General features: G+C 63.5%; 50 protein-coding genes, 3 pseudogenes and 1 riboswitch (2 of these 54 only partly in view). Of the genes and pseudogenes, 31 read left to right on the top strand and 22 right to left on the bottom strand.

Going from position 1 to position 57,112, the window contains the following annotated elements; genetic code table 11:
- A protein-coding gene (locus ACQKPZ_RS10650) for an MFS transporter (protein WP_427537595.1) crosses the window boundary here: on the top strand, positions 1–1,161 show its 3' portion. 33 nt of this gene lie to the left of the window's left edge; the window shows 1,161 of its 1,194 coding nt (coding positions 34–1,194); its start codon lies beyond the left edge, outside the window; the stop codon is at positions 1,159–1,161.
- Here the strand turns inward: ACQKPZ_RS10650 and ACQKPZ_RS10645 are convergent.
- A complete protein-coding gene (locus tag ACQKPZ_RS10645) occupies positions 1,123–2,169 on the bottom strand; it encodes an alpha/beta hydrolase family protein (protein ID WP_427537592.1) in 1,047 nt (348 codons plus the stop codon). The two genes, ACQKPZ_RS10650 and ACQKPZ_RS10645, sit on opposite strands and share 39 nt — an antisense overlap.
- A 200-nt stretch (positions 2,170–2,369) precedes the next feature.
- Between ACQKPZ_RS10645 and yghU the strand changes: the two genes are divergently transcribed.
- A complete protein-coding gene (gene yghU / locus ACQKPZ_RS10640) occupies positions 2,370–3,209 on the top strand; it encodes a glutathione-dependent disulfide-bond oxidoreductase (protein ID WP_427537589.1) in 840 nt (279 codons plus the stop codon).
- A 66-nt stretch (positions 3,210–3,275) separates the two neighbouring features.
- On the opposite strand, the gene ACQKPZ_RS10635 is transcribed toward yghU, so the two are convergent.
- From ACQKPZ_RS10635 to ACQKPZ_RS10610, 6 genes are all read right to left on the bottom strand, one after another.
- Positions 3,276–4,556: an OprD family porin gene (locus ACQKPZ_RS10635; RefSeq protein ID WP_427537586.1), complete on the bottom strand. Its 1,281-nt coding sequence runs from the start codon at positions 4,554–4,556 to the stop codon at positions 3,276–3,278.
- A 45-nt stretch (positions 4,557–4,601) separates the two neighbouring features.
- Positions 4,602–5,918 carry an MFS transporter gene (locus ACQKPZ_RS10630; protein WP_403203794.1) on the bottom strand — a complete coding sequence of 439 codons (1,317 nt, stop codon included), beginning with the start codon at positions 5,916–5,918 and terminating at the stop codon, positions 4,602–4,604.
- A 67-nt stretch (positions 5,919–5,985) separates the two neighbouring features.
- Entirely contained in the window at positions 5,986–6,510 is a 525-nt protein-coding gene (locus ACQKPZ_RS10625) for a gamma carbonic anhydrase family protein (protein ID WP_427537583.1), read from the bottom strand.
- 12 nt (positions 6,511–6,522) lie between these two features.
- Positions 6,523–7,713: a CaiB/BaiF CoA transferase family protein gene (locus tag ACQKPZ_RS10620; RefSeq protein WP_427537580.1), complete on the bottom strand. Its 1,191-nt coding sequence runs from the start codon at positions 7,711–7,713 to the stop codon at positions 6,523–6,525.
- Between the two features lie 24 nt (positions 7,714–7,737).
- Positions 7,738–8,655, bottom strand: a complete 918-nt coding sequence (locus ACQKPZ_RS10615) for a hydroxymethylglutaryl-CoA lyase (RefSeq protein ID WP_427537577.1) — start codon at positions 8,653–8,655, stop codon at positions 7,738–7,740.
- A 98-nt stretch (positions 8,656–8,753) separates the two neighbouring features.
- The gene (locus tag ACQKPZ_RS10610; RefSeq protein ID WP_427537574.1) at positions 8,754–9,665 is read right to left on the bottom strand and encodes a LysR family transcriptional regulator; all 912 of its coding nucleotides are present in this window, start codon (positions 9,663–9,665) and stop codon (positions 8,754–8,756) included.
- Positions 9,666–9,933: 268 nt separating this feature from the next.
- Between ACQKPZ_RS10610 and ACQKPZ_RS10605 the strand changes: the two genes are divergently transcribed.
- The 6 genes from ACQKPZ_RS10605 to ACQKPZ_RS10580 all read left to right on the top strand — a co-directional run bounded on the left by ACQKPZ_RS10605 (position 9,934) and on the right by ACQKPZ_RS10580 (position 16,797).
- On the top strand, positions 9,934–11,262 hold the full coding sequence (locus ACQKPZ_RS10605; protein ID WP_427537571.1) for a hypothetical protein: 1,329 nt from the start codon (positions 9,934–9,936) through the stop codon (positions 11,260–11,262).
- A 32-nt stretch (positions 11,263–11,294) separates the two neighbouring features.
- Positions 11,295–13,526 (top strand): Ig-like domain-containing protein, encoded by a 2,232-nt coding sequence (locus ACQKPZ_RS10600; protein ID WP_427537568.1) that lies wholly within the window; start codon positions 11,295–11,297, stop codon positions 13,524–13,526.
- A gap of 15 nt (positions 13,527–13,541) precedes the next feature.
- Positions 13,542–14,015, top strand: coding sequence for a curlin (locus tag ACQKPZ_RS10595; protein WP_427537565.1), 474 nt, complete (start codon positions 13,542–13,544; stop codon positions 14,013–14,015).
- 16 nt (positions 14,016–14,031) lie between these two features.
- Entirely contained in the window at positions 14,032–15,477 is a 1,446-nt protein-coding gene (locus tag ACQKPZ_RS10590; protein WP_427537562.1) for a curlin, read from the top strand.
- A gap of 228 nt (positions 15,478–15,705) precedes the next feature.
- Positions 15,706–16,353, top strand: a complete 648-nt coding sequence (gene alkB / locus ACQKPZ_RS10585; protein ID WP_427537559.1) for a DNA oxidative demethylase AlkB — start codon at positions 15,706–15,708, stop codon at positions 16,351–16,353.
- A gap of 156 nt (positions 16,354–16,509) precedes the next feature.
- The gene (locus ACQKPZ_RS10580) at positions 16,510–16,797 is read left to right on the top strand and encodes a hypothetical protein (RefSeq protein WP_391133156.1); all 288 of its coding nucleotides are present in this window, start codon (positions 16,510–16,512) and stop codon (positions 16,795–16,797) included.
- A gap of 70 nt (positions 16,798–16,867) precedes the next feature.
- Here the strand turns inward: ACQKPZ_RS10580 and ACQKPZ_RS10575 are convergent, their stop codons facing one another.
- From ACQKPZ_RS10575 to ACQKPZ_RS10555, 5 genes are all read right to left on the bottom strand, one after another.
- A complete protein-coding gene (locus tag ACQKPZ_RS10575; RefSeq protein ID WP_427537556.1) occupies positions 16,868–17,128 on the bottom strand; it encodes a DUF1652 domain-containing protein in 261 nt (86 codons plus the stop codon).
- 186 nt (positions 17,129–17,314) lie between these two features.
- Complete coding sequence (locus ACQKPZ_RS10570) at positions 17,315–18,241, bottom strand: DNA-3-methyladenine glycosylase family protein (RefSeq protein WP_427537553.1); 927 nt, start codon at positions 18,239–18,241, stop codon at positions 17,315–17,317.
- 73 nt (positions 18,242–18,314) lie between these two features.
- Positions 18,315–19,202 carry a pirin family protein gene (locus ACQKPZ_RS10565; protein WP_427537550.1) on the bottom strand — a complete coding sequence of 296 codons (888 nt, stop codon included), beginning with the start codon at positions 19,200–19,202 and terminating at the stop codon, positions 18,315–18,317.
- 96 nt (positions 19,203–19,298) lie between these two features.
- Complete coding sequence (locus tag ACQKPZ_RS10560; RefSeq protein WP_427537547.1) at positions 19,299–20,171, bottom strand: alpha/beta fold hydrolase; 873 nt, start codon at positions 20,169–20,171, stop codon at positions 19,299–19,301.
- 21 nt (positions 20,172–20,192) lie between these two features.
- On the bottom strand, positions 20,193–20,822 hold the full coding sequence (locus tag ACQKPZ_RS10555) for a LysE family translocator (protein ID WP_427537544.1): 630 nt from the start codon (positions 20,820–20,822) through the stop codon (positions 20,193–20,195).
- A gap of 124 nt (positions 20,823–20,946) precedes the next feature.
- Here ACQKPZ_RS10555 and ACQKPZ_RS10550 point away from each other — a divergent pair, with 124 nt between their 5' ends.
- The gene (locus ACQKPZ_RS10550; protein ID WP_427537541.1) at positions 20,947–21,426 is read left to right on the top strand and encodes an N-acetyltransferase family protein; all 480 of its coding nucleotides are present in this window, start codon (positions 20,947–20,949) and stop codon (positions 21,424–21,426) included.
- A gap of 163 nt (positions 21,427–21,589) precedes the next feature.
- Here the strand turns inward: ACQKPZ_RS10550 and ACQKPZ_RS10545 are convergent, their stop codons facing one another.
- The 4 genes from ACQKPZ_RS10545 to ACQKPZ_RS10530 all read right to left on the bottom strand — a co-directional run bounded on the left by ACQKPZ_RS10545 (position 21,590) and on the right by ACQKPZ_RS10530 (position 27,280).
- Complete coding sequence (locus ACQKPZ_RS10545; RefSeq protein ID WP_427537538.1) at positions 21,590–22,516, bottom strand: aliphatic sulfonate ABC transporter substrate-binding protein; 927 nt, start codon at positions 22,514–22,516, stop codon at positions 21,590–21,592.
- Positions 22,517–22,519: 3 nt separating this feature from the next.
- Entirely contained in the window at positions 22,520–23,563 is a 1,044-nt protein-coding gene (gene mgrA / locus ACQKPZ_RS10540; RefSeq protein WP_427537535.1) for an L-glyceraldehyde 3-phosphate reductase, read from the bottom strand.
- On the bottom strand, positions 23,560–24,894 hold the full coding sequence (locus ACQKPZ_RS10535; RefSeq protein ID WP_427537532.1) for an LLM class flavin-dependent oxidoreductase: 1,335 nt from the start codon (positions 24,892–24,894) through the stop codon (positions 23,560–23,562). The genes mgrA and ACQKPZ_RS10535 overlap by 4 nt, the downstream gene beginning before the upstream one ends.
- Positions 24,895–25,063: 169 nt before the next feature.
- The gene (locus ACQKPZ_RS10530) at positions 25,064–27,280 is read right to left on the bottom strand and encodes a TonB-dependent receptor (protein ID WP_427537529.1); all 2,217 of its coding nucleotides are present in this window, start codon (positions 27,278–27,280) and stop codon (positions 25,064–25,066) included.
- Between the two features lie 260 nt (positions 27,281–27,540).
- Between ACQKPZ_RS10530 and ACQKPZ_RS10525 the strand changes: the two genes are divergently transcribed.
- The 19 genes and pseudogenes from ACQKPZ_RS10525 (at position 27,541) to ACQKPZ_RS10435 (ending at position 47,410) form a co-directional block, all read left to right on the top strand.
- Positions 27,541–28,587 carry a LacI family DNA-binding transcriptional regulator gene (locus ACQKPZ_RS10525; RefSeq protein ID WP_427537526.1) on the top strand — a complete coding sequence of 349 codons (1,047 nt, stop codon included), beginning with the start codon at positions 27,541–27,543 and terminating at the stop codon, positions 28,585–28,587.
- A gap of 84 nt (positions 28,588–28,671) precedes the next feature.
- Positions 28,672–29,562: a LysR family transcriptional regulator gene (locus ACQKPZ_RS10520; protein WP_391136768.1), complete on the top strand. Its 891-nt coding sequence runs from the start codon at positions 28,672–28,674 to the stop codon at positions 29,560–29,562.
- Positions 29,563–29,784: 222 nt separating this feature from the next.
- Positions 29,785–30,921, top strand: coding sequence for an acyl-CoA dehydrogenase family protein (locus ACQKPZ_RS10515; protein ID WP_427537523.1), 1,137 nt, complete (start codon positions 29,785–29,787; stop codon positions 30,919–30,921).
- Complete coding sequence (locus ACQKPZ_RS10510) at positions 30,918–31,862, top strand: D-isomer specific 2-hydroxyacid dehydrogenase family protein (RefSeq protein WP_427537520.1); 945 nt, start codon at positions 30,918–30,920, stop codon at positions 31,860–31,862. Before ACQKPZ_RS10515 ends, ACQKPZ_RS10510 begins: the two co-directional genes overlap by 4 nt.
- Before the next feature lie 22 nt (positions 31,863–31,884).
- The gene (locus ACQKPZ_RS10505; protein ID WP_427537517.1) at positions 31,885–32,679 is read left to right on the top strand and encodes a class II aldolase/adducin family protein; all 795 of its coding nucleotides are present in this window, start codon (positions 31,885–31,887) and stop codon (positions 32,677–32,679) included.
- Positions 32,680–32,832: 153 nt separating this feature from the next.
- Entirely contained in the window at positions 32,833–34,461 is a 1,629-nt protein-coding gene (locus ACQKPZ_RS10500) for an ABC transporter substrate-binding protein (protein WP_427537514.1), read from the top strand.
- The gene (locus tag ACQKPZ_RS10495) at positions 34,458–35,408 is read left to right on the top strand and encodes an ABC transporter permease (protein WP_427537511.1); all 951 of its coding nucleotides are present in this window, start codon (positions 34,458–34,460) and stop codon (positions 35,406–35,408) included. The genes ACQKPZ_RS10500 and ACQKPZ_RS10495 overlap by 4 nt, the downstream gene beginning before the upstream one ends.
- Positions 35,409–35,410: 2 nt before the next feature.
- On the top strand, positions 35,411–36,301 hold the full coding sequence (locus ACQKPZ_RS10490) for an ABC transporter permease (protein ID WP_427537508.1): 891 nt from the start codon (positions 35,411–35,413) through the stop codon (positions 36,299–36,301).
- Positions 36,298–37,152: pseudogene (locus tag ACQKPZ_RS10485) on the top strand (ATP-binding cassette domain-containing protein); the annotation flags it as partial. The gene ACQKPZ_RS10490 and the pseudogene ACQKPZ_RS10485, both read left to right, overlap by 4 nt.
- The gene (locus ACQKPZ_RS10480) at positions 37,132–37,920 is read left to right on the top strand and encodes an ABC transporter ATP-binding protein (protein WP_427537687.1); all 789 of its coding nucleotides are present in this window, start codon (positions 37,132–37,134) and stop codon (positions 37,918–37,920) included. The pseudogene ACQKPZ_RS10485 and the gene ACQKPZ_RS10480, both read left to right, overlap by 21 nt.
- 86 nt (positions 37,921–38,006) lie before the next feature.
- On the top strand, positions 38,007–38,966 hold the full coding sequence (locus ACQKPZ_RS10475) for an RHS repeat-associated core domain-containing protein (RefSeq protein WP_427537505.1): 960 nt from the start codon (positions 38,007–38,009) through the stop codon (positions 38,964–38,966).
- 270 nt (positions 38,967–39,236) lie between these two features.
- A complete protein-coding gene (locus ACQKPZ_RS10470; RefSeq protein WP_427537502.1) occupies positions 39,237–40,337 on the top strand; it encodes an LLM class flavin-dependent oxidoreductase in 1,101 nt (366 codons plus the stop codon).
- A 269-nt stretch (positions 40,338–40,606) separates the two neighbouring features.
- Positions 40,607–40,829, top strand: a riboswitch (cobalamin riboswitch).
- A gap of 98 nt (positions 40,830–40,927) precedes the next feature.
- A complete protein-coding gene (locus tag ACQKPZ_RS10465; protein WP_391136798.1) occupies positions 40,928–41,116 on the top strand; it encodes a CbtB domain-containing protein in 189 nt (62 codons plus the stop codon).
- Between the two features lie 9 nt (positions 41,117–41,125).
- A complete protein-coding gene (locus ACQKPZ_RS10460; protein WP_391136801.1) occupies positions 41,126–41,812 on the top strand; it encodes a CbtA family protein in 687 nt (228 codons plus the stop codon).
- Positions 41,812–42,201, top strand: coding sequence for a cobalamin biosynthesis protein (locus tag ACQKPZ_RS10455; protein WP_427537499.1), 390 nt, complete (start codon positions 41,812–41,814; stop codon positions 42,199–42,201). Before ACQKPZ_RS10460 ends, ACQKPZ_RS10455 begins: the two co-directional genes overlap by 1 nt.
- A 33-nt stretch (positions 42,202–42,234) precedes the next feature.
- Complete coding sequence (gene cobM / locus ACQKPZ_RS10450) at positions 42,235–42,987, top strand: precorrin-4 C(11)-methyltransferase (RefSeq protein WP_427537496.1); 753 nt, start codon at positions 42,235–42,237, stop codon at positions 42,985–42,987.
- Positions 42,988–43,053: 66 nt separating this feature from the next.
- On the top strand, positions 43,054–43,296 hold the full coding sequence (locus tag ACQKPZ_RS10445; RefSeq protein WP_427537493.1) for a DUF1272 domain-containing protein: 243 nt from the start codon (positions 43,054–43,056) through the stop codon (positions 43,294–43,296).
- Between the two features lie 219 nt (positions 43,297–43,515).
- On the top strand, positions 43,516–44,130 hold the full coding sequence (locus tag ACQKPZ_RS10440; RefSeq protein WP_391136813.1) for a response regulator: 615 nt from the start codon (positions 43,516–43,518) through the stop codon (positions 44,128–44,130).
- Positions 44,131–44,143: 13 nt separating this feature from the next.
- On the top strand, positions 44,144–47,410 hold the full coding sequence (locus tag ACQKPZ_RS10435; protein ID WP_427537490.1) for a transporter substrate-binding domain-containing protein: 3,267 nt from the start codon (positions 44,144–44,146) through the stop codon (positions 47,408–47,410).
- On the opposite strand, the pseudogene ACQKPZ_RS10430 reads toward ACQKPZ_RS10435, so the two are convergent.
- The 3 genes and pseudogenes from ACQKPZ_RS10430 to ACQKPZ_RS10420 all read right to left on the bottom strand — a co-directional run.
- Positions 47,385–47,810, bottom strand: a pseudogene (locus ACQKPZ_RS10430) (methyl-accepting chemotaxis protein); the annotation flags it as partial. The gene ACQKPZ_RS10435 and the pseudogene ACQKPZ_RS10430 sit on opposite strands and share 26 nt — an antisense overlap.
- 111 nt (positions 47,811–47,921) lie before the next feature.
- Positions 47,922–48,599 (bottom strand): annotated as a pseudogene (locus ACQKPZ_RS10425) (PAS domain-containing protein); the annotation flags it as partial.
- Between the two features lie 236 nt (positions 48,600–48,835).
- Positions 48,836–49,855 carry a LacI family DNA-binding transcriptional regulator gene (locus ACQKPZ_RS10420; RefSeq protein WP_427537487.1) on the bottom strand — a complete coding sequence of 340 codons (1,020 nt, stop codon included), beginning with the start codon at positions 49,853–49,855 and terminating at the stop codon, positions 48,836–48,838.
- 207 nt (positions 49,856–50,062) lie between these two features.
- On the opposite strand from ACQKPZ_RS10420, the gene ACQKPZ_RS10415 reads away from it, so the two are divergent.
- The 3 genes from ACQKPZ_RS10415 (at position 50,063) to ACQKPZ_RS10405 (ending at position 52,453) form a co-directional block, all read left to right on the top strand.
- On the top strand, positions 50,063–50,602 hold the full coding sequence (locus ACQKPZ_RS10415) for a gluconokinase (protein ID WP_391136822.1): 540 nt from the start codon (positions 50,063–50,065) through the stop codon (positions 50,600–50,602).
- 111 nt (positions 50,603–50,713) lie between these two features.
- Positions 50,714–52,066, top strand: coding sequence for a GntP family permease (locus ACQKPZ_RS10410; protein WP_028698893.1), 1,353 nt, complete (start codon positions 50,714–50,716; stop codon positions 52,064–52,066).
- 84 nt (positions 52,067–52,150) lie between these two features.
- A complete protein-coding gene (locus ACQKPZ_RS10405; RefSeq protein ID WP_427537484.1) occupies positions 52,151–52,453 on the top strand; it encodes a hypothetical protein in 303 nt (100 codons plus the stop codon).
- A 149-nt stretch (positions 52,454–52,602) separates the two neighbouring features.
- Here the strand turns inward: ACQKPZ_RS10405 and ACQKPZ_RS10400 are convergent, their stop codons facing one another.
- The 3 genes from ACQKPZ_RS10400 to ACQKPZ_RS10390 all read right to left on the bottom strand — a co-directional run.
- Positions 52,603–54,030, bottom strand: a complete 1,428-nt coding sequence (locus tag ACQKPZ_RS10400; RefSeq protein ID WP_391136828.1) for a sigma-54-dependent transcriptional regulator — start codon at positions 54,028–54,030, stop codon at positions 52,603–52,605.
- Positions 53,999–55,492, bottom strand: a complete 1,494-nt coding sequence (locus ACQKPZ_RS10395; protein ID WP_427537481.1) for a sensor histidine kinase — start codon at positions 55,490–55,492, stop codon at positions 53,999–54,001. Before ACQKPZ_RS10395 ends, ACQKPZ_RS10400 begins: the two co-directional genes overlap by 32 nt.
- A gap of 288 nt (positions 55,493–55,780) precedes the next feature.
- Positions 55,781–57,112, bottom strand: the 3' portion of a protein-coding gene (locus ACQKPZ_RS10390) for a sensor histidine kinase (protein WP_427537478.1). 129 nt of this gene lie beyond the right edge of the window; the window shows 1,332 of its 1,461 coding nt (coding positions 130–1,461); its start codon lies beyond the right edge, outside the window — the gene reads right to left on this strand; the stop codon is at positions 55,781–55,783.

The following is a 57,112-nucleotide window of genomic DNA, read 5'->3' as shown; positions in this document are numbered from 1 at the left end:
ACCCTGCACATCACCCTGCAGATCCTGTCGATCGTTTTCTATACCTTCATTGCCTTCCTCTGCATCGGCCTGCCGATTGCGGTGCTGCCTGGCTATGTGCACGACCAGTTGGGCTTTGGCGCGGTGATCGCCGGCGTGACCATTGGCCTGCAATACCTGGCCACCCTGCTTAGCCGCCCGTTCGCCGGGCGCGTTGCAGATACCCTCGGCGGCAAGCAGGCCATCCGCTTCGGCCTGCTGGGGATTGCCGGTTGCGGTGTACTGACCCTGCTGTCCGCCTGGTCCCTGACGCTGCCGCTGCTCAGCCTGGCGCTATTGCTTACTGGCCGGTTGCTGCTGGGCATCGCCCAGGGGCTGATCGGCGTGGCCACCTTGAGTTGGGGCATCAGCCAGGTCGGCCCCGAACACACCGCCAGGGTGATCTCGTGGAACGGTATCGCCTCCTATGGTGCCATCGCGATTGGCGCCCCGTTGGGCGTGCTGGCCGTGGACGGGCTGGACTTCAGCGTGCTCGGGCCGGCATTGCTGGTACTGGCGGTTGTTGCTCTGCTGGTGTTGCGCAAACGGCCTGACGTGGTGGTGGTACGCGGCGAGCGCCTGCCGTTCTGGTCCGCTTTTGGTCGTGTCGCCCCATGCGGCCTGGGCCTGACCTTGGCCTCGATCGGCTATGGCACCCTGACCACCTTCGTCACCCTGTACTACCTGGAGCGCGGCTGGGCCGGCGCCGCCTGGTGCCTGAGTGCATTTGGTGTGTGCTTCATCATTTCGCGGCTGCTGTTCGTCAACGCGGTCAACCGCTTTGGTGGCTACAACGTGGCAGTCGCCTGCATGGGCACCGAGGTGCTCGGCCTGAGCCTGCTGTGGCTGGCGCCTTCGCCGGCCTGGGCGCTGGTGGGCGCCGGGCTTACGGGTTTCGGGCTTTCGCTGGTCTATCCAGCGCTGGGCGTCGAAGCCATCAAGCAGGTACCCAGCAGCAGCCGTGGCGCGGGGTTGGGCGCCTATGCAGTGTTCTTCGACATGGCCCTCGCCATCGCCGGGCCGGTGATGGGGGCAGTGGCCGTGCACCTGGGCTATGCGTCGATCTTCTGCGTGGCAGCCCTACTCGCCCTGGCCGGGGTAGGCCTAACGCTGTTGCTGTCGCGTCGCGCCCGCCTCGGCTGATCGCTCGCCCAGTTGCGCCGGCCCCAGTGCCTGGCTGAAAAACGCCGCCGTTTCCCGTTCCAGCGAATGATGGATATGGCGGCGGTCCACACCCTCGGCATCTTTGCACAACGCCGGCATGCGCGCGTATTGCTCGGTGTCGCAGTGGGCCATGAACACAAAATGGCCAGCGCCGGCCAACAGGCGGTAATCCGGTGTGACCGGCAGCTTGTGGGCCAGCGCCTCGGCGTTGCGGTCCACGGCCACCAGCTGATCGCTGTCACCGCTGTAGATCAGCGCAGGCACCTGCACACCGGCCAAGGCATGGCGGCCAAACAGCAGGCTCAGCGGAGCCATCAGCATCACGGCCCCTACGCGCGGGTCTGCCTGTGGCGCCAGCTCGCTGCGGTCGGCGATCAGAATACCGTGGGTTTTGCAGGCATCGGCGTCGTTCGGGCGCTCCAGGCAATACTGACGCAGGCGGTCCAGGTCGGGGCGCGCACCAGACAGGATCAACGCCGTTTCACCGCCGGCCGAATAGCCGATCACGCCCACCTTGCCATCATTCAGGTAAGGCCCGAGCAATCCGTCGTCACGGGCGGCGCTGATTGCAGCGCTGACCTGTAGCGGCCGACCATAAAGGTTACTCAGGGTGCCCAGGCGACTGTGGTCGCGGGCGTTGTCCCCGGGGTGCACGACCGCCACCACCACGAAGCCCTGGCGCGCCAACGAGGTGGCCAGGTAATGCAGGGCCAGCGGGCTGCCGGTATTGCCATGGGACAGCACCAGCAACGGGAACTCGCCCATGGCAACGGGTGCCTCTTCCGCCACCTCGATGGGGTAGCCGTCTATGCGGCTGCTGCGGGTTTTGCCGGTAGCGGGGTAAAACGCCAGCGCTTGCATTGGCCGGCTATCGACCGGGTCGGTCAATGTCATGTGGTGCATGCCGGCGACCCAAGACGCAGCCTCGGCATGGGCCAGCAGGCCGCCGAGTAGGGCCAGGGCCAACACGCAGCGTGGAATGGTCATCGGCCGGCGGTTCCTTGCAGGGCGAAGTGATGGCCCAGCATAGAACCGGCGTGGCACACACCGGATGAAAACTGGATGAAACCCTCGTCATGCAGGGTGCGCGTGCGCGCTATGCATTTGCGCATGGCGTCGAACCCGTGGCATAGATGCAGGTCCACGTTAATACGTGACCGTATTGCGCCATTGAAGGAGATTCATGCATGAGCAAGCCCGCCTACGTGCCACCCAAGGTCTGGCGCAACGACGCAGCATCCGGCGGCCAGTTCGCCAGCATCAACCGCCCGGTTGCCGGCCCCACGCACGACAAGGAGCTGCCGCTGGGCAAGCACCCGCTGCAGTTGTATTCCCTGGCCACGCCCAATGGCGTCAAGGTCACGATTGCCCTTGAAGAGCTGCTCGCCCTGGGCCATGCCGGTGCCGAATACGATGCCTGGCTGATCCGCATTGGCGAGGGCGACCAGTTTTCCAGTGGCTTCGTGCAGGTAAACCCCAACTCGAAGATCCCTGCCCTGCTCGACCGCAGTGTCGAACCGCCGGTGCGAGTGTTCGAATCGGGCTCGATCCTGCTGTACCTGGCGGACAAGTTCGCAGCACTGCTGCCCGCATCACCGGCTGCGCGTACCGAGAGCCTGAACTGGTTGTTCTGGCAAATGGGTGCGGCACCTTACCTGGGCGGTGGCTTTGGGCATTTCTATGTCTATGCGCCGGAAAAGTTCGAATACGCCATCAACCGCTTCACCATGGAAGCCAAGCGCCAGCTGGATGTACTTGAACGCCGTCTGGCTGAAAGCCGCTATTTGGGCGGTGACGAGTACAGCATTGCCGACATCGCCGTGTGGCCGTGGTATGGCCAGTTGGTGCGCGGCAACCTGTATGGCGCGGCAGAGTTCCTGGCGGTGGATGAGTACCCCCATGTGCAGCGCTGGGCCGAGGAGATTGCCCTGCGCCCTGCGGTGCAGCGCGGTACCCGGGTGAACCGCACCTGGGGGGATGAAGACAGCCAGGTGCCGGAGCGGCACGCTGCGGCGGACCTTGATTAACAGGTTACGGCAATATGCTGGGCAGCTTTCTTGCTGGGAGGCTGCCACACGCCAACCGGGTAACGCTCAAAACTCGACCGTATACCCCACAATCACCCGGTTTTCATCTGCCGCATCGGCAAAGTTCGAACGCATGCTCGCATTACGCCAACGCAGCGATACATTGCGCAGCGGCCCCGACTGCACCACGTAGGTGATATCCGTGGTCCGCTCCCATTCCCGGCCTTCGCCATCACCAGCTGCCAACGCCTGGCCTTTGGTGCTGGCAATGCGCTGCGGGTCCACCTGATCGCCCTTCACATAGCGCACATTGAAGGTAAGCCCCGGGATACCCAAGGCAGCAAAGTTGTAGTCATACCGCAGCATCCAGGCCCGCTCGTTCGCCAGGGCAAACGTGCTGACCTGCTGTTCGCTGAACAGATAAGTATCGGTGCCCCCCACGTAGGCGTACGCCGTATCACCACGCACTTTCTGATAACCACCGCTGAAGGTATGGCCCTGAACGCTATACCCGAAGTTGGTGCTGAGCGTCTGGTTGTCGACTTCGCCCAGCATTGCACGGCCCTGCTCCCGAGCGCTGAACCAGCGCCACTCGGTGAAGACGTCCCCCGGGCCAAGACCGGTCTTGAACTTGAACCCGGCAAAATCACGGCGGAACAGGTCCTCCAGCGTACTGGTGTGCAGGCTGAGGGTGAGGTTGTTCAGGGCTTGATAGTCAGCACCGGCGTAGTACAACCGGTCGCTGGTGACCGTTGCCGAATAGGCCCCTTGCTGCGCCATGGCCGTCAGGTGCTCGTAGTCGGTGGAGTCTCGCAACTTGGTGGCATCGACGTGCAGCAGGGTAAAGGTAAACCGGTCCAGGTCCTTGCTGACCAGCTGCGCACCGTTGAACCACTGAGGGAACAGCCGGCTGTTGTTGGACGCCAGCAGCGGTAGCTGCGGGCTCAGGCCACCGACTTTCAATTCGCTCTGCGCCAGCCTGGCCTTGAACGTAGCGACAGCCTTGGCGTAGTCATCCACGGCGCTTTTGTCACTGCCACGTGGCAGCAGGCCGGTGCCGCTGCGGTCGGGCGAGGAATCCAGCTTCACCCCCAGCATGCCCGCCAGGTCCAGGCCAAAGCCGAGCACGCCGCCGGTGTAGCCAGACTGCAAGCGCAGCATCAAGCCCTGGGCCCATTCACCACGCCGGGATTGGCTGGCGCTGTCACCGTGGAAGTCGCGGTCGAAATAGAAATTGCGCAGTTCCAGGCTGCCACTGCCGTCATCGACAAAGGCGGCCTGGGCGGTTTGCCAGGCGCAGCAAAGCGCCGCGAGCATCAGCGATGCTCGCCGGGATGTATTGATCATGGGGGTGCCTTGTTCTTGTTGTTGTTCGCGAAGGCTCGGCGCCAATCAGTTTTTGGGGTTGCGCACGTAGCGCATCACCACCAGGCAGGCAATCAGGATCAGCGGGGCAATGGACAGCATGCCCATGGAGGTGCTGCCGGTAAGGTCATTGATCTTGCCCACCATCACCGGCGCAACGATGCCGCTCAGTTGCCCGACCGAGTTGATCGCCGCAGTACCGGTGGCAATCGCCAGGCCCGAGAAGGTCGATTGCGGGATGGTCCAGAAGATCGGGATGGCAATGAAGGTGCCTGCGGTGGCCAGCACCAACGCGGCCATCATTGCTACCGACGAGTCGGAAAACAGGCACGCCAGCAAGTAGCCGACAGCCGCTGCAAGCAGGCAATACACCAGGTAGCGCTTGCGCTCGCCGGTACGGTCGGAGCGGCGGGTGAGCAACACCATGCCGATGCAGGCCACTGCGTAAGGCAACGCAGACAGCACACCGACCCAGAGCATGTCCTGCACACCCGATGACTTGATCAGGTGCGGCATCCAGAAGTTGAGGCCATACGACGCGGTTTTGACCACGTAGTAGATGAACGCCATGATTGCCACTTCGCGGGTCAGCAGTACCCGCCAGATCGAACCGAGAATAGGCTTTTCGGTGCGTTTGTCCTGGGCCAGGTTTTCCTTCAGCAGGTCTTTCTCTTCACGGCTCAACCATTTTGCCGCGTCGATGTCACGGTCCAGCTTCCATAGCACCAACAGCCCCAGCACCACGCAAGGCAGGCCGGACATCAGGAACAACCAATGCCAGCCGGCAAGGCCCAGCACGCCGTCCATGGTGCCCAGCAAGAAGCCGGCTGCCGGGCCACCCACCGCGCCCGCCAGCGGCACCGCCAGGAACCACAACCCATTCATCTTCGCCAGGTGCTTGCGGGGGAACCAGCAAGCCAGGTAGAACAGGATCGCCGGGCCGAAGCCGGCCTCCATCACGCCGATCAGAAAACGCAGGAAGTACAGGGTGTACTGGGTATAGGCAAACACCAGCGCCGCCGTGGCCAGGCCCCACGACACCATGATCCGGCAGATCCAGGCCGGTGCGCCGTAGCGCTTCAGGCCCAGGCTGCTGGGCACCTCGAACAGCACGTAGCCCACGAAGAACATGCTTGCGGCCAGGCCGTAGGCGGCATCGCTCAGGCCCAGTTCCTGCTGCATCTGGGCTTTGGCGAAACTGATGTTGATGCGGTCGAAGTACGAGAACAGGAAGCAGATGATGGCCAGCGGCATGATGCGCCAGGCCACGCGGCGGTACAGCAGCAGTTCATCGATGTGACTGTCGGTGCGCTCACGCGCCAGTTCGCCTGTCATGGCAACCATGGTGGATCTCCATTCTTGTAATTATTGGAGAGCAGCAGCGCCTCGGTGGGCGCCGCTTGCAGATTTTTCAGCGGATGCGGATCAGTTTTTCCTTGAAGGCCTGGCCTTTGTCGACGTACTCGGCGGCGTTGCGCTGCATGGCGGCGATGGCTTGCGGCGTCAATTCCCGCACCACCTTGGCCGGTGCCCCCAGGATCAGCGAATTGTCTGGGAACACCTTGCCCTCGGTAACGATGGCACCGGCACCGACCAGGCAGTTTTTGCCAATGACCGCGCCATTGAGGATCACCGCCTGGATGCCGATCAACGCACCATCACTGATGGTGCAGCCATGCAGCATTGCCTGGTGGCCGATGGTGACACCCCGCCCCACGGTCAGCGCAAAGCCGGGGTCGGCGTGCAGCACCGCACCTTCCTGCACGTTGCTGTGCTGGCCGATCCGAATGGGTTCGTTGTCACCCCGCAGCACGGCCTGCGGCCACACACTGACGCCTTGTTCCAGGGTAACGTCGCCAATCACGCTGGCATCCTCGGCAACGAAGGTTTCCGGGTGCAGGCTGGGCACGAGGGTGTCGTATTGGTAAATCGCCATTTCAACTTCTCCTCAAGCCGCGTCGTCGGTTTTCAGTACGCCGGCTGCGCAGAGTTGGGCGATGTGCTCATCGCTGTAACCCAGCTCGCGCATCACCTGGCGGGTGTGCTCGCCAACCCGCGCAATCGCCCGGCGTGGCTGCAGGCGCTGGCCGTCCAGCGACAGGGGCAGCAACGGCATCGGTGTGTGGCTGCCGTCTTCCAGTTGCAGGTCGGCCATGCCGCCGCTCTGCTGCAGGTGCGGGTCGTCGAACAGTTCTTCCGGGCGGCGGATCGGCGCAAAGGGTATGCCGTTGGCTTCCAGTTGCAACGCCAGCTGCTCGGCATCCAGGGGTGCGAACACCTCGGCCAGGTGCGCCAGCAGACGCGGGCGTTGCAACACGCGGTCGTTGTTGCTGGCCAGCGTCGGGTCATCGAGCAAGGCGGTCTGCCCCAGTACCTGGCACAGCGCGTGCCACTGCCCCTCACCGGTTGCGGCAACGAACATCTGCTCGCCACCGGCGAAGCTGAACACGTCATAGATGGCCCAGGCACTGATGCGGTTGGGCATCGGTGCTGCGGCCTGGCCGGTGACCACGTATTGCTGCATGTGCTGGGCGGCCAGTAGCACACAGTTCTCGTACAGGGCGCTTTGCACCTCGCGGCCAGTGCCGGTGGTATGGCGCTCGTTGAGCGCAGCCAGCACGCCAATGGCACCGAACATGCCACCCATGATGTCGTTTACCGAACTGCCTGCGCGCAGGGGGCGGCCCACCGGCCCTGTCATGTAGGCCAGGCCAGCCATCATCTGCACCACTTCGTCCAGCGCCAGGCGGTTGTCATAGGGCCCACTGAGGAAGCCCTTGTGCGAGGCGTAGATCAACCGTGGGTTGCGTTGACGCAGCGCGGCGTAATCCAGGCCCAGCTTGTGCATGCGCCCGGGTTTGAAGTTCTCGATGAACACGTCGGCGGTGTCGATCAGTTGCAGCACGGCCTCACGGCCTTCCGGCGTTTCGACATCGACGGCGATGCATTGCTTGTTGCGGTTGAAGGTGCGAAAGAAACCCGCGCCCGCCCCCAGCAGGCGGCGCGTGCCGTCGCCACGCACGGGTTCGATCTTGATCACTTCGGCGCCAAGGTCACCAAGGATCATGCCGCAGGTCGGGCCCATGACCATGTGCGAAATCTCGACGACACGGATGCCGTCCAAGGGAAGTCTGGACATCTTTTCATTCCTCGTTCGGGCGGGTCAGGCGGTGGCGAAATTCAGCGGTAATCCGGCGCGGGCGATGCAGCCGTACAGGGGCTCGCCCGGCAACGCCTCGCTCAGCACATGGCGCGACTCGATCAGGGCAGGCAAGTCGATACCGGTGTGGTAGCCCATGCTTTGCAGCATGAACACCAAGTCTTCGGTGACGGTGTTGCCAGAGGCGCCAGGGGCGAACGGGCAGCCACCCAGGCCCGCCAGCGAGGCATCCAGTTCGCGGATGCCCTGCTGCACCGCGACCAGGCTGTTGGCCAGGGCCAGGCCACGGGTGTCATGAAAGTGCGCGGCCCTCAGGCGTTCGCCGGCAATCGCCCGCACGGCCTGCAGCACCGTCGCCACCTGGCCCGGGTTGGCGTAGCCAGTGGTGTCGCCCAGCGAGACAAGGTCGCAACCGGCTTCTATCACCTGGCGCGTCAGTGCACACAGGTCGGCCAGCGGCACCTCGCCCTGGCGCGTGCAGCCAAAGGCCACTGACATACCGGCAATCACCTGCACCGCTTGCAGGCCCATTTCGCTACGCAGTTGGCACATGCGCCCCAGCTCTTCGACCATCTCCATCGGCGTGCGCCGCACGTTGGCCAGGCTGTGCGCCATGCTGACCGACACCGGGGCGACAATACGATGAGCGCCGGACTCCAGTGCATCCCGTGCCCCGCGCAGGTTCGGCGCCAATACAGTGACGTGCAGGTCCGGGTATGTCAGCGCATGGGCCACCACTTCGCGGGCATCGGCCATTTGCGGCAGCAAGCGTGCCGGCACGAACGAAGCAACCTCCATATGGCGCACGCCGGCGGCATAAGCGGCGTCGATCCAGCGGCGCTTGGCCGCTGTCGGCATAATCGTCTGCAAGCTCTGCAAACCATCGCGCATACCGACTTCGTTGATTGTTATTGTTGTCATCACGGTCTCTCTGTCTGAAGCGTTGCGCCAGACTACGAGCTGCATGACGGTGGGAAAAGACGTGTTTCACGGGCTGATCCATCGTCAACCACGATGGATCAGCCCGGCATCTGCCAGGCAGGCGCACGCAACAGCAGGTGGTCCAGCAGGCGGCGCGCCGACAGTGACAACGTGTGCCGGTCGCGCATGCAGATGACGAACTCACCCAGCGCCCAATCGTCAGTCAGCGGGATCACTCGCAGGTCGAACAACGCCGCATAACGGGCCACGGCTTCCTGCGGGAACACCGCCAGGCCCAGGCCGAACTGCACCAGGCGGTACGCCGCGTCAAACGACGACACATACGAGCGAAAACGCAACTCCCTACCCGCCTGTTCGGCACTTTTGCGCATGAAGCTGTTCAAGGTGGCAAACGCCGACAGGCCCAGGTGTTCGTAATCCAGCGTGTCTTCAAAGGCAACCTGGCTGCGCCCGGCCAAGGGATGTTCGGCGCCAACCACCACGGCCAGGTGGTCCTGGCGATAGGGCACGAACTCCAGGTCGCCCACCGCCATGGACTTGCGGCAAATCCCCAGGTCCGCATTGCCCTCCGCCACACCGCGCACCACGTCCGGGCTGAAGCGCTCTTCGATATCGGCCTGGATCAGCGGGTTTTGCAGCATGAACGCCGACAGTTCTTCAGGCAGGAACTCCATGATCGACGACACATTGGCCAACACCCGCACATGGCCGCGCGCACCTTCAGCGTACTCGCTCAGCTCACTGTCCAGGCGTTCCATGGCGCGGGTCATTTCCCGCGCATGTCGCAGCAGGGCCTGACCTGCCGGAGTAGGCTCCACGCCGCGTTTGCTGCGCTTGAGCAAAGCGGTGCCAAAACGCGCCTCAATGTCCGAAATACGTTTGCTGACGGCGGACGGCGCCATGAATGCGCGCTCGCCAGCGCGAGCGATGGTGCCTTCTTCGCAAACGACGATAAACAGGCTCAGGGACAGGTGGTCGAGGGGCTGCATGGCTTTGCTCGGCATCGGGAGGTGGAAGGCCGGTGCACTGTAGCAAAATCGGCAAGCCCCCCGTCTGTTGGGTCGCAAAGGCCTGCCCCAATCCCCAACTCTGGGGGAACGGTGCCCACCCACAACAACGTGTAAAGCGCCGTGGCTGAAAGCTGGATCCCATGTGCCACAAGGCCTGCAACGCAATTTTCAAGTTATGGCACAGCTCTTGCCGATCTCCTGCCAGACGCCCCAAGTCCATGGGCCCGTTTGCAGGAGGAATAGACTCATGCACCGACCGATACCCCACCCGCTGGCTGTGGCGATTTTCGCCGGCATGCTCCAGCTCCCGGCGCAGGCTGCCCTGAACGCTGTCGATCCAGGCGCCTACGTCCCCGCCAACGGCGGCTTCCCAGCCTGGTACCAGGACAGTCACGGTCGTACCCTCGACCTGTGCCTGACCAAGGCGGTCAGCTCCAGGGTTGCCGGCGCACCCGGCGCACCGTCGTACATGTGCACGCTGCTGCCCACACCCGGTGTGTTCGACGATACCCAACCCATCGTCTTCCCCACCAACTTCCCTGACGAAGCGTTCTGGTTCACCGCCGACGCCGCCATCGTCGACGCCGCACGTGGCATCGACCTCAGCTACGGTACCGCGATCGAGGCGGCTTTCGCCGCCGAAGAACCGGTCGAGGGTGACCAGGTCAGCTTCGCTCGGGTTCGCATCCGGGTCGATGTACCCACCGCCGGCACCTACGTGGTCACCCACCCCTACGGCGTCGAAGTCTTCGATGTGCCTGCCGCCGGGCGCCGGGCGATCAACATGACCCGCGACATCGGCATTGCCGGCGCAGGTGACTTCACCGGCGCGCTCAAGGGCGATGTCGGGCCGTTCCTGCGCAGTGTCAACGGCCCGTACACCGAAGGCAACGAACGCTTCATCGGTGACCCGAACCTGGAAGAACGGGTAACCGGCAGCCCGTTCAACACCAACTTCGTACGTATCGAAGGCCCCGGGGGCATCGACCTGCGTACGGAACTGTTCGCGATTTCCGGCAAGCTCTCGACCGTCGCCCTGCCTACCCCGCTGATGCCTCAACGCAGTACGTATTCGCGGCACACCGAGAACGGCAACCTGCGCGCGCAGCAGGATATCTTCGTGATGGCCCCACCTCCACCGGCCAGCGTCACCCTGACCAGCCAGGCGCCCAGCCTGAACCTCACCGAGGCCAACGGCACCGGCGCCTGGTATGCCCAGTCGGCCCTCAACCCGGCAGCCGGCACCATCCTGACGCTGAGCGCCGACAACAGCGTGGCGATCCCGACCAGCAGCCTGACCACGCGCAACGTGCCGCTGACCGATCTGGTCACCATCACCCAGGCGCAATACCGCCTCTCCACGGGCGAGCTGACCCTGGTGGCAAGCACCAGCGACGAAACCACCCCGCCAGTGCTAACCGCACATACCGGCAACGGCACGCTGATCGGCAACCTGGGCGGTACCGGCGCCGTGAAAACGTTGAGCATGACCCTCTCGCCGATCCCGCCGGCCAAGGTGCAGGTCACCAGTGCCAATGGTGGTAGCGACACCGAAGACGTGGTGCTGGTGCCATGAACAGACAAAGGCTCAGCCTTCAAGGAGGCCGCATGAACACTTGGTCGCGCCGTGCGCTGTTCGCCGCCGGTTTTTCCCTCACCGTTACCAGCGCTGCCTTTGCCGCGCTGTCTGAAGTCGACCCGGGGCCGTATACCTTTGCCACGGGCGGCTACCCCATGTGGTACAAGGACAGCCTCAACCAGTCCCTGGAGCTGTGCCAGTCACGTGCCACCAGCACCCGGGTACCGGGTACCCCGGCTGCCCCGTCGTACATGTGCACCCTGCTGCCGGAGCCCGGCATCTACGATGACGCGCTGCCGCTGGTGTTCCCCGACAACTGGCCGCCAGAAATGTTCTGGTTCCTGGCCGAAGCCACCATCCCTGCCGTAGGCAACAGTGGCTATGAACTGGATGCCTACGTTGCAGGGCTGGAAGCGGCCTTCGCGGCCGAAAACCCGGTAGACGGCGACCAGCAGAGCTTCGCCCGTATTCGCATCCGCGTTTCGGTGCCGCGCGCCGGTACCTACACCATCACCCACCCCTACGGTGTAGAGACGGTCAACGTCACCACGCCAGGGCGGCGGGCGATCAACATCACCCGCGACATCGGCATCGGCGCACCGGGCAACTTCACCGGGGCGCTCAACGGTGCACTCGGGCCATGGCTGCGCGGGGTGGGCGGGCCTTACACCGAGGTCAACCCGGACACCGGCAACACCGAAACCTTCATTGGTGACCCGAACCGCCCGGAAGCCGTGGTCGGCAGCCCGTTCAACACCAACTTCATCCGTATCGACGGCCCGCCCGGGCGTATCGAGACCGCGTTGTTCACGGTATCGGGGAAGGTGCTGGACCAGCGTGCGCAAACACCGGTCACCCTGGAGCGCGCCACCTATTCACGCAATGGCAGCGGCACCCGCGTGGAAGTGTTCGCCAAGGCGCCGAAAGAGGCCAGCTTGTGCATGCGCAATGGTCTGGCCCTGATCGGCACACCGCCTTCGCCTTGCCAGTTCAACCTCACGGCAGACAACAACGGCCTGTTCTTCAGCCAGCAGCTCAGCCAGGCTGTTCCACCAGCCGTGGTGGTGGTCACGGCCAGCAACAGTGCCGGCGGCACCCAACCGACTGCATTGTCCAGCAAGCTGACCGACGTGGTGAAAGTCAGCACCGCACGCTATGATTGGGCCAACAAGCGCCTGCTGATCGAGGCCAGGTCCAGTGACGAGGTCGTCGTGCCGGACATGCTTGCCCAGGGTTACGGCCGCATGTCCAAATCCGGCACCCTGCAAAGCATCACGGTCAACGACGTGTCGCAACCGCCAGCCACCGTTACGGTCAAGTCTGCCCACGGCGGCAGCGACGTGGAACCGGTGCTGGTGGTTGGCAATGCCCCGGCCGAAGCGGCCAACCAGCCACCACTGGCACAGGCCGACGTCGGCAGCACCAGTGTCGGTGTGCCGATTACCCTCAACCTGCTGCAAAACGACAGCGACCCCGACGGCAACGTGCCGCTGAGCATCAGTGACCTCACCCAACCCGGCACTGGCCTGGGTGGCGTGGTGCTCAACGGGACCACCTCGGTGACCTACACCCCGCCGGCCGGGGCCACGCAACCGCTGGTGGCCACCTTCAGCTACCGGGCGGTGGACGCCAAGGGCCTGAAGTCGACACCGGCCACGGTCACCGTCAATGTCGCGCCTAACCAGGCGCCAACCGCCAACCCGGAAACCGTCGCCACCCTGGGCGTGCCTTTGACCATCAACGTACTGGCCAACGACACCGACCCGGAAGGCAACCTGCCGCTGGCCGTTGCCGCCGTCACTCAACCCGCTGCTGGCCGCGGCACAGTCAGCACCGATGGCACCACCGTGACCTACACGCCACCGGCCACGGTGACCGCCGCCTTCACCACCACCTTCACCTACCAGGCGCGTGACTCGCTGGGGGCGCTGTCCACCCCAGGTACGGTAACCGTCAACGTGTCGCCACGGCCTGCCGCCGAAACCTTCGCAATCACGGCAGCCACCGTCACGGCGCGCTCCAACAACCGATACAACTGGGACTTCAGCGGCACCTCATCGGTAACCACGGGCAACGTTGTCACCGTCCGGGTCACCACCACCACCGGGGTGCAAACACTGGGTACCGCCACGGTGCCGGTGAATGGCCGCTGGCGCCTGTCGGTGAGCAACAGCACCACGGTTATCCCGACTGCCGCGCCGACGGCCACCATCACCACCAGCCCGGGTACCACCCGCACCGTCAACGTGGTTGTGCAGTAAAGGCGGGGTAACGCCATGAAATGCCTGTATCCACTGCTGCTCAGCCTGGCCCTGGCGGGCCAGGCCAGTTGGGCCGACGACCTGATGGACAATGCCGACCTTGCGCCCGGCAACGACCTCGGTGACCCGGTGATCATCCGCCTGTTACCGGTCGGCGCCGGCCAGGCTGCGGTGGTCGAGCAGCAGGGGTCGGGCAACCGCGCCGCCCTCGACCAGAATGGCCAGGCCCTGCTGGGCCGCATCATCCAGGCCGGTGGCGCGCAGGAAGCGTACATCCTGCAAGAAGGTAGTGACCTGATGGCCAGCATCAGCCAACAGGGAAATGGCAACAGCGCGTCGATCCGCCAGAGCGGCAGCAGCAACCGTGCAGCCATCGAGCAGATCGGCAACGACAACAGCGCCAGCATCGTGCAGTCCGGTTCGGGCCTCAACAGCTCCGTGTCCCAGACCGGCAATGGCCAGCATGTTCAGATCACCCAATACCGATAGACCTGGAGGCACCACCATGTACAAGCTCGCTCCCCTCAGTGCCGCTATCGTCCTGGCCCTTGCAGGCCAGGCCATGGCTGCTGACAGCACCTCGTCCCAGACCCAGGACGGTAAAGAGAACATTGCCGAGGTCACCCAGACCCAGGCGTCCTTCGCTTCTGCTACCCAGAACCAGACCGGCAAAGGCCACAACCACCTGGCCGTGCAAACCGAGAGCACCAGCGATATCAAGCAAAGCGCCACAGGGCAGTTCAACGCCGGCTACGCCGAGCAGTTGTTCGAGAATGGCAGCCAGATCACCCAGCACGCCAGTGGTAGCCTCAACGACGCCTTCGCCAGCCAGTCGGTGGGCCAGGGCAACGAAGCCTTGCAAACCCAGCAAGGCAGCGGCAACGCCTCAACGGTGTGGCAGGACACCCAGGAAGGCAGCAAGGCTACCACCTGGCAATCCGGCCAGCGCAACGAGGCCTTCATCGAGCAGACCTTCGGCGGCAGCAACAACCGCAGCACCATCAACCAGGCCGGCCAGGACAACTACGCCGCCGCCGAGCACCTGAACCACCTCGATGGTGATATCCAGGTCTACCAGGATGGCCAGGGCAACTGGGCCTATGGCGACCAGCGAGACGGCACCGGCGGCACCATCGGCATCGGCCAGTATGGCAGCGGCAACTCGGTGGAAGTGTGGCAGGACACCCAGATCGGCAGCCAGGCCTCGGTGACCCAGACAGGTCAGCTCAACGAGGGCTACATCGACCAGAGCTTCGGTGCCGACAACAAGGTCAGCCTGTCGCAACAGGGCCGGGCCAACGCCAGCTGGTCCGATCAGTTCGAGACCAACAACGCCACCACCACCATTACCCAGAACGGCAACAACAACCTGCATTACACCTACCAGAATGGTGAAAACCTCAACCTCACCATCAACACCAAGGGCAATGGCAACACCATCACCGCCAGCAACTGGAAAGGCGCCAAGCTGGGTGGCCAGTTCGGCACCAACCAGAACGCCACCATCAACCAGACCGGTAACGGCAACGGCGTCAACCTGACCCAGAACGGTGACAACCAGCTGGCCACGCTGACCCAGAAGGGCAACGGCAACCAGATGCAGACCAAGCAGGCCGACAGCAACAACGAGCTGTATTTCGAGCAGAACGGTACCGACAACATCCTGATCGCCGACCAGCGTGGTACCGACAACTATGCCTACGGCAACAGCCAAGGCACCGGCAACTCCATCACGCTGGACCAGTCCGGCTACAGCAACCAGAGCTACACCAACCAGCTGTACGGTAGCGGCAACGAAGCCACCATCAAACAGACTGACAGTATCAACGTCGCCTACGTGACCCAGGGAGGCCAGGGTAACAAGGCGTTCGTCGACCAGAGCGGTATCGCCCAAACCGCCACCATCACACAGATGGGCAGCGCAAACATGGCCACTGTGACCCAGAAGTAGACCTTTCCCCCTTGAACCGCGGTGCTCCTCTCCCTGGTGCCGCGGTTCCTTTTTTTCCTGCACCATTTCCGTTTGTTTTTCCGGCCCATTCGCGGGTGAACCCGCTCCCACAGGCATGCCGCAGGGCTGACATCTGTGCGGTCCCTGTGGGAGCGGGTTCACCCGCGAATAGGCCAGACCTGCCAAGCCGCATTACAATGCTCAGCACCCAACCCGACTTCCACCCCCATGATCCAGTCCGACCTCGACCTGTTCGGCCCCCAGCCGCAACGCCTGGCCAGCCATACCGTGCTGCTGCCCGGGTTCGCCCTGGGTGAAATCGAACCCCTGCTCGACGCCCTGCGCCCGGTGCTGCGTGCCGCGCCGTTCCGGCACATGCACACCCCGGGTGGCCTGCGCATGGCGGTTGCCCTGACCAACTGCGGCGCACTGGGTTGGGTCAGCGATGAACGCGGCTACCGCTACAGCCCCAACGACCCGCTCAGCGCAAAGCCCTGGCCTGCCCTGCCCCCGGTCTTGCTCGCCCTGGCCGCCCGCGCCGCCGCCATGGCAGGGTTCGAGCATTTCGTACCGGACGCCTGCCTGGTCAACCACTACCTGCCCGGCACCCGCCTGAGCCTGCACCAGGACCGTGACGAGCAGGATTTCGGCCAGCCAATCGTGTCGGTGTCGCTGGGGTTGCCGGCCGTGTTCCTGCTTGGGGGCTTGCAACGAAGCGACAAGACCCAGCGCATACCATTGAGCCATGGCGACGTGCTGGTCTGGGGCGGTGAAGACCGCCTGCGCTTTCATGGTGTATTGCCGATCAAGCCCGGCGTGCATGAGCGCATGGGCGAGCGGCGCATCAACCTCACCTTGCGCAAGGCAGGTGGCTGAGCCGGTTGACCGTTTGAAAAACAAGATGAACGTGCATGAAACACGTTGAACATCTTGGTCAGGCAAGCTTCAAATGATAAGCCGCTTCCATCACCCGGAGCCTGCCATGCCCTGCACCTCTCGCCCTATGCCTCCCTTCGCAGGAGCCGCGCGCCCATGAAAATGCCCGGCCGCGCCCCTAATGCTTCGCTGCAGCTCGATTACGTGCGTGACACCCTGTTCGGCCCTGTCGCACAAAGCGTGGAGTGCCAATGCCAACTCGCCGACCTCAGCCTGCAAGGCCGCCCGGCGCTGCGCCTGCATATCTGCCCGCCGCTCCCGGACAAGGTTGACCGGGCGCACAGCGTGGCGTTCGTCTGGGATGGGCGCAACTACCATGGTGTGGTGCGGGACCACGTCAAATGCGGGGATGGGGGCTTGAACCTGGTGCTGGAACTTCAATAGCAGGATGGGGTGGTTCAGGCAAAGTACGCACGCCCGGCCAGGCTCTGCTGGCCGGGGTACGTTGGCGCATTCAGGCAATGGCCTTGAGTGCCCCCGGGTGGCTGTCACGTAGTGCGTGCAGCTGACCTACCAGGTGGACCAGGTCACGGCAGCTGTTAAGGCTTTGCAGCGGGACCCCGCTCAGGGTCACGCCCTCGTCGAGACGCTGACCCTGACCCAGGCGGATGGTCAGGTTGGTGCCATCCAGGCAGCTGACTTCACAGCGATCAGGCAAGCAGGCCTGCTCGATCATCTGCCGCATCTCTAGCATCGAAACTCCTATCAACGACATGGTACGACCCTCTCTGTGCGATGGCCTGTTGTGTGTGATTACGCCTTTGTCGGGCGGGGCGCCAATTGATATTGCGCATGCCGGGGCAGGCGTCCATGCGCCGGGGCAATGATCGTGCGGGGAATCCCTTAGCACCTTAGTGGAAGATTGCCAGCAGCGGCCGTGGGTTCGAACGTAATCGCACACTTAACGACGAGTGGTCTTGCTCGTGCTCAGCGATGCCCACAAGTGCTGCGCTGCGTAGGCGCGCCACGGTCGCCAGGCCAAGGCGCGTTCACCCAGTTGCGCGCCCTCGCCCTCCAGCAAGCGCAACGCCTTGACCAACGCCACGTCACCCAATGGCAGGGCATCGGCCGCGCCGGCCTGGCGCAATGCCAGGTACTGGGCGCTCCAGGGCCCGATGCCCTTGAGTTGGCACAGGTTGCGCAGCAGGTCGTCCAGTAACTGACCGGTGCGCAGCAGCCCAGGGTTGGCAAGCAGTGCATTGGCCAAGGTGCCCAAGGTAGCGGCGCGAGCCCTTGGCATGCCCATGCGCTCGAACTGCGCTACCGCCAACGCCGGCAACGTCGGAAACAGATGGCTCAGGCCCGGCGAGCAAATGCGTAGCGGCGCGCCGTAACGCTGCACCAGGCGACCGGCCAGGGTCATGGCGCCGGCCACGCTGATTTGCTGGCCCAGCACGGTACGCATGGCTTGCTCACAGGCGTCCCAGCCTTGTGGCACACGCAGGCCTGGGCGTTCATGGAGCAAACGGGCCATCAAGGGGTCGCGGGATAACTCGGCCTCGATGCGCGCGGGCTCGGCGTCGAGGTCAAAAAAGCGCCGCAACCTGGCAATCAGGCCGGGCAGCGCAGTTGACGGAACGCCTTCAAGGCGCACGCGCAGCAGGTTGCGCGATGGCGTGGCGTGCAGGACAGCGTGATGGCCGGCGATTGCCAGGGTGCGACGATACGTATCGCCCTCGTATGCTTCGATACCAGGGATGCATCTGGCGGCGAGGAAGGCCAAGGTAGAGGGCCAGTGATAAGGCAGGCGGTAGCGCAGCCACAGGGTGTGCTGCCCGGGGGTGGGCAATGACCTGCGCACGGCGTGTAGTCGGGAGAGCTTGGGCATGGGTGCATCATGCCAGCAAATGTTTCGCCTGTGCTGGCCCTACCGCCAGCACAGGACAACCCATCAAGCAGGATCAGTGCGCCGCACCTTCCCGCTCATCTTGCATCTGCCCAAACCGCCCGGCATGGAAGTCGTCGAACGACTCGGCGATCTCTGCCTGGCTGTTCATCACGAACGGGCCATACCCGACAATCGGCTCGTCGATAGGCTCGCCACTGAGCAGCAGCACACTGGCACCTTCCAGTGCTTCAATGGCTATGTCCTCGCCACCCCGGTCAAGCAGCACCAGGCTGGATGGCCCGGCGTCGCGCTCGCCGTTGATCCGCACGTTACCGCGCAACACCACCAGCGCTGCGTTGCGCCCGGCGGCCACTGGCAGTTGCAGGGCCGCACCGGCATTCAGCCGCAGGTCCCACACATCCATGGCGGTAAAGGTGCGCGCCGGGCCGGCGTGCCCACGGTAGCTACCGGCAATCACCCGCAAGCTGCCGCCCTCGCCCTCTAGCGCAATCACCGGAATGTCCTGTGCCAGCAATGTCTGGTAACCGGCTGCTGCACGTTTGTCACGCGCCGGCAGGTTGACCCACAGCTGCACCATTTCCAGCGCACCGCCACTGCGGGCAAAGCCCGGGGAGTGGAACTCTTCATGGATGATGCCATTGGCCGCGGTCATCCACTGCACATCGCCTGGGCCGATCAAGCCGCCAGCGCCTGTGGAGTCACGGTGCTCCAGTTCGCCTTGGTACACGATGGTCACGGTCTCGAAGCCGCGATGCGGGTGCTGACCAACGCCACGCCGCGCAGTGGTCGGGCTGAAGTCATGGGGGCCGGCGTAGTCCAGCAACAGGAACGGGCTGATCTGGCTGGCCAGGTTGTCGTAGGTGAACAGGCTGCGCACCGGGAAGCCGTCACCTACCCAATGGGCATGTGGGCTGCGGTGGATACCCAGAATCTTTTTCATGAGAAGGCTCCTCTCTTGGCTGAGATAACCTTATCAATGTTGCCAATCAGGCGGTAGCTAGCCGATATGGCATGCATCGTTCCACAGATGGAACAGTCAGCCCTGCAAGAAACCGATCACCTGTTCCGCAGCCATGGCCGGGTCCTCCTGCATGAAACAATGCCCACCCGCGACCTGTTGCGCGCTTACATGCGGGTTGAGCGCCGTCAGCCGGTGCACCGAATGTGGCACGAAAGGATAGGTCTGTTCGCCATACAAGACCCGCGTTGGGGTACTGATGGCAGTAAGGCTCGCCCACATGCGTTTGGGGAAGGAACTGAAGATTTCCACTTCCCGGCTGGGCCGGCACTTGAGCACCACGGCATCACCACAATCGCCGATGGCATGGTCGACATAGGCTTGCAACGCCGCATCGGTCCAGCCCTTGAAAATGCCCCGCCCTTTCAGTGAAGCCAGCGCCGCCTCGCGGTCGGGCCAGTGGCTGCGGCGGCTGGCGGCCTTGCGTGCCAACGCATGGCGCTGGTGCAGGCCAACCAGTGCTGCCGCCCCCATCACGCCGATCATGCGTCGGCTGAACAGTACCGGGTCAAGCAGCACCGCACGTGCAAACAGTTGCGGCTCACTGGCCAGCATCAGGCCGGTGAGCACGCCGCCGAAGCTGTGCCCTGCCGCAAACCGGGGCACGTCGCCGTACTCGCCACGCCCGGCCTGGAAGGCTTGCACTGCCAGCTCGGCAGTGCGGTTCCAGCCCCGAAACACACCGCCATGATCACTGTCGCCATGCCCCTGAACATCGCAAAGCCACAGGTCGAACTGCTCGCCCAGGCGCATCAGCAACGGCTGGTAGGCCAGGCAGCAGAAGCCGTTGCCGTGCAAAAAATGCAGCAACGGCTTGCCACTGGCCGGGGTTTGCCAGCCACGCAGGGTGAAACCTTCGGCGCATTCGTGGGACCAGGGATTCAACTGCATCGGCTTGCGGTACTCGCGGGGCTAGGAAAACGACGATTCTACAAACAGCAACGGGTAGAGTGAAATCACCAGCAACAAGGCCATCAGGACATTGAACAGCATCAGCCAGCGCGGGTTCTGCAGCAGGTTGCGCAGGGCGCTGCCAAACATCACCCAGACACCGACGCTGGGCAGGTTGACCAAGGCGAACAAAGCGGCGATGACGATCACGTTGGTCACGTAGCCTTGCGCCGGCGTGTAGGTAGTGATCGCCCCCACCGCCATCACCCAGGCCTTGGGGTTGACCCACTGAAATGCCGCTGCACCCCAGAAGCCCAGCGGTTTGCGGGCGCTGGACGAAGCCGAGCCAACCGGCCCGGACGTGGCGATATTCCATGCCAGGTACAACAGGTAGGCAGCGCCGGTGTAACGCAGCACCGTGTACAGCGCCGGCCACGCCTTGAACACCTCACCCAGGCCCAGCCCGACAGCCAGCACCATCACCATGAAACCGACGCTGATACCCAGGGCATGAGGGATAGAGCGGCGCACGCCGAAGTTCACCCCCGAGGCCAGCAACATGGTGTTGTTGGGCCCAGGGGTGATGGAAGACACAAAAGCAAACAGCACGAAGGCTGTCAGCAGGTCGGCAGAGGCAAGCATGGCGGGCATTCCACTTTCGTTATAGGTGCTGTCACACTAACGGAGTCGCCCTCTCCTGCGACCGGTACAGTTATATTAAATTATGTGATTACACATTACTGTACTGCCAACCCGGACCAAGGAAGCCGTCACCATGAGCCTCACCATTCGCCCTGCCGTTCGCACCGACGCCGAGCAGATCCTGGCCTTCATTACCGAGTTGGCCGACTACGAGCGCGCCCGTCACGAGGTGGTCGCTACGCTTGCAGACATCGAGCACAGCCTGTTTGACGAAGGCAGCACGGTACGCAGCCTGATGTGCGAACGTGATGGCCGGGCCGTCGGTTTTGCCGTGTACTTCTATAGCTACTCGACATGGCTGGGGCGCAACGGCATTTACCTGGAAGACCTGTACGTTACGCCTGAGCAGCGCGGCGACGGCGCCGGCCGGCAATTGCTGCGGCACATTGCCCGCGAGGCGGTGGCGAACAACTGCGGGCGCCTGGAGTGGAGCGTGCTGGACTGGAACGAGCCGGCGATCGGCTTCTATCAGAAGCTGGGGGCCGAGGCGCAGGACGAGTGGGTGCGCTACCGGCTGGATGGCGAGAAGCTGGCAGCATTTGCCCACGGGTGATGGTTCGCTTCACACAATCATTTGTAGGAGCGGCCTTGTGTCGCGATGGGCTGCGAAGCAGCCCCGGCGATTTGTGTTTCTACGCTGACATCCGGGGCTGCTTCGCAGCCCATCGCGACACAAGGCCGCTCCTACAGGGGCCGCTGCCAGCCCGAAAGGTAAGTCACCGCCGCCACACCGCCCCGGCGATGTCGATCCGCCTGGGTAGTATCTTGTTGTCGAAGAACAACTCAGCGGTATGCTGCTGCGCCGCCACGATCTCATCTGTTACCGGCAATACCGGTGACGCTGGCCGGTGGCTGAAGCTGCGCCGCACTACCTCCACCGGCAAGCCCATGAACTGCGCCAGCAAACGAATGCTCCCGGCCTCGTCGCTGCGGGTAAGCGCCTCGGCCCGGCTGATTTCATCCAGCAATTGCCCGACAAAGGCGCCATGGGCTTCGACATAGCTGCGTGAGCCCAACATGAACGGCCCGATCAGGCCCAACCCCTGGCCGTCAGCCAGCAGCCGTGCCTTGCCCTCCATGTCGATGGCCGAGTAGAACGGGTCCCAAATCGCCCAGGCATCCACACTACCCCGCTCGAACGCCGCCCGGGCATCGGCCGGTGCCAGGTACACCGGCTGCACATCGCGCATGCTCAGCCCGGCCTTGGCCAAGGCACGCAACAGCAGGTTATGGGCGCTGGAGCCCTTCTGCAAAGCGATGCGTTTGCCCTTGAGCTCACCCACTGCGCGGACCGGGCTGTCTTTGGGCACCAGAATAACCTCGGCCTGGGGCTTGGGCGGTTCGGCGCCGATGTACAACAGGTCGGCGCCGGCAGCCTGGGCGAAGATCGGCGGTATATCACCGGTCGAGCCGATATCAAGGCTGCCAATGTTCAACGCTTCGAGCATCTGCGGCCCGGCCGGGAACTCGATCCATTCCACGCGGGTGTCGGCAAAGCGTTGCTCCAGCAACCGATGCTGCTTGGCCAGCACCAGGCTGATCGAGCCTTTCTGATAACCAATGCGCAAGGTTGCCGGGTCTGCGGCCTGGGCGGCTGCGGCAAAGGTCAGCAACAGCAACATGGCAAGGCGTAGCACGTGCATCGGTCACTCCTTCCAGTCGGTCGAGGGTTTTTCCCACAAGTTGATCCCGCCTTCCACGGCGTACTCGTCGATGGCGGCCAACTCTTCGGCACTGAACGCCAGGTTGTCGAGCGCAGCAACGTTCTCGGTGATCTGTTCGGGCCGGCTGGCACCGATCAAGGCAGACGTTACGCGAGGGTCACGCAGCGTCCAGGCCAGCGCCAGTTGGGCCAGGCTCTGGCCGCGCTGACGGGCGATCTCGTTCAGGGCGCGGGCACGGGCGATGTTGGCTGCTGACAAATGCTGGGGCAGCAGTGAACCGCCGCCAGCGCGGTTGACCCGAGCATCGGCAGGGATGCCATTCAGGTATTTGTCGCTCAGCAGCCCCTGGGCCAGCGCAGTGAACACGATCACCCCGGCGCCCACTGTTTCGGTGGTATCGAGCAGGTCGCGCTCGATCCAACGGTTGAACAGGTTGTACGACGGCTGGTGAATCAGCAGCGGCACCTTCAATGCCTCAAGCAACGCCGCAATTTCGGCGGTTTTCCCCGCAGAATAAGAAGAAATACCAATGTACAGCGCCTTGCCCTGGCGCACGATGTCGGCCAGCGCAATGGCCGTTTCTTCAAGTGGCGTGTCGGCATCGAAGCGATGCGAATAAAAGATGTCGACGTAGTCCAGGCCCAGCCGCGCCAGGCTCTGGTCCAGGCTGGAAATCAGGTATTTGCGCGAACTGCCACCCTGCCCGTACGGCCCCGGCCACATGTCCCAGCCGGCCTTGCTGGAAATGATCAGCTCGTCGCGGTAACTGCGCAGGTCTTCACGCAGCAGCCGGCCGAAGTTGGTCTCGGCGCTGCCATAAGGCGGGCCGTAGTTGTTGGCCAGGTCGAAATGGTTGATGCCGGCATCGAACGCCGTGTGCAGCAAGGCGCGTTGAGTGGTGATAGGCGTAGCATCGCCAAAATTGTGCCACAGGCCCAGGGACAAGGCCGGCAGCACCAGGCCGCTGCGGCCCACGCGGCGATAAGGCATGCGCGCATAGCGCGCGGGGTTCGCGGAGTAGCTCATGGTTGACCTCGTTTGGCAAAGTAAGGGTTGGCTGGGCGCTGCAAGCCCAGGTGTTCGCGCAGGGTGTGGCCTTGATACTGACGGCGGAACAGGCCACGCCGCTGCAACTCGGGCACCACATGCAGGGCGACGTCTTCCAGGCCCAGGGGCAGGTGCGGCACCAGCACATTGAAGCCATCGGCAGCGCCGCCTTCGAACCAGGCTTGCAGTTCATCGGCGATCTGCACCGGGGTGCCGACCAGGCTGTAGTGCCCTCGCCCCCCGGCAATGCGCCGGCCCAACTGGGCCAGGGTCAGTTGCTCGTTGCCGGCCAGTTCGGTCAGTAACTGCTGGCGGCTGCGTTGGCCGTCTTCGGTGGGCGGCAGCTCCGGCAGCGGGCCGTCCAGCGGGTAACCGGACAGGTCGAAATTGCCCAGCATGCGCCCAAGCAGGCCAACCCCGACACGGGGGTCGACCAGCCTCTGGAACGCGTCGTACTTGTCCTCGGCCTGCGCCTGGCTTTGCCCCACGACCACGAACACGCCGGGCATGATTTTCAGTGATTGCTCATCTCGCCCATGACGGGCCAGGCGCCCCTTGAGGTCGGCATAGAAGGCCTGTGCACGGGCCAGACTGGGCTGGGCGGTAAACACCACTTCGGCGCTTTGGGCAGCCAGCTCACGCCCCGTCTCGGACGAGCCGGCCTGCACCAGCACCGGCCGCCCCTGTGGCGAACGGGCGACGTTGAGCGGGCCTTTGACGCGAAAGTGCTCGCCGACATGGTCAAGGGCACGCACGGCTTGCGGGTCGTGGAACCGGCCACTGGCCTTGTCACGCACAAAGGCGTCATCGGCCCAGCTGTCCCACAGGCCCTGCACCACCTGCTGGAATTCTCGGGCGCGGGCATACCGCTCGGCATGTGCAATGTGCGCCTGGCGGCCGAAGTTGCCGGCTTCGGCGGCTGCGTCGGAGGTGACCAGGTTCCAACCGGCCCGGCCTGCAGACAGGTGATCGAGCGAGGCAAACTTGCGCGCCACATGGTACGGCTCGTTGTAGCTGGTAGTGGCGGTGGCGATCAGGCCGATGCGTTCGGTGAGCGCACTGAGCGCCGACAGCAGGGTCAAGGGTTCGAAATACACCGAGCGGGCGCTGTGGCTGGCCAGCGGGTCGCTGGGTGCGGCTACGCTGTCAGCCACGAACAAGGCATCGAAGCAGGCGGCTTCGGCGATTTGTGCGGTGCGCTTGTAGGTGGCGAAATCCAACGGGTCGGCCGGTACGTCCGGGTGGCGCCAGGCGGCCACGTGGTGACCGGTGGCCATGAGGAAAGCACCCAGGCTCATTTGGCGGGGCATGTTGTTCTCCTTGTCCGAAAAGACCGCGATCCCTGTGGGAGCGGGTTCACCCGCGAAGCATGCAACGCGGTATATGGCACCGGCTGCGCCGGTATTCGCGGCTAAAGCCGCTCCCACAGTGACCGCGCAACCTTTTAGGTTTTGAGCAAGACATGAAGGCTGTATCCAGTCAGAAGTCCTTGCGCAGTTGCACGCCGAAGTAGCGCCCGTCATCGCGCGGTACCGAGCGGTAGATGTAGTCGCCGCCACTGGCCAGCATCTGCGCATACGACTTGTCGCCCAGGTTCTTGCCCAGCAGCGCCACGCGCCAGCCATCGTTGTAATCGGCCAAGGCAATGCTGGCGTTCCAGATGCCATAGGCGCCCTGCACGGTGTCCGGGTTCTGGTCAAGGCTGAACTGCACGGCGTCCTGCCAGCTGTAGTCGCTGCTCAGTTCCACATCCAGGCCGTTGTCCAGCGGGATCACGTAATCGGCGCGCAGGTAGGTCTTCCAGTCCGGCGTGAACGGCAGGCGGCCACCGTCGATGTTGCAGTTGGCTGCCGCACCCGCAGGGCAGTTGAAGTGGTCGACGCGAGCCTTGGTGTAAGCTACGGCGGTCGACAGCTTCAGGCGCGAGGTGGCCTGGAAGCTGGCATCCAGCTCCACACCCTGGGTCTTGACCTTACCGGCGTTGACCAGCCGGGTCACCACCTGGTTGGCCACGGTGTCGAAGAAGTTGGCCTGGTAGTTGTCGTAATCGGTGTGGAACACCGCCAGGTTGGCGGTCAGGCGGTTGTCCAGCGCGGTGCTTTTCAGGCCGATTTCGTAGGCATCGGAGGTCTCGGGCTTGAGCGCCTCGGTGTCACGCGGCTGCATGTTGAAGAACACGTTGTAAGCCGGGCCCTTGTAGCCGCGCGAGTAGGTGACGTAGCCGGTCAGGTTGTCGTTGAAGTCGTATTGCAGGCCGGTCCGGCCGCTCCAGCCGTCCTCGTCCACCGAGCCGGAACTTGCGGTCGAGGGCTGGATGCCGGTCACAGCAGTGGCCGAGGTGGAGACACGACGGTGGTCATACTCAAGGTCGTCGTGGGTCCAGCGCAGGCCGAATATGGCCCGCAAGTCGTCGGTGAAACTGAAGGTGTTCTCGCCGAACAGCGCAACACTGTCGTTGGTGGTGGAATAGTCGGCGCGGCCACTGTTGGCGACACCACCGTTGACCGACAGGCGCTGGTAGGTCTCGTTTGAAGTGCCGTGCATGTAGAAGGCGCCAAGCACATACTCGTTGAACTGGCCTTTGGGCGAGGTCAGGCGAAACTCCTGGCTGTACTGGTCATAGTCCACCGTGCCCTTGTCGTGGGATGCGGTCACCGGCAGCAAGGCACGGCGGTCACCGTCCTGGTACTGGGTGTTGTCCCAGCCTCGCCAGGCGCTGATCGAAGTCAGGGTGTAGTCGCCCAACTGCCAGTCCAGCTGCGCCGACAGCCCCTGGTTCTCGTCCTCGACGTGGGTCTTGAAGTCGCTGTTGATGTCGCGGTTGTGTGCGCTGGGCGTCACCGGGCGCAACTGGCTGGCAAATGCAGCGCTGGCACTGGTGATCACGCCGCTGGGCAAGGTGTCCTCACCCTTCATGTAGTCGGCGATCAGGGTCAGGCGCAGGTCTTCGTTAGGCTCGAACTCCAGCTTGCCGCGGGCGCCTTTGCGTTCGTAGCCATTGACATCGTGGCCATTGGCGACGTTCTCGACATTGCCATCGTAGTCGCCCCACAAGGTGCTCAACGACCCCTTCAACTGCTCGTTCAGGCGCCCGCCTATGCCAAAGCGCAGGCGGTTCTCATCGCCACCACCGAAATGCGAGTAGTCCACATAGCCCTGGGTCTGCTCGGGGATGGCCTTGCTGACCACGTTGAGCACACCGGCCGAGGCGTTCTTGCCAAACAGCGTACCCTGTGGCCCGCGCAGTACTTCGATGCGCTCCAGGTCCAGCAGGTCCAGGGTCGACTGGCCCGGCCGGCCGAACACCACGCCGTCAACCACCGTAGCCACCGTTGGCTCGACGCCCGGCGAGGTGGAAATGGTACCCACGCCACGGATGAACAGCGAAGTGTCCTTGTTGGAAGCGCCGGCGCGATAATTGAGCGTAGGCACTTGCTGGACGATGCTGGCAACGTTGTTGCGGTTGTCGCGCTCCAGCTGCTCGCCATCGATCACCGACACCGCCACTGGCACTTCCTGCAAGGTGGCTTCGCGACGCGTGGCTGTAACGGTCACAGCGCCCAATGCGGTGGCCTGTGGAGCGCCCGCTTCAGCCGGTTCGGCTGCCTGGGCGCCTTGGCCGAAAGCGGCCAGAAGGATGGCTGCGGCCAATGGCCGACGTTGCGTAGCGGGGAACGGTGTACGGCTTTTATGCATGATGCTCACTGCCTCGGGAAACCAGACCAGGCCCCCTCTGGCGGGGCCGACACGGAATTGCTGTGGTTGTCTGGTCTCGCTCGTGCGAGTGGCAGGCGCTTGCCAACAGCAGCGCTTGTTAGCGCTAACATGAACAAGTATCAGAGGGGTCCGCTTAGCACGTCAAATACTTAAAAGTCAGGCTTATATGCAATTAAGCTATTTGCCAAGCGCCTTCCCGTTAGCGCTAACATCGCGCCATTTCCCCAGGAGGCAGCCCGGTGAGCCAGGCCAAGGATCCACCCCGCAAGCGCCGCGGCGCAGGCCGCGTCACCCTCGCGGAGGTAGCACGGCATGCTGAGGTTTCGGCCATCAGCGTGTCGCGCTACTTCAACCAGCCAGACCAGGTTTCGCCGCCTTTGCGCGAGCGTATCGAAGCCGCCGTGCAGGCACTGGGCTATGTGCCCAACCTGGTCGCCGGGGGGCTTGCCTCGGCGCGCGGGCGCATTGTCGGCATGGTGATCCCGAACATCTCCGGGCCGATCTTCGCCCAGACTATCCAGGCCTTCAGCGATACCCTCGGCAGGCATGGCTATCAGCTGCTGCTGGCGTCCAGTTACTTCAGCGAAGCGCAGGAAGAAAGCGCGGTGCGGGCCTTTCTTGGCTGGTCGCCGGCGGCCTTGGTGGTCACGAGCCATTTCCATAGCCCGGCCACGGAAAAGATGCTGGCCGACGCAGACGTGCCCGTGGTGGAAATCTGGGATTACCGCCCGGAACGGGCGCCGTTGCAGGTAGGTTTTCTTCATCATCAGGTGGGGGTGCAGGCTTGCCGTTACTTGCTGGGCAAGGGCCACCGGCGCATCGCATTCGTGCAGAACAGTGCAGCCGGTGACCTTAGCGCGCTGGAGCGGCGTGATGGCTACGTCGAAGCATTGCAGGAAGCCGGGCTCGAGCCCTGGGTATTCGTGCCTTCGGCCGACTGCGCGCCGTTCGAGGCGGGCAAGCAGGCCATGGAAGCGTTGATCCGCCGTGCCCCACGGCCCGAAGCAATCATCTTCGCCAATGACAACCTGGCCGCTGGCGCCCTGCTGGCCGGCCAACGCGCCGGTTTGCGCCTGCCTGAAGACATGGCCATCGTCGGCTTTGGCGATTACCCCTTTGCCGACATGCTGTTGCCCAGCCTGACCACCCTGCGCCCACCCTCGCGGGAAATTGGCGAAGTGGCGGCGCTGCGGGTGCTCCAGCACCTGGGGGTGGTGGAGTGTGAAGGTGAGGTACAGCGGCTGAACCTGTTGGCGTGTGAGCTGATTGCCCGGGAGAGCGCGTAAGGGGCACAGCGGTTGTGACATTCCAAGCAATGAGGATTATTCTCCTCAGGTATGTCCCACCGCCCCACTATGTGAGCGCCGTATATGAAAATCGATGACATGGACGCCTTCGTGGCCGTCATCCGTTGCCAGTCGACCAACCTCGCCGCCGAGGCTTTGCAACTGACCCAGCCGGCCATCACCCGCCGGGTGCAGAACTTCGAAGAAGACCTGGGCGCCACCCTGCTCGACCGCAACACCAAACCGCTGAAGCCCACCCCCATGGGCCTGCGGGTGTACGAGCAGTGCAAGGCGATACTGCGTGAGATCGACTCGCTGCGCGAACTGGTGGCCAACGACGGCGCGCCGTCCGGCACCCTGCGCCTGGGCGTTCCGCAAACCCTGGGCGATGTGGTGCTGCTCGATGCCTTGGCGCAAATCCGTGAAACCTACCCGGACCTGCGCACCCAGGTTACCAGCGGCTGGGGCAGCAGCCTGATCGCCCGCATGGAAAACGGCGAACTGGATGCCGCCGCCGCCCTGTTCCCACCGGGCAAGATCTTCCCCGAGGGCATTGCCAGCCAGTCGATTGCACGCATGCCGCTACGGGTGGTGGCGGCCAAGGGCAGTAGCGGCAAGCGCAGCCTCAAGCTGAAAGACTGCTACACCCGCGGCTGGGTGCTCAACCCCGATGGTTGCGGCTTCCGCGCCGGGCTGCAGCGTGCCCTGAGCGAACAGGGGCTGAGCCTGTCGATCAACCTGGAGACCTTTGGTACCGAGCTGCAACTGGGCCTGGTGGCCAATGGGCAGGGGCTCGGGCTGGTGCCCGAACCGTTGTTGCAGAACAGCCGCCATCGGGATGCGCTGGACGTGGTCAATGTGACGGACTTCAAACCGCAGGTGGACCTGTGGCTGTTCCACCCACGCTACCTGGGCAACTTGCAGGAGCCCGTTGAACTGTTCGGTCGGGTGGCTGGCCAGCAGCTCTGTGGTTGAGCTGCCGCGGAGCACAGTTCCCTGTAGGAGCGGCCTTGCGTCGCGAAAGGGCTGCGCAGCAGCCCCCCATGACCCAATCCCATTAAAATAACAAAACTGCATAACAATTAATCTATGTAATTCTTACATCTAATAATTAGCATAGAACTAAAAAGACTTTTACAGCGCTCATCCATACGAATACGGTCTTAGAAACCCACCGTGTTCCAGGGATGAATACCCATGAGTCACCCCCCTTCCGCCAGCGCACTTGCCGAACTCACCCAGGCCCTGGCCGCCAACGCAGAACGCTACGACCGCAGCGGTCAATTCCCCGCCGACAACTTCAGCCTGCTGCACCGCCATGGCCTGCTGGGTTTCACGGTGCCCCGCGACCTGGGCGGCGGCGGTGCCGACCTGGCCAGTGCACGCCAGGTCATTGCTGCCGTCGGCAAAGGTTGCCCGTCGACCGCCCTGATCCTGGTGATGCAGTACCTGCAGCACTTTCGCCTGCAGGACGAAGCCCGCTGGCCTGAGCACCTGCGCCTGCAAGTGGCCCGCACCGCAGTGGCCGACGGCGCGCTGATCAACGCATTTCGCGTAGAACCGGAACTGGGCACCCCAGCCCGCGGCGGCCTGCCGGCCACCCTCGCCCGGCGCACTGCCGAAGGCTGGCGGTTGTCCGGGCGCAAGATCTACTCCACCGGCAGCCATGGCCTGACCTGGTACCTGGTGTGGGCCCGCAGCGACGACCAGGACCCACTGGTGGGCGGCTTCCTGGTGCACAAGGACACCCCGGGCATTCGGATCGTCGAAGACTGGGACCACCTGGGCATGCGCGCCACCTGCAGCCATGAGGTGCAGTTCGACGAGGTGCTGATCCCGCTCGATCATGCTGTCAGCGTCAGCCCGGCCAGCGCACCACGCCCCGAACTCGACAGCACCGGCCTGCTGTGGATGGCAGTGCTGCTACCGGCGCTTTACGACGGTGTGGCCCAGGCCGCACGCGACTGGCTGGTGCAGTTCCTGAACCAGCGGGTGCCGTCCAACCTGGGTGCACCGCTGGCCAGCCTGGCGCGTTTCCAGGACGTGGTCGGGCGTATCGACACGTTGCTGTTCGCCAACCAGAGCCTGCTTAACGCGGCCGTGACCGGACAGGTCGATCCGCGCCATGCCGGGCAGCTCAAGCACCTGGTCAGCCGCAACGCCATCCAGGCCGTAGAGCTGGCCATCGAGGCTGCCGGCAACCCTGGCCTGTCGCGGCGCAACCCGCTGGAGCGGCACTACCGTGATGTGCTGTGCAGCCGCATCCACACCCCTCAGGACGACGTGGTGCTCGGCCATGTCGGCCGCGCCGCACTGACGGAGGTGGCGGCATGAGCCATTCGATCATCGCCAGCCAACTGGACGCACCGGCCAACCAATACCTGCGCGATCAACTGCCCGACCATGAGGTAATCGATATCGCCCCGGGCCAGTTGCAGCTGGATGTCCCTGCCGACGTGTTCATCGTGCGCCCGATCAATGTACGCGGTAACCGCGTAGACACCCCTCCAGCCGGCTGGCCGTGGACGTTGCGCTGGGTGCAGGTGGTGTCCTCGGGCATCGACTTCTACCCCGACTGGGTGTTCCAGGGGCCACCGGTCACCAGCGGCCGCGGCGCCAATGCCGAGCAGGTGGCTGAGTTTGCCCTGGCGCTGGTGTTCGCCGCTGCCAAGCAATTGCCGGGCCTGTGGGTAAAGGATGCCGACTGGCGCCTGACGCCGTTGGCCCCCGTACGTGGCCGCACCTTGGGCATCTTCGGCTTCGGCAGCATCGGCCAGAGCCTGGCACGCAAGGCAAGCGCCCTGGGCATGCCGGTACTGGCGCTGAACCGCCCAGGCCAGCCCATTGCCGAGGTGCCGGGCGTGCGGCGCGTCGACAACCTGCAGCAGCTGTTTGCCGGCAGCGATCACCTGGTCATCGCCGCCCCGCTCACCCCCGCCACCCGTGGCCTGATCGACCGCCAGGTACTGGCCCAGGCAAAGCCCGGGCTGCACCTGGTCAACATCGCCCGTGGCGGCCTGCTGGATCAGGACGCCCTGCTCGATGCCCTGGACAGCGGGCTGATCGGCCGCGCCAGCCTCGATGTCACCGAACCCGAACCGCTGCCGGCGGGCCACCCGTTGTACCACCACCCACGGGTATTCCTGTCACCGCACACCTCAGCCATTTCCGAGGATGGCTACCCGGCGCTGCTGGAGGCATTCCTCGACAACTTTTCCCGTTATCGCGAACAGGCGCCGCTGCTCAACCTGGTCGACACCCAGCGCGGCTACTGAACCACACATTTTGGAGAACACCATGACTGCACTGTCTATCGTCCCCCCCCAGGAAAACACTGTGCGCCAACGGGTCAGCGCCGAGGAATGGGAGGTGCGGGTAAAGCTGGCAGCCGCCTACCGCCTGGCCGCACTGTTCCGCTGGACCGACCACATCTACACGCATTTTTCGGCACGCGTACCGGGGCCTGACGAGCACTTCCTGATCAATGCCTTCGGCCTGCTGTTCGACGAGATCACCGCGTCCAACCTGGTGAAGGTGGATGTGGACGGCACCATCATCGACGACCCGCTGGGCCTGGGCATCAACCAGGCAGGCTATGTCATTCACAGTGCCATCCACCGCGCCCGGCATGACCTCAAGGCCGTGCTGCACACCCACACCCGTGATGGCGCAGCGGTGTCGGCCCAGCGTGATGGCCTGCTGCCGATCTCGCAGCACGCCTTGGCGTACTACAGCCGCGTGGTGTACCACGACTACGAAGGCGTCGCCCTGGACCTGGACGAGCAGCAACGGCTGGTGGCCAACCTGGGTGACAGCAACATCCTGATCCTGCGCAATCACGGGCTGCTGACCGGGGGTGTCAGCGTGGAACATGCCTTCCGCGAACTGCATGGGCTGGAGCGCGCCTGCAACATCCAGGTGGCGGCGCAGGCCGGGGGCAATGACCAGTTGCTGCATGCGGCGCCGGCGGCGATTGCCAAGGTGCATGAGCAATCGAAACGGTTTTCCGATGGGTTGGGGGAAGGCATTCAGCGGCATTGGGATGCACTGATCCGGCAGCTGGACCGGGAGGGGCTGGATTACCAGGACTGACAGGTTTTCTTTGGCCTGTACCGGCCTCTTCGCGGGCACGCCCGCTCCCACAGGGATCGCACCGATCTTGAAATGCATGCAGTACCTGTGGGAGCGGGCGTGCCCGCGAAGAGGCCAGCACAGGCAAAACCACTATCACGCAAGGATCACCCAATGCCCCCATTCCACCTGGCCAGAAACCTGCTGGCCTGCGCCACCCTGGCCTTCACACTCGCCGGCTGCTCCCCTTCCAGCGAAGAAAGCACCAGCAAAACCCTGAACATCGCCTTCTGGGGCGACAACACCACGCTGGTCAGCGTCGACCCGTTCCAGGTCTACTGGCTGGAGCACCGTGTATTGCTGCGCAACGTCGCCGAATCGCTCACCGACCAGGACCCGGCCACAGGCCGCATCATCCCATGGCTGGCGAAAAGCTGGGAAGTCAGCGACGACGCGCTGCAATACACCTTCCACCTGCGCCAGGACGTCACCTTCAGCAACGGCGAGCGCTTCGACGCCCAAGCCGTGAAAACCGCCTTCGACAGCAACAAGGCGTTCGCCACACAACTGCCCGCCACCTTTGGCGCCACCTACCTGGCAGGCTACGACCGTGCCGAAGTGGTCGACCCGTTCACCGTACGCCTGGTGCTGTCGCGCCCCAACGCCGGCTTCCTGCAGGCCACCTCCACCACCAACCTGGCCATCCTCGCCCCCGCCTCCTACGCGCTCAGCGCCCAGGAGCGTTCGCTGGGCAAGATCATTGGCACCGGCCCGTTCACCCTCGAACACTACACCCCGGAAGTCGGCGCGAGCCTGGTCAAGCGGGCGGACTACGCCTGGGCCTCGGCCAACGTCAAAAACCCCGGCGCGGCCCACCTCGACCGCGTGGAGATCACCTACATCCCCGAAGAAAGCGTGCGCAACGGCCTGTTCCTGCAGGGCAAGGCCGACATCCTCTGGCCGCGCAACCCGTTCTCCGAAGTTGACCTGAAACTGTTCCAGGCAAAAGGCGCGACCATCCAGAGCCGCTCGCTGCCAGGCCCGGCGCTTAACCTGTACCCCAACACCCGCAACGACCGCCTGCTCGGCGACCGCCAGGTGCGCCTGGCCTTGCAGAAGGCCATCGACCGCACCAGCTATGCGCACACCGTATACAACGCCGAGTTCCCGGTAGTAACCGGGGTGTATGACGTGACCACACCGTACTTCAAACCTCAAGCCGACAAGCTCGCCTACGACCCGCAAGGCGCCGAACGCCTGCTGGATGCTGCCGGCTGGAGCAAGGGCGACGATGGCTACCGGCACAAGGACGGCAAGCGCCTGACCCTGCGCTACAACCTCACCCCCGCCGAAAGCGCCGGTGATGTGCTGGTACAGGACCAACTGCGCAAGGTCGGCATCGACCTCAAGCTGAATGTGCTGACCCGCGCCGAGTGGGTGGCCGGCAACGCCTCGGGCAACTACGACCTCACCTCCACCTACATGACCCGCGCCGACCCGATCATCCTGCAAACCATCCTCGATCCGCGCGCCGCCAGCAGTGCCACCTTGGCCACCAATACGTACGAACCACATACCCTGGCCCAGGCGCAGACCTTGTTCGACAACGGCATCACTGCCACACGCGACGATCAACGCGCCCAGGCCTATGGGCAGTTGCAGGACCTGCTGGTGGATGAAGCCTCGGCGTTCCCGCTGTACGAACGCGTGTGGCAGGCCGCTACCGCACCACGGGTCAAGGACTTCCGCTGGACCGCCGAGGGCTTTGCTTTCCTCAGTGACATCCAGGTCGCGCAGCCATGAACCGCTACCTGATCGGCCGTATCGGCCAGGCGCTGCTGGTGCTGTGGGGCGCCTATACCATCACCTATTTCATCCTGTACATGCTGCCCGGCGACACCTTGGCGATCATGCTCAGTGCCTCGGGCATGGAAGCCGATGGGCTGTCGCCCGAGGACCTTGCCAAGGCACGTGCCTACTACGGGCTGGACAAGGGTATCTTCGAGCAGTACTTCGACCTGCTGTGGCGTGCATTGCATGGCGACCTCGGCCAGTCGCTGTCGTTGAACCGGCCAGTGACTGCGCTGCTGGCCGAGCGCCTGCCGCAAACCCTGGCGCTGGCCGGCTTTGCCATCGTGCTGTCGTTACTGGGTGGCATCGGCCTGGCCTACCTCACCGCCTACCTGCAATGGCAACCGTTGAAGGTTGCGCTGTCGCGCTTGCCATCGCTGGGCTTTTCGGTGCCGGTGTTCTGGATGGGGCTGCTGCTGATCCAGGTGTTTGCCTTTGGCCTGGGCTGGTTCCCGGCCACCGGCAGCCAGGGCTTTGCCAGCCTGGTGCTGCCGGCCGTGACGTTGGCCATCCCCAGCGCCGCGGTATACGCCCAGGTGCTGCAGCGCGGGTTTCAGGGTGTGTGGCAGGAGCCTTACATCGCCACCGCATTCGCCAAGGGCCTGAGCCGTGCCCAGGTTCAGGCGCGTCATGGCCTGCGCAACGCCGCGTTACCCATCCTCACCCTGGTGGGCCTGCAAGTGGGTAACACGGTGTCCGGGGCGGTACTGGTCGAGACCATCTTCTCGCGCAACGGCGTGGGCCGGCTTGCCCAGGAGGCGGTGCTAAGGCAGGACATTCCGGTGGTGCTGGCGATTGTCGCGGTGTCTGCGGCCGCCTTCGTGCTGGTGAACCTGATCGTCGACCTGCTGTACCCGTACCTCGACCCCCGTATCGCTCACGCCACGAAGGTGACCTGACCATGACCGCCGATACTCACCCCTTGCGAGCCGCCGCCCCGCCTGCAACCTGGAAGCGCCGCACCCGCCTGCAGCGCGTGGGCCAGGCACTCGCCCCTTTGTTGGCACGCCCGGGCTTCAGCCTGGCGCTGGTGGTGGTGCTGTTCGCCTTGCTGGCGGCACTGGCGCCGCACTGGCTGACCAGCTTCGACCCTTATGCCACATCGCCCTTCGACAAACTGCGGGCCCCCAGTGCCACCCACTGGTTCGGCACCGACGAGCTGGGCCGCGACCTGTATACCCGCGTGGTGTACGGCGCCAGCCTGTCGGTGCAGGCAGCACTGTTGGCGGTTGGCATCGCCTTGGCCGGTGGCCTGAGCCTGGGCGTGCTGGCCGGGTTTGCCGGCGGCCGCGTGGATGCCGCCCTCATGCGCCTGGTGGATGTGCTGCTGGCCCTGCCAGGCCTGCTGCTGGCGCTGGCCATCGTCACTGCCATCGGCTTTGGCACGGTGCCGGTAGCGATTGCCGTGGGTGTCGGCATCATCCCTGGCTTTGCCCGCACCACCCGCGGCGAAGTGCTACGGGTCAAGACCCTGCCTTATGTCGAGGCCGCACGCCTGGGGGGCGCCAGCTGGCGCCGCACCTTGCTGCGGCATGTGCTGCCCAATACCTGGGGGCCGGTGGCCGTGCTGGCCACGCTGGACTTCGGTGCCGCCATCCTGGCCACTGCCGGCCTGAGTTTTCTCGGCTTTGGCGCAGCACCGCCAGCCGCTGAATGGGGCACCTTGATTGCCAACGGCCGGCACTTTTTGATCACCGCCCCTTGGGTATCGCTACTGCCCGGCCTGTTCGTGGTCGCGGTGGTGTTCAGCCTCAACCACCTGGCCCGTACCTTCGAGGAGCACGCACGATGAACGACCAGCCACTGCTTGCCGTGCGCGACCTGTGCATCAGCTACCGCGCAGCCAGCCATACCACGCAAGCCGTCAAACACCTTAGCTTCAGCATGGCCCAGGGTGAAACCGTGGCCATTGTCGGCGAGTCGGGCTCGGGCAAGTCGACCCTGGCCAACGCCCTGCTCAGCCTGCTGCCTGCTACCGCGCATATCGACAGCGGCCAATTGTGGGTAAACGGACTGGATGTGGCGCGGGCCAGTGAACGGCAGAAACGTCAATTACGCGGGCGCACCATAGGCCTGGTGCCGCAGGACCCGATGGTCAGCCTCAACCCCACCTTGCGCATTGGCCAGCAGATCGGCGAAGCGCTGGTGCTGGCCCAGGGCGGCCGGTCGCGCAGCGTCGATGCCGATGTGCTGGAGCTGCTCACTCAGGTTGGCCTGGACAACCCGCCCTTGCGCGCCCGCCAATACCCACACGAACTGTCTGGCGGCATGCGCCAACGGGTGCTGATTGCCATTGCCCTGGCCGGCAACCCGCGCCTGATCATCGCCGACGAACCCACCAGCGCGCTGGACGTAACCGTGCAGCGCAAGATCCTCGATCATTTGCAGCGGCTGGTGGCCGAGCGTGGCATCTCGCTGCTGATCATCACCCACGACCTGGGCATGGCCACCGACCGCGCCGACCGCCTGCTGGTGATGAAGCAGGGCGAACTGGTCGAGCAAGGCCCACCTGTACAGATCGTGCAAGCCCCCCAACACCCCTATACCCGTGCCCTGCTCAATGCTGCACCGGCATTCGGTGCACGGCGCCAGCCCCGCCCCTTGGCGCCTGGGGCAAAGCCGATCCTGAGCCTGCACGGGGTTGGCAAGGCCTTCGACCTGCCCAAGGTAAAAGGCCAGGACAACCGTTTTGTCGCCCTGCAAGGCCTCGACTTGCAGGTGCACCCCGGGCAGACACTGGCCATTGTCGGCGAGTCGGGGTCGGGCAAGAGCACCACATTGCGCATCGCCTTGGGCCTGGAAGCACCCAGCCACGGCCACATTCTGTTCGACCAGCAGGACGTCACCGGTTACAGCTGGCAGCAGTTTCGCCCTTTGCGCCGGCGTATGCAGCTGGTGCAGCAGAATCCCTTCGCCGCCCTCGACCCACGGTTTACCGTGTTCGACAGCATCGTCGAGCCGCTGGTGTCATTTGGCCTTCTCAAAGGTGCTGCATTGGAGCAGCGTGCACGCGAACTGATCGAGCGCGTGCACCTGCCGCTCAGCTACCTTGACCGCCTGCCTCGCGAATTGTCGGGTGGCCAGCGCCAGCGCGTGGCTATCGCCCGGGCGCTGGCGTTGCAGCCGGAGTTGTTGCTGCTCGACGAGCCAGTGAGTGCGCTGGATGTGTCGGTGCAGGCACAGATTCTGGCACTGCTGGATGAGCTGCAACGGGAGCTGGGCATGGCGTATGTGCTGGTGTCACATGACCTTGCGGTGGTAGCGAGCATGGCTGATCAGGTGCTGGTGTTGCGTCAGGGGCAGATGGTGGAGCAAGGGACGGTAGCGCAGGTGTTCGACAGGCCAACGAGTGAATATACGCGAGAGCTGATTGCCGCCGTTCCCGGGCGATTGGTCACTGTAGCGGCTTGAGCTTGTAGCCCCACAGCCTGATATTTCTGCCAGTTGCGTGACTGCCGGCAGTATCTCAGGCTGAGGCAAAATCAGGAGCCTGCATCATGTTTGTCTTTTATCAGTCAGATCGCCCAGCCTCAATAGTTTCCCAATCCCCAACCATTCGCATAATCAATGATGACCACCAGGCACTCGCTATCCAACGCGACAGGGACTCCTCTGCTGAATTGATTGCCTCAGACAGCACGCACTCCTCTGTCGCGATGTCAGACCGTCATGTCATGCAAGCGCTGTCACACTCCGCCTTTGGGTATTACCATTCCACTTCAAAACTGCTTATTGCCTTCAATGGTGAGCGCCGCGATACCGTCACAGGTATGTACGGCCTTGGTGCAGGATATCGTTGGTACTCGACAGAAATGATGCGTTTTTTGAGCCCCGACAGCAGCAGCCCCTTTGGCGAAGGAGGAATCAGCGCCTATGCGTATGTGCGCAATGATCCAGTGAACCTTATTGACCCGCTTGGGAGAGCTGCACAACTACCGAGTGTATTTTTTGGGAAAAAATTCAACTACATAAAAAGCATGAAAAGACTGAAATCATTCGATCAGGAATACGGAATCTACAGATCCGGGGGCGGACTGTTCAAGAAGCCGTCATTGGTGATCCACAGTCACGGCGGTACCGATGCACTTCAGGTCGGCGCGAAACAGCTGACGGCAAAAGGTTTCACCGATTGGCTTGGAAATAATGGAATCAAGACAAGTGATTATCAAAAAGCTACCTTTGTCACTTGCTTGACCGGATTGTCCTCGAGCGGAAGACCCACATTTGCACAACAATTTGCGGACCTCAACAGGATGAAGGTGGACGCATATGCCGGAATTATTTATTCGTCTATCACTGAGTACCCACGCTCAGGAAAATTTATTCTCGGTGTGCTCTCAGAACCTTTCCCTGGCTTGTTTCCCGATCCACACCCCAATTTCACAAAATTTCCCCGTGTCTACTCTGAAACGCGCTTTCAACCTCAAAAAGCAAAAAAAATTCGGGAGAACCACTAACGGGGCCCAGCCAATCCCGGTTGTCAATCACAGCAAAATGCCTGTTTAGCATATTATCAAATTGTTATTATGCTTTAAAATCATGATTAGCATAGATCCAAAAAGCCTTTCACAACCCCACCCACCCCACGCTATGGTCTACCCACCAAGACCGACCCCACACCTGGCGGAGGCCATCCACCACCGCCCCGCCAGGCAGTCTCCCCTGCATCACGCATGCGCTCCTGTCGCGGCCCGACTCGCCCACTCAACAGTACAGGAGCTTCACCCATGAGCCTCGAATTCATCGGCCTCATCGGCCCGCAGGAAAGCAGCGAATCCCAGGCGCCGCGAGGTCCGCTGGTTGATCTGGAGTTCATCAAGGCCTTCTCCCAGGCCCAGGAGTACGGCGGCTTCGACAAGGCGCTGCTGGCAGTCAACACCAGTGCGCCAGACTCGATGATCCTTGCCAGCTACGTGGCAGCGCTTACCGAGCGCATCGGCCTGCTGGTCGCCCACCGCCCAGGGTTCCAGGCCCCAACCTTCGCTGCCCGCCAGTTCGCCACCCTCGACCAGCTGAGCCGCGGCCGGGCCTCGATCAACGTCATCACCGGCGGCGACAGCGGCGACCTGCAGCGCGATGGCGACTTCCTCGACAAGGATGCCCGTTATGCCCGCACGGATGAGTACCTGCAGGTGCTGCGCAACACCTGGACCCGCCACGAACCCTTCGACCACCAAGGCACCCACTACCGCGTCGAGGACAACCTGACGCTGGTCAAGCCGGTACAGCACCTGCCGATCTATTTCTCCGGCGCGTCAGACGCCGCCGTCGAAGTGGCCGCCAAGCACGCCGATGTGTACATGATGTGGGGCGAGCCGCTGGAGCAGGTGCGCGAGCGCATCGCCAAGGTGCGCAAGGCCGCGGCCCGCTACGGGCGCGAAAAGCACATCCGCTTCAGCCTGTCGTTGCGGCCGATCCTGGGGGGCACCGAGGCCGAAGCCTGGGCCCGCGCCGAGCGTATCCTGGCCGACGCCCAGGAGCGCATCGGCATCCGCCAGGGCAACCGCCGCGAGAAGAACTTCGGCAAGAGCAATGCCGGCTCCGAACGCCTGGTGCAGCTGGCCAGCCAGCGCAAGGTGCATGACACCCGGCTGTGGACCGAGATTGCGGCGCTAGGGGGCGGTGCAGGTAACTCCACTTCGCTAGTGGGGACGCCGGACCAGGTGGCCGAGGCGGCGCTGGCTTATTACGAGCTGGGGGTTAGTACGTTCCTGTTCCGTGGGTTCGACCAGTTGCGTGATGCGGTGGAGTATGGGCAAGACCTGATCCCACGTATTCGGGCACTGGTCGAACAGCGCGAGGCCGGGCGCAGCGCGCGCACAGCCTAGGCCTCTACTCGCTGTACTGGCCCCTTCGCGGGCAAGCCCGCTCCCACAGGGATATCACTGCCTTCAGATTCGCTGACGCAGTTGTGGTCACAAGGAGCGTAACTGTTGCCAAGGCCAGTGAAATACCTGTGGGAGCGGGTTCACCCGCGAAGAAACCAACGCGGTGCATGGCACCGGCAAAGCCGGTGTTCGCGGGTGAACCCGATCCCACAGGTAAGGCGGCACGCCTATGTAAACTGGCAATTGACGCCAAGCCCACCCCATGCTCTCCTTATGCCTCACGTTCAGGTGCCCCTTTTGGGGTGAAACGGGAAACCGGTGCGTCGCACGCCCTCCAGCAGGGCAAGACAAACCCGGTGCTGCCCCCGCAACGGTAAGCGAGCGAAGCGTCCATACCACTGTGCCTTGTAGTGCGGCATGGGAAGGTGACGCTTTTCAGGAGCCCTGCTCCTCCTCGCAAGCCCGGAGACCGGCCTGGCGTTCACGAACAAACACCCCGCGGTGGGCGGGCGCTGTTGCATTCCCCTGGGCGATCACGCCCGGGGCTGCCGCGCTTGCCCGTTGCCCACAAAAAAGCAGAGGAACGCGTCATGCCCGTCACCAGCGCCAAGCAGCACAGCCTTGCCACCCCTGTCACCCTCAGCCAACGCCTGGTCATCGCCGTCGGCGCCAGCCTGCTGGGCCTGTGCCTGGTTTACTTCGCAGGTTTCTCGCACATCGAGGCCGTGCACAACGCCGCCCACGACACCCGCCACAGCGCCGCCTTCCCCTGCCACTGAGTACGCCTGATGATCACGCGCATTGCCCGTACCGCGGGCTTCAGCGGGCTGCTTGCGGCCCTGCTGCTAACCCTGCTGCAAAGCTTCTGGGTCGCACCGCTGATCCTTGAAGCGGAAACGTACGAATCCTCGGCGCCCGTTGCCCACCACGAACATGGCAGTGAAGTAGCTGCCCATGAACACAGCGCCGAGGCCTGGTCGCCGGAAGACGGCTGGCAACGTGTGCTGTCCACCACCGGTGGCAACCTGGTGGTCGCCGTTGGCTTCGCCCTGATCCTCGCGGCCCTGTACAGCCTGCGCGAGCCGCAGCGTGCCAGTACGGGTGCGCTGTGGGGCCTGGCCGGCTTCGCCGTGTTCTGCCTGGCCCCCACCCTGGGCCTGCCACCGGAACTGCCCGGTACTGCTGCCGCCGACCTGGGGCAACGCCAGGCCTGGTGGATCGGTACCGCCAGCGCCACCGCGCTGGGCCTGGCCTTGCTGGTATTCGGCCGCCACTGGCTGCTGAAGGCGCTGGGCGCCGTGCTGCTGGTAATCCCCCATGTCATCGGCGCACCACAGCCCGACGTGCATGAGAGCCTGGCCCCCGAGGCCCTGGAGACCCAGTTCAAGCTGGCCTCCTGGCTGACCAACGCGGCTTTCTGGCTGGCCCTGGGCCTGCTCAGTGCGTGGCTGTTCCGCCGCCCCAGCCAGGCCTGATGCCGGCCTTCTACGCAGGCTTCGGCTGCCGCCGGGGATGCCCGGCGGATACCCTGCAAACCCTGCTGCACCAAGCCCTGGCCAGCCAGGGCCTGGCGCTGGCAGACCTGCGCGGCATTGCCAGCATCAGCCTCAAGGCCGATGAAGCTGGCTTGCAGCAGCTGGCCGACCGCCTCGGCCTGCCGCTGGTGCTGTACCATAGCGCGCAACTGCAAGTCTTTGAGCCACTGCTCAGCCACCGCTCTGCCGCCGCCCATGCCCACAGTGGCTGCTGGGGCGTGGCCGAGAGCACGGCGCTGGCCTTGGCCAGCCAGCAGGCTGGCACTACAGCCCGGCTGTTACTGACCCGCCAGATACTGGGCCCGGCAACGATCGCCCTGGCCTGCTGAACGCTTCACTCCTTTTTCCTGCAAGGACTATCCATGACGGTCTACTTCATCGGCGCCGGCCCCGGCGACCCGGAACTGATCACGGTCAAGGGCCAACGGCTGATCCGCCAATGCCCGGTGATCATCTATGCCGGCTCACTAGTACCTGCCGCCGTGCTCGAAGGCCACCAGGCCCAGACCGTGATCAACAGTGCCGAACTGCACCTGGAACAGATCATCGCCGCCATGCGCTGCGCACATGAACAAGGCCAGGACGTGGCCCGGGTACACAGCGGCGACCCCAGCCTGTATGGCGCCATCGGTGAGCAGATCCGTCACTTGCAAGCACTGGGTATCGATTACCAGATCATTCCCGGGGTCACCGCCACAGCGGCCAGCGCCGCCCTGCTCGGCTGCGAACTGACCCTGCCGCAGGTAGCCCAGACGGTGATCCTCACCCGCTATGGCGACAGTTCGCCCATGCCGCCCGGCGAGCAACTGGGTGACCTGGCGCGCCATGGCAGCACCTTGGCAATACACCTGGGGGTCAAGCACCTTGCACGCATTGTCGAAGAACTGCTGCCGCACTACGGCGCGCAATGCCCGGTGGCTGTAGTGCACCGCGCCACCTGGCCAGACCAGGACTGGGTGCGCGGCACCCTCGGCAATATTGTCGAACGTGTCGCTGCCAAAGACTTCCGCCGCACGGCGCTGATCCTGGTAGGCCACGTGATGGGCGATACCCCGTTCGCCGAATCGGCCTTGTACCGCGCCGGGCACGCCCACCTGTATCGCCCTGGCGACTGAGCATTGCCAGCATTGCCACAGCCGTAGCAGACTCCGGGTTCCCGCCTGCAAACAGGAGTCATGGCCATGCTGGAATTACGCCCCAATTGCGAGTGCTGCAATACCGACCTGCCGGGCGACAGCCCCGATGCGCTGATCTGCTCCTTTGAATGCACGTTCTGCCGCACCTGCGCCGAAACCCGCTTTCAGGGGCGTTGCCCGAACTGCTCCGGCCAGCTGATGGCCCGCCCGACACGGGTTGGCCAGGCGCTGGCCAACAACCCTGCCTCCAGCCAACGTGTGAGCAAACCACACGCAGCCTGCGCCTAACCCCTCAAAATCAGGCATTACCGCTTGGTCAGCGGTGATGCCTTTCCCAATGCTTGTAGGAATTTTCGACGGCAGGCGCGCGAATTATCAACACTTCTATACTCGGCATTACCAAACCTCAGGATTGGTCGTATCGTGCAGCGCTTCCGATTAACCCCCTTGCAGACGTATTCCTGAGTGTTCCAGGAAGCGGACCACATCCCGACAGGAGTTTTCCTCATGACAACCGTGCTTATCGTCGACGACCACCCCATCGTCCGGCTGTCCATGCGCATGCTGCTCGAGCGCGAGCGCTTCCATGTCGTCGGCGAAGTCGGCAATGGCAGCGAAGTGGCGCAAGTGGCCCGCGACCTGCGTCCGGATGTGGTCATTCTCGACATCGGCCTGCCCGGCCTGGATGGCATGGAGGTCATCAAGCGCTTGCAATGCCTGGAACCGGTGCCAAAGATCATGGTGCTGACCGGCCAGGCCACCGACCTGTACGTACGGCGTTGCCTGGATGCCGGCATCGGTGCTTTCGTCACCAAGGATGAAGACTACGATGCGGTGCTGTTTGCCCTCAAAGCCTTGGTGAAAGGCTATTCCACCTTCCCGCAGATGTCGGTCAACAGCAACTCGCTGGAAAGCGAACCCGTGCGCCTGGCCAGCCTGTCGAACCGGGAAATGGAAGTGCTGCGGCGCCTGGCGCGCGGCGAGAACAACAAGAACATCGGCACCTGCATGAACCTCAGTGCCAAAACCATCAGTACCTACCGGGGCCGCATCATGGAGAAGCTCAAGACCGAATCACTGGTCGAGATGGTCGACCTGGCCAAACGCAACAGCGTCTACTGAGCCCTCGGCCGCCATGAAGCGCCTGCTGGCGTATATCCTTTTTGCCGCCGGCCTGGCAGGCGCTACCACGCTGCTGGCCAGCAGCGAACCTCGGCAGTTGCTGGCCCGCTCTATCAGCGCCGCCCCACCCCTGGAGCTGTCCAGCGAAGACCGGCACTGGCTGCAAAAACGCCAACACCTGGTGCTAGGCAGTTCGCGCCCCGACTATCCACCGTTTGAAATCAACGTCAGCCAACAGGAATACGAAGGCATTAGCGCAGACTACGCGGGCATCATCGCCGAGCAGCTGGGCATAAGTGTCGAGGTACGCCGATTTGACAGCCGCCACGAGGCCATCGCCGCGTTGCGCGAAGGCAGTATCGACCTGCTGGGCAGCTCCAATGCGTTCGAGGCGGCAGATGCCCAGCTCGACCTGAGCACCCCGTATGCCGAAGACCTGCCGGTGATCGTCACCCGCGAGGGCGCCAGCCTGAAAAACACACCCGACCTCGCCGGCCTGCGCCTGGCCATGGTCGATCATTACCTGCCGGCCAGCGCCGTGCGCAACTTGTACCCCAAAGCGCAGTTAAGCCTGTACCGCTCAACCCTTGCCGGGTTGGCTGCCGTCGACCTGGGTGAAGCCGATGCCTACCTGGGCGACGCCATCAGCACCGATTTCACGATTGGCAAAAGCTACCAGGGCACGCTGAAAATCGATCACTTCTGCCAGGTGCCGGCTGGCGCGTTCGCCTTTGCCCTGGCCAGTGACAACCCTCGCTTGCATCGCCTGGTCAATCAGGCGCTGGCCCGCATCACCGAAAGTGAGCGCCTGAATATCCTGCGCCGCTGGAGCAGTGGCAACACCAGCCTTCTGCTGCAGCGCCACATCACCGCCTTGAGCCAGGAAGAAGAAGCCTGGATCGCGGCCCACCCCAGCATCGACGTATTGGTCAACACATCGCTGGCGCCATTGACGTTCAACGACGGCGAACACCGCCCAACCGGGATCACACTGGACTTGCTGAAACAGATTTCGCTGCGCACCGGGTTGCAGTTCCGGCCGCTCGAAAGCGATTCGGCGCAGGCGATGGTCAAGCGCCTGGCCCGTGGTGATGCACACATGATCGGCGCCCTGGGCTACGGCGCCGATCGCTCGAAACAATTGCGCTATACCCGCCCCTACCTGGTCAGCCCTCGGGTACTGGTAACCCGTAGCGACAGCACTTACCCCGCACAAACCAAGGCCCTGGATGGCCAGCGCATTGCCCTGGTACGCGGCTCACCGCAGCGGGCGCTGCTGCAACAACGCTATCCGCAGGCGCGGCTGGTCGAAGTGGACAACCCGCTCGGGCTGATGGAAGCCGTGGCCGGTGGGGCTGCCGATGTTGCACTGGGTAGCCACATCAATGCCGACTATTACATCAACCATGTATTCAAAGGCCGCTTGCGCATCGCCAGCGTGCTGGATGACGACCCGGCCATTGCCGCGTTTGCCGTGGCTGCGGACCAGCCGCAGCTGCAGGCCATCCTCGACAAGGCGCTGCTGAGCATCCCACCCGAAGAGCTGAACCAGCTGATCAATCGCTGGCGCACCAGCACGTTGGTCAGCGACAGCCCATGGCGTGACTACCGCACCCTGGCGTTGCAGGTGCTGGTGCTATCGGCCCTGCTGCTGGCGGGCGTGGTGTTCTGGAACAGCTACCTGCGCAAGCTGATCAACCAGCGCACCGAGGCCCAGCACGCGTTGCAAGCGCAACTGGCCCTGAGCCGCGGCCTGCTCGAACAATTGCGCCAGGCCAAGGACGACGCCGAACAGGCCAGCCAGACCAAAAGCACCTTCCTGGCCACCATGAGCCACGAGATCCGCACCCCGATGAATGCCGTGATCGGCCTGCTGGAGCTGGCGCTGGAAGACAGCCGCAGCGGCCGCTACGACACCCAGACCTTGCAGACCGCCCACGATTCGGCCATCGGCCTGCTCGAACTGATTGGCGACATTCTCGATATTTCCCGTATCGAGTCTGGGCACATTACCTTGCAGCCGGTTCCTACCAACCTGGTCGAGCTGCTACGCGCCACGCTGCGCGTGTTCGAAGGCAACGCCCGGGCCAAAGGCTTGCATCTGCACGGTGAGCTGCCTGGCGAGCCGGTCTGGGTGCTGGCAGACCCGGTGCGGCTGAAGCAGATCCTGTCCAACCTGATCAGCAACGCCATCAAGTTCACTGACCGCGGCGAGGTTCAGGCCAGCTTGCTGCTGCCTCCAGCCAATTCGCACGAGAAGCTGACCATCGAACTGTCTGTGCGTGACACCGGCATCGGTATCAGCCCCGCCGATCAGGCGCGGCTGTTCAACGCCTTCGTTCAGGCCGACGGCCCACGGGCACGCCAAGGGGCTGGCCTGGGCCTGGTCATCAGCCGTACCCTCGCCGAGCTGATGGATGGCAGCTTGAGCCTGCAGAGCGTGGAAGGCGTCGGCACCAAGGTACAAGTCAGCCTGCAGTTGCCAGCCTGCCCGGCGCCAGCGCCGGCAGAGCCACCTGTTCCGGTAGCTGAAAGCAGCGGTGGCCCACTGAGTATCCTGGTGGTCGACGACTACCCTGCCAACCTGCTGTTGCTGGAAAGGCAACTGCACTCCCTGGGGCATCACGTAACCCTGGCAGAAAACGGCCAGGTCGCGCTGGAACGCTGGCAGGCAACGCGCTTCGACCTGGTGATCACCGATTGCAGCATGCCGGTCATGGATGGCCATGAGCTGACCCGGCGCATCCGCAGCCTTGAAGCCGAAAACGGCCTGCCGACATGCCAGATACTCGGCGTGACAGCCAATGCCCAAGCCGAAGAGCGCGCCCGCTGCCTGGCCAGCGGCATGGACGAATGCCTGTTCAAGCCTATCGGCTTGCGCACGCTCAAGGCACACTTGCCGCAAGCCGGCACGCACGTGCAACCCCCGCGCAGCAGCAGTTTCAACCTGGCCGAATTGCGCCACCTGACCCAGGACGATGAACAACTGACGCGGCACTTGCTGGAGCAGCTGTCAATCAGCGTTGCTGAGGACCTGGCCGCGTTGCGCGCATTGGCGCCAGAAGCCCCTGACGAAACCGTGCGCAACCTGGCCCACCGCATCAAGGGCGGGGCGAAGATGATCCGGGTGCGCACGGTGGTCAGGCATTGCGAAGCCATTGAAGCAGCTCACGCGCAGGGGCTGCCGACGGTTCAGCAACGCGCGCAGCTGCAAGCCAGCCTGCAAACGTTGCTGAACGAACTGAGTGATGCCCTCAGTGCAATTGCAGGGTCGAACTGATCTGGCTGATGGCATCCACGACGTGACGTGAACCCTGCTGGATTTCCATGATCACCGTGCCGGCCTCATTGGCCAGCGCAACCCCATGACCGGTACGGGTCAGGCTTGACTGCATGCTGGCCACGGCCAGCAGCGAAAGGTCGTGGTTCTGCCGCACCACATCGACGATTTCCAGCGTGGCCTTGCTGGTGCGCGCAGCCAGGTTACGTACTTCGTCGGCCACCACGGCAAACCCACGCCCGTGGTCACCGGCACGGGCCGCCTCGATGGCCGCGTTCAGGGCCAGCAGGTTGGTCTGGTCGGCGATGCCGCGAATGGTCAGCACGATCTGCCCGATCACATCTGACTGTTTGCTTACCGCATCGATACTGCGCGCCGCGTCGTTCAGTTCCTGGGATATCTGCTCGATCACCTGTACTGCCTGCTGCACTACCTCGGTTCCCTTGCGTGCGCAAGCATCGGTCTGCATGGAGCTGGCATGGGCGGCGTCGGCGGCACTCTGCTGGGTGCAGACCTGGCGGGTAATGTCGCTGGCGAATTTCACCACCTTGTGCAAACGGCCCTTGCTGTCGAAGATGGGGTTGTAGGAAGCCTCCAGATAGACCATCTGGCCCTGCTTGTTGATGCGCTCGAAACGGTGCGAGTGGTATTCGCCGCGATTGAGCGACGCCCAGAACTCACGGTACTCGGCCGACTCACGCTCATGCGGCAGGCAGAACAACCCATGATGGCGGCCCACAACCTCTTCCAGGCGATAACCCATGGTATCGAGGAAGTTCTGGTTCGCCTTGATCACCCGGCCTTGCGGGGTGAACTCGATAACCGCCATGGAACGGCCGATGGCCTTGAGCAGGCTCTCGCTCTCATGCTCCTGCATCACCCGCTGGCTGATGTCGGAGGCCACCTTGATCACGCTGGTGACCTGGCGCTGCTCGTCCAGCACCGGCATGTAACTGGCCTCCAACCAGACCTCGCGGCCGGTTTTGTCGAGGCGTTCGAACGTACCGCTGATGGCTTTGCCCTGGCCCAGTTCGCGCCATAGTTGTTGATACTCGGCACTTTGCGCGTAAGCCGGTTCGCAGAACATCCGGTGGTGCTTGCCACGCAGTTCGTCAGCGCTATAACCCATGGCCTGGCAGAAACGCTCATTGGCATCGAGGATGGTGCCATCCGGGGTGAACTCGATCATCGCCATCGAACGGCTGATCGCTGCCATTTTGGCTTGTGTGCTGGCCAGAGCTTGGTGACTACGCTGGATTTCTACCAAATCGGCCTTGCGATGGAAGTCGAACATGACGCCGGGCTCCTTTATGCGCGGTGTCCTGAGCATAGATCGCCGTTGGCGCCGTGCAAGCACAGTGCTATCACTTTGGGATTACTACATTTTCATGAACCCGAACTGTCACTGCATGCGCAGCCTTGTGCTCAGGAACTTTCCCGCACCATCAATTCAAACCCCAGGTCTTGCTGCGCGTTCGGCACCCGCTTGCCATCAAGCAATGCCAACAACGCTTGCGCTGCCCCACGCCCGACTGCGGCCCGTGGCGTGCGAATCGAGGTCAGCCGCGGCACCATGTGCGCCGAAGCCGGCAAGTCGTTGAAACCGACCATCGCCACCTGCCGGGGCACTTCCACCCCTTGGCGCAACGCCTGCAGCACCGCGCCCTGGGCAAGGTCGTCGTTGCAGAAGAAGATACCGTCGACATCTGGCGCCTGTTGCAACAACTGGCTGAACAGTGCGCTGCCCAAGGCGATGGACGACGGCTCTGGCGTCAGCACCTCCAGTTCGGTGGCCTGCATGCCTGCCTCGGCCAGCGCCTGGCGGAAGCCTTCGGCGCGCTGCATCACGCGTGGGTCAAGCTGCGCGGCAATGAACGCCAGGCGCTTGCGCCCGCGCTCGATCAGGTGCCGGGCAGCAGCGCGCCCGGCCTGCTGCTGCGAAAAACCGACGGACAATGCCCCAGCCTCGCCATTGAGTTCCATCATGTGAACACAAGGCACACCACTGGCGGCCAGCATCTGCCGCGCCGCATCGCTGCGCTCGAAACCGGTCAACAGCATGCCGCAGGGCTGGTAGGCCAGGTAATTGCGAATCAGGTTTTCTTCTTCGGCAAGGTCGTAGTGATAGTTGCCGATCAACACTTCCAGCCCACGCGGGCGCATGACCTCGTGAATGGCTTCCAGGGTGTCGATGAACAACTGGTTGGACAGCGACGGTATCAACACCACCACCGACTGGCTGCGGGCAGAGGCCAGGGCGCGGGCGGCCGGGTTGGCCACGTAGCCCAGGCTCGCCGCAGCAGCGACAACCTTTTCGACCAGGTCCGGCGCAACCGTGCTGACCCCGCGCAAGGCACGCGAAGCAGTGATTGGGGAAACCCCGGAAAGCCTGGCAACTTCTGCCAGGGTGGGACGACCTGTAGTGCGGGAGCCGGTGCGGGACATGGATGTTGTAATTTTACTACTTGCAAGGATGGGGAACGGCCACTAAGGTAGCGCTGTCTCAGGACGCAGGCAATGTAATCTTTGGTAGCAGCCAGCACGCGCTCGCCACCAAGCGTCCATACTGCGTAAGGACAAGACCAATAACACCGGGGAGGTGGCTGTTCGTCGGCGACGAGACAGCGCTATCTCACCCCGCAGGAGGTACTGATGAATTCTCCCCTGTCCGCGATCGTGGTGATGGGCGTGGCTGGTTGCGGCAAAAGCTGCATCGGCGCCGCCATCGCTGCCAGAAGCGGCGGCCGCCTGATCGAAGGCGACGCTTTTCACCCTGCCGAAAACATCCGCAAGATGAGCGCTGGCATTGCGCTGGACGACGGCGACCGTGCCGGCTGGCTGGTACGCCTCGGCGAAGAGCTGCAGGCCACCACCCAGGCTGGGGAGCGCCCGATCCTGACCTGTTCGGCACTCAAGCGCCGCTACCGCGACACCCTGCGCGATGCCATGCCTGGGCTGGTGTTCGTGTTCCTTGAGCTTTCGCCCGCCGAGGCAGAAAAGCGCGTGCGGGCCCGGCCCGGGCACTTCATGCCGGCCAGCCTGATCGACAGCCAGTTCGCGGCCCTGGAGTCGCCAACCGGCGAGCCACTGACCTTGCCACTGGACGCCACCCTGCCCGTCGACGTGCTGGCCGAAGCGGTAGACCGCTGGCTAAAGCGCTGCGGTGAGCCGGGCCTGGCGCAAACCGCCTGACCCGGCGGCTTTTCCGGCTCACCAAAGACAGCGCTACCCCGACCCGCAAACGCGGGCAAAAGTTCCAAAAAGCTACGCCCAAAACAACGATAAGACCGAGGCCTTCAAACCATGTTCGGACTGGCTACTGATACCTTCCTGCTGCTCGACGCGCTGGTTACCATCGTCGGGCTGATCCTGCTGATCACCCACTTCAAAGTGCACCCCTTCGTCGCCCTCACCCTCGCGGCCGGCTTCCTGGGCCTGACCTCCGGCATGCCGGTGGCCAAGGTCATGAAATCGTTCCAGGACGGTTTTGGTGGCGTGCTTGGTTTCGTCGGCATCGTGCTGGCCCTGGGCACCATGCTCGGCAAACTGATGGCCGACTCCGGAGGGGCCGACCAGATCGCACAAACCCTCATTCGCGCCTTCGGCAAGAAGAACGTGCACTGGGCCATGATGTTCGCCGCCTTCCTGGTGGGCATCCCGCTGTTCTTCGAAATCGGCTTTGTGCTGCTGATTCCGCTGGTGTTCATTGTCGCCCGGCGCTCCGGCGTTTCGCTGGTCAAGATCGGCATACCCCTGCTGGCCGGCCTTTCCGTGGTTCATGGCCTGGTGCCCCCGCACCCGGGCCCGCTGCTGGCAATCGGCATCTTCCATGCCGACATCGGCAAGACCATCTTCTACGGCCTGATCGTGGCCCTGCCCACCGCGATCATCGCCGGCCCGCTGTTCGGTAACTTCATTTCCCGCTATATCCCGGGCAACCCGTCCCAGGAACTGATGGACCAGATCGCCAAGGAGTCCGACCAAGGCAACCTGCCAAGCTTCAGCATCACCCTGATCACCGTGCTGCTGCCTGTAGCGCTGATGCTGCTGAAAACCTTCGCCGACGTGGTGCTGCCGGCCGAACACATCGTGCGCCAGTGGATGGACCTGATCGGCCACCCCATCACCGCCCTGCTCGCGGCCCTGTTGCTGGCGTTCTATACCTTTGGTTCGGCCCGCGGCTTCAACCGCCAGCAGATCATGAAGATGCTTGACCAGAGCCTGGCCCCCACCGCCGCCATCGTGCTTATCGTGGGTGCCGGCGGCGGCTTCAAGCAGATGCTGGTGGACACCGGTGTGGGCAACGTGATCGGCCAGATGGCCGTGCAGGCAGAGATCTCGCCCATCATGCTGGCCTGGCTGGTGGCGGCGGTGATCCGCATCGCCACCGGCTCCGCCACGGTCGCTACCATTACCGGTGCAGGCATTGTCGCCCCGGTCATCGACCTGGTGCCGGGGGTAAACCGCGAGCTGCTGGTGCTGGCCACCGGTGCCGGCTCGTTGATCCTGTCGCATGTGAACGACGCCGGCTTCTGGCTGGTGAAGCAGTACTTCAACATGACCGTAGCGGAAACCTTCAAGACCTGGAGCATGATGGAGACCATTCTGTCAGTGGTCGGCATCATCTTCATCATGCTGCTGTCGCTGGTGGTGTAACCGTTGATCGGGGTGATGGCACCTTGAGCTTTCGGGTGGGGCCAAACGCAAGTACGCGCCCTACCCGACGCAAAGGAGCCTGCCATGACCCGACCAAGCATCCTGCTGATTGCCCTGCTCACCTCGCCGCTGGCCCTCGCAGTCGGCACCGACCCCACCTACCCTGACGACCCGCACAACCCGGCGCCAAGGCCGGGTGTGGACAGCACGCTCAACCCGATCGAAAAGCCCATGCCACGGGATACAGATACGCGCATCAAGGGTAATGATCCGGACAGCCCGCCGGCGGAGCAGAATGACGACCGTGATTTGCCGGGGATGGATGGAAGTGGCAAAGAGGGTGTGAGCCCTCAGCGCAATAGCGGCACAAGTACAGGTAACCCCTGAGTACGCGCCCCCTGTAGGAGCGGCCTTGTGTCGCGAAAGGGCCGCAGCGCGGCCCCAGGATTTCAGCCTGATGTTGATATTGCTGGGGCTGCTGCGCAGCCCTATCGCGACACAAGGCCGCTCCTACAAAAAGCAAAACTGTGCTTGCTTTACCACTGACGCTTGTCGGGCCGGGTCAGCCCCAGCTTTTCGATCCGATAGCGCAGCATGTCACGCGACAACCCCAGCATCCGCGCCGACTTGGTCACATTCCAGTCCGTACGGTCCAGGGTCTTGCACACCAGGTCGCGCTCCATGTCCGGCAAGCTGGTACCCGGTTCCGGTTCATGCCGCGGCATTTCATATACAGTCGCCGAGGGCTGAGCCACCAGCGGCTCGTCCACCAAGGTCATGCACAGGTTCAGCTGGTGCGCCTGCACCACCTCGTTCGGGGCCAGCAGCACGGTCTGCTCCAGCATGTTGCGCAGTTCACGGACATTGCCCGGCCAGCTGTAACCCAGCATCAGGCTCTCGGCCTCGGCAGAAAAACGCAGGTTCGGCTTGCCATAGCGCCGGCCATGGTGGGCCAGGAAGTGCCGTGCCAACAGCAGCACATCCTGCCCACGTGCATACAGGCGCGGTACTTTGAGGGCAATGATGCGCAGGCGGAAGAACAGGTCGCGGCGGAACTTGCCCTGCTGCACCATCTGCTCCAGGTTGCAGTTGGTGGCGCTGATCACCCGCAGGTCGACCTTGCGCTCCTTCACCGCGCCTATGCGGCGGATGCTGCGGTCTTCCAGCAGCTTGAGCAACTTGGCCTGCAACACCAGGTCCATCTCGCCGATCTCGTCGAGGAACAAGGTGCCGCCATCGGCCGCCTCCACCAGGCCCACCCGGCGCTCCTTGGCATCGGTAAAGGCGCCCTTCTCATGGCCGAACAGCTCAGCCTCCAGCAGGTTGGCGGGTATCGAAGCGCAGTTGAACTCGATGAACGGCCCCTTGCTGCGCAAACCGTCAAAATGCAGGGCGCGGGCCACCAGCTCCTTGCCGGTGCCGGTCTCGCCCTCGACCAGTACCGGTGGCAGGTCGTCGCTGGCCATGCGCCGTTCGGCATCCAGCACCTGGCGCAGGGTGTGCTTGAGGGTGAGCATCGCCGGCGACTCGCCGATCAATGCCTGCAACCCGGACTTCTGCGCCTCGCGCTCCTGGTAGAACGACAACGTACGCTCCATGCGCTCGGCAGCCAGGGCCTTGTCCAGGGTCAACTTGAGCTCGGCCAGCACCACCGGCTTGGTCAGGTAATGAAAGGCGCCCTCCTTCATGGCCTGCACGGCATCCTCGACGTTGCCGTAGCCGGTCATCATGATCACTTTCAAGTCCGGCGCCTGCGCCACCAGGGTACGCAGCAGGTCATGCCCGCTCATGCCCGGCAACGAGTTGTCGGTCAGCACCGCGTCAGGCTGGGCCCGCTTGATCTGTTCCAGCGCCAGTTCTGCACTGTGGCACACGCTGACCTCATAACCCTTGAGGCTGAGGTAGGTGCGAATGTTGTCGGCAAGGATTTCATCATCCTCGACTACCAGGATGCTCTGCTCCATGGTCCCCTCCCGCTGCGATGTTGAATGTAAGGCTGACGCGGGTTCCTTCCTCTTCGCGGCTGCTCAAACTGACCGAGCCGCCAAAACGTTCCATGATGCGTTTGACCAGGACCAGGCCTACGCCAAGGCCGCCCTGCTTGGTGGTGTAGAACGGCTTGAACACCATCCGCTCCTGCTGCTGGCTCATGCCTTTGCCTGTGTCGGTGAGCACGAACTCGGCACGATGGCCTTCGCGCACATTCACCTGGGCAGTCAGCATGCCGCCTGTAGGCATGGCCTCCAGGGCATTGGAGAACAGGCTGTTGAGAATCTGTGTGAGCTGCAGCGGCTGGCTGGCCACCCACTGCACATCGGGCCCCTCGAAATGGAAGCGCACACCACTGCGTTCGATCTGCTGGACGAACGCCAGGTGGGTGTCTTCGATGGCCGCCACCAGGTCCACGGCCTCGGCCTCGTCGCTGGCCGGGCGCAATGACACCAGCAAGTCGCGCACCCAGCGCGACATGCGGTCCACCTGGCTGATGATGTCGGTGATGTTCTTCTGCGCCGCAGGGTTGGCAATTTCCTGGGCCAGTTCGGCGCTGGAGCGGATGTTGGCCAACGGGTTGCGCAGGCTGTGCGCCACTGCCGACGACATCTCGCCCAGCGCCACGTAGGTTTCACTGGCCACCAGGCGGTCCTGCTGCAGGTGCAGCATCTGCGCTGCCCGGCGCACGATCCAGAACAACCCGAAGTAGATCAGTGCGCCACCCACCAGGGTCGAGGCCCAGATCAGCACATAGCCGCGCTGGATACGCCGTATCAGGTCCTGCGGCTCCTTGTAGATTTCTACCATGGCCATTACCTGCTCGCCCTGGCTGTCGAACAGCGGAATGTAGTTTTCAATGAACAGGTAGCGCGGTTCACGCAGGAACTTCTGCTCTTCACGGTCTTCAGCGGCCTTGTGGTAGCTGGCCGACACCGCCTTGCGCGAGCGGAAGGCGCGATCCAGGTCGCCATCGGCTTCTATTCGCTTGCCGATCAGTTCCACGTTGGTGGACCAGACGATGGTGCGATCGCGAGCATAGACATTGGCCAGCAAGGTGTCTGGCAGGTGCTCGACATGGTCGAGAAACTCGATCCGGGTCGACTCGGCCAGCGCCGGGGTGAACTGCAAATGCTGAAGGTCCAGGCGCGGGTCCAGCAACTCGCCCATGGTGGTGCCCGGCGGTAACTGTGAATGGCGGACCTCGGCCTGGGCCATGGCCTGGATGAATTGCGCGGTCAGCATGGCATCGCGCTGCACGCTGTCACGTACCACGAAGCGCGTTGACACATAACCCAGCCCACCCGCCACTGCGGTGATGATCAGCAGGCTTATGACCGAAAACCAGCGCAGCAGGTTGAACTCACGCAATGGCACGGCCAGACCGCTGGGGGTCGCACCGGGCTTTTCGCGAACTTCGTCTTCCAGCATCTGCATCGCGTGATTCCCGCACAGGCCGTCCGTTCGGTGATGCCTCAAGGCCAACAGCAGCAGCCCGTTGATAGCACCCCGCCTGGGCAGCCGAAGCTGCCTTTTGTCGCGTGTTGCGCTCTGCAAATCACATAGCAAGAACCTGACCACAAAAATATAAATGGTTATTTATCAATTACTTACAACATATTATTAATCCAGTCTGTAGGGAAAACCCCCACACTTGGGTAATTTTCACCCAAAAACATGTAAATACACTTAAATCAACAACTTATAAGCATTTCTTAATAGCTATCAGGAGGTCTTGGCCAAGCGGAAACACAACGACACGCGCGTACCATGGCCCTCTGTGCTACTGAGCCTGACCGAGCCGCCGAAGCGTTCCATGATGCGCTTCACCAGCACCAACCCCACCCCCAGCCCACCCTGTTTGGTGGTGAAGAACGGCCGGAAGGCCATGCGCTGCTGCGCTTCGTTCATGCCTTTGCCATTGTCGGACAGACGCAGTGTCAGGTTTCGTCGGTCCTGCCGTACCACCTCGACACGCAGCCGTCCGCCCTGCTCCATCGATTCCAGGGCATTGGCGATCAAGCTGCTGAAAATCTGCCGCAGTAACGCCGGGTGCCCCACTACCTGTACCGCCGGTAACGGTTGCAGGTCCAGGCTGACCCCACCGCGTGCCAGCGGTACCGCGTAGGCTTGCAGGCTTTCTTGCAGGGCCTGCGGCAAGTCCACCGCCACCGCTTCATCATTGAGCGGCCGCAACGACTGCAGCATCTGGCGGATCCACTGCGACATGCGGTCGACCTGGCCGATGATGTCGTTGACATTGCGCTGCGCCGGGCCTTCGTCGAACGCCTGGGCCAGCTCGGCACTGGAACGGATGCTGGCCAACGGATTGCGCAGGCTGTGAGCCACCGCCGATGACACCTCGCCCAACGCCACATAAGTTTCATTGTTGATCAGCCGCTTCTGCTGCACCGCCAGCAACCGCGCAGCGCGGTGCATGATGCCGTACAGGCCGACGTAGACCAGCGCGGCGCCGACGGTGATCGCCAGCCAGATCAGGATCAGGCCATGCTCGATGCGCACGATCAGGTCATGGGGTTCCTTGTAGATCTCGACCATCGCCGTCACGTGCTCGCCATCGGCATCGAACAGCGGAATGTAGTTTTCGATGAACAGCTGCTCGGGCGGGGTGACGAACTTCTGCTCGGAACGGGCCTGTTCGAAGTTGTGGTAGCTGGCAGACACCCGCATCTTGTACTCGAAAGCCCGGTCCAGGTCGTCATCGCCCTCGATCAGCTTGCCGATCAGCGCCGGGTTGCTGGACCAGATCACCGTGCGGTCCGGGGCATAGATGTTGGCCAGCAGCATGTCTGGCAAGTGGGCGATATGGTCAAGGAACTCACCACGCGCCTTGCGCCGGGCATCCGGGTCGACATCGGGCAGGTTGCTGCGATCGGTGCGCGGATCAAGCAACTCGCCCATGGTACGCACGTTGGGGATCGACACATGGCGTACTTCGGCATCGGCGATGGAGGTGATGAATTGCGCGGTGAGCAAGGCATCGCGCTCCACGCTCTCATCGATGATGAAACGACTGGAAATCAGCCCCAGCCCTGC

It is taken from the genome of Pseudomonas sp. NPDC089547 (assembly GCF_050280665.1).
Taxonomy (GTDB): Bacteria; Pseudomonadota; Gammaproteobacteria; order Pseudomonadales; family Pseudomonadaceae; genus Aquipseudomonas.
The sequence above is the reverse complement of the archived record's forward strand: the minus strand, read 5'-3'. Positions and strand labels throughout refer to the sequence as shown.

Coding starts and splice junctions, on each gene's coding strand:
- ACQKPZ_RS10435 (WP_427537490.1), top strand. CDS start 44,144: ATGAAGCGCCTGCTGGCGTATATCCTTTTTGCCGCCGGCCTGGCAGGC.
- ACQKPZ_RS10495 (WP_427537511.1), top strand. CDS start 34,458: ATGAACCGCTACCTGATCGGCCGTATCGGCCAGGCGCTGCTGGTGCTG.
- ACQKPZ_RS10505 (WP_427537517.1), top strand. CDS start 31,885: ATGACTGCACTGTCTATCGTCCCCCCCCAGGAAAACACTGTGCGCCAA.
- ACQKPZ_RS10625 (WP_427537583.1), bottom strand. CDS start 6,510: ATGGCGATTTACCAATACGACACCCTCGTGCCCAGCCTGCACCCGGAA.
- yghU (WP_427537589.1), top strand. CDS start 2,370: ATGAGCAAGCCCGCCTACGTGCCACCCAAGGTCTGGCGCAACGACGCA.
- ACQKPZ_RS10490 (WP_427537508.1), top strand. CDS start 35,411: ATGACCGCCGATACTCACCCCTTGCGAGCCGCCGCCCCGCCTGCAACC.
- ACQKPZ_RS10395 (WP_427537481.1), bottom strand. CDS start 55,492: ATGCAGATGCTGGAAGACGAAGTTCGCGAAAAGCCCGGTGCGACCCCC.
- ACQKPZ_RS10465 (WP_391136798.1), top strand. CDS start 40,928: ATGCCCGTCACCAGCGCCAAGCAGCACAGCCTTGCCACCCCTGTCACC.
- ACQKPZ_RS10475 (WP_427537505.1), top strand. CDS start 38,007: ATGTTTGTCTTTTATCAGTCAGATCGCCCAGCCTCAATAGTTTCCCAA.
- ACQKPZ_RS10405 (WP_427537484.1), top strand. CDS start 52,151: ATGACCCGACCAAGCATCCTGCTGATTGCCCTGCTCACCTCGCCGCTG.
- ACQKPZ_RS10635 (WP_427537586.1), bottom strand. CDS start 4,556: ATGATCAATACATCCCGGCGAGCATCGCTGATGCTCGCGGCGCTTTGC.
- ACQKPZ_RS10555 (WP_427537544.1), bottom strand. CDS start 20,822: ATGCCCGCCATGCTTGCCTCTGCCGACCTGCTGACAGCCTTCGTGCTG.
- ACQKPZ_RS10575 (WP_427537556.1), bottom strand. CDS start 17,128: ATGTCGTTGATAGGAGTTTCGATGCTAGAGATGCGGCAGATGATCGAG.
- ACQKPZ_RS10615 (WP_427537577.1), bottom strand. CDS start 8,655: ATGACAACAATAACAATCAACGAAGTCGGTATGCGCGATGGTTTGCAG.
- ACQKPZ_RS10620 (WP_427537580.1), bottom strand. CDS start 7,713: ATGTCCAGACTTCCCTTGGACGGCATCCGTGTCGTCGAGATTTCGCAC.
- ACQKPZ_RS10400 (WP_391136828.1), bottom strand. CDS start 54,030: ATGGAGCAGAGCATCCTGGTAGTCGAGGATGATGAAATCCTTGCCGAC.
- ACQKPZ_RS10590 (WP_427537562.1), top strand. CDS start 14,032: ATGTACAAGCTCGCTCCCCTCAGTGCCGCTATCGTCCTGGCCCTTGCA.
- mgrA (WP_427537535.1), bottom strand. CDS start 23,563: ATGAGCTACTCCGCGAACCCCGCGCGCTATGCGCGCATGCCTTATCGC.
- ACQKPZ_RS10470 (WP_427537502.1), top strand. CDS start 39,237: ATGAGCCTCGAATTCATCGGCCTCATCGGCCCGCAGGAAAGCAGCGAA.
- ACQKPZ_RS10515 (WP_427537523.1), top strand. CDS start 29,785: ATGAGTCACCCCCCTTCCGCCAGCGCACTTGCCGAACTCACCCAGGCC.
- ACQKPZ_RS10420 (WP_427537487.1), bottom strand. CDS start 49,855: ATGTCCCGCACCGGCTCCCGCACTACAGGTCGTCCCACCCTGGCAGAA.
- cobM (WP_427537496.1), top strand. CDS start 42,235: ATGACGGTCTACTTCATCGGCGCCGGCCCCGGCGACCCGGAACTGATC.
- ACQKPZ_RS10600 (WP_427537568.1), top strand. CDS start 11,295: ATGAACACTTGGTCGCGCCGTGCGCTGTTCGCCGCCGGTTTTTCCCTC.
- ACQKPZ_RS10500 (WP_427537514.1), top strand. CDS start 32,833: ATGCCCCCATTCCACCTGGCCAGAAACCTGCTGGCCTGCGCCACCCTG.
- ACQKPZ_RS10530 (WP_427537529.1), bottom strand. CDS start 27,280: ATGCATAAAAGCCGTACACCGTTCCCCGCTACGCAACGTCGGCCATTG.
- ACQKPZ_RS10645 (WP_427537592.1), bottom strand. CDS start 2,169: ATGACCATTCCACGCTGCGTGTTGGCCCTGGCCCTACTCGGCGGCCTG.
- ACQKPZ_RS10445 (WP_427537493.1), top strand. CDS start 43,054: ATGCTGGAATTACGCCCCAATTGCGAGTGCTGCAATACCGACCTGCCG.
- ACQKPZ_RS10605 (WP_427537571.1), top strand. CDS start 9,934: ATGCACCGACCGATACCCCACCCGCTGGCTGTGGCGATTTTCGCCGGC.
- ACQKPZ_RS10565 (WP_427537550.1), bottom strand. CDS start 19,202: ATGAAAAAGATTCTGGGTATCCACCGCAGCCCACATGCCCATTGGGTA.
- ACQKPZ_RS10510 (WP_427537520.1), top strand. CDS start 30,918: ATGAGCCATTCGATCATCGCCAGCCAACTGGACGCACCGGCCAACCAA.
- ACQKPZ_RS10630 (WP_403203794.1), bottom strand. CDS start 5,918: ATGGTTGCCATGACAGGCGAACTGGCGCGTGAGCGCACCGACAGTCAC.
- ACQKPZ_RS10580 (WP_391133156.1), top strand. CDS start 16,510: ATGAAAATGCCCGGCCGCGCCCCTAATGCTTCGCTGCAGCTCGATTAC.
- ACQKPZ_RS10410 (WP_028698893.1), top strand. CDS start 50,714: ATGTTCGGACTGGCTACTGATACCTTCCTGCTGCTCGACGCGCTGGTT.
- ACQKPZ_RS10545 (WP_427537538.1), bottom strand. CDS start 22,516: ATGCACGTGCTACGCCTTGCCATGTTGCTGTTGCTGACCTTTGCCGCA.
- ACQKPZ_RS10610 (WP_427537574.1), bottom strand. CDS start 9,665: ATGCAGCCCCTCGACCACCTGTCCCTGAGCCTGTTTATCGTCGTTTGC.
- alkB (WP_427537559.1), top strand. CDS start 15,706: ATGATCCAGTCCGACCTCGACCTGTTCGGCCCCCAGCCGCAACGCCTG.
- ACQKPZ_RS10560 (WP_427537547.1), bottom strand. CDS start 20,171: ATGCAGTTGAATCCCTGGTCCCACGAATGCGCCGAAGGTTTCACCCTG.
- ACQKPZ_RS10595 (WP_427537565.1), top strand. CDS start 13,542: ATGAAATGCCTGTATCCACTGCTGCTCAGCCTGGCCCTGGCGGGCCAG.
- ACQKPZ_RS10570 (WP_427537553.1), bottom strand. CDS start 18,241: ATGCCCAAGCTCTCCCGACTACACGCCGTGCGCAGGTCATTGCCCACC.
- ACQKPZ_RS10520 (WP_391136768.1), top strand. CDS start 28,672: ATGAAAATCGATGACATGGACGCCTTCGTGGCCGTCATCCGTTGCCAG.
- ACQKPZ_RS10535 (WP_427537532.1), bottom strand. CDS start 24,894: ATGCCCCGCCAAATGAGCCTGGGTGCTTTCCTCATGGCCACCGGTCAC.
- ACQKPZ_RS10415 (WP_391136822.1), top strand. CDS start 50,063: ATGAATTCTCCCCTGTCCGCGATCGTGGTGATGGGCGTGGCTGGTTGC.
- ACQKPZ_RS10455 (WP_427537499.1), top strand. CDS start 41,812: ATGCCGGCCTTCTACGCAGGCTTCGGCTGCCGCCGGGGATGCCCGGCG.
- ACQKPZ_RS10440 (WP_391136813.1), top strand. CDS start 43,516: ATGACAACCGTGCTTATCGTCGACGACCACCCCATCGTCCGGCTGTCC.
- ACQKPZ_RS10460 (WP_391136801.1), top strand. CDS start 41,126: ATGATCACGCGCATTGCCCGTACCGCGGGCTTCAGCGGGCTGCTTGCG.
- ACQKPZ_RS10550 (WP_427537541.1), top strand. CDS start 20,947: ATGAGCCTCACCATTCGCCCTGCCGTTCGCACCGACGCCGAGCAGATC.